At 44.0% G+C, this 55,230-nt stretch carries 62 protein-coding genes and 6 tRNA genes (2 of these 68 running past the window's edge); 48 read left to right on the top strand and 20 right to left on the bottom strand.

Annotated features, from left to right (window positions below):
- The 8 genes from I8J31_RS03215 to I8J31_RS03180 all read right to left on the bottom strand — a co-directional run.
- Positions 1-858 carry the 5' portion of a cupin domain-containing protein gene (locus I8J31_RS03215; RefSeq protein ID WP_199466858.1) on the bottom strand. It extends 336 nt beyond the left edge of the window, so 858 of the gene's 1,194 nt are visible here — the first part of the coding sequence; the start codon lies at positions 856-858; its stop codon lies off the left edge, out of view.
- Positions 859-948: 90 nt separating this feature from the next.
- The gene (gene purB / locus I8J31_RS03210; RefSeq protein ID WP_199466857.1) at positions 949-2,322 is read right to left on the bottom strand and encodes an adenylosuccinate lyase; all 1,374 of its coding nucleotides are present in this window, start codon (positions 2,320-2,322) and stop codon (positions 949-951) included.
- A gap of 156 nt (positions 2,323-2,478) precedes the next feature.
- Positions 2,479-4,698, bottom strand: a complete 2,220-nt coding sequence (locus I8J31_RS03205; protein ID WP_199466856.1) for an NADP-dependent isocitrate dehydrogenase — start codon at positions 4,696-4,698, stop codon at positions 2,479-2,481.
- Positions 4,699-4,953: 255 nt separating this feature from the next.
- A complete protein-coding gene (hflD, locus tag I8J31_RS03200; protein ID WP_199466855.1) occupies positions 4,954-5,583 on the bottom strand; it encodes a high frequency lysogenization protein HflD in 630 nt (209 codons plus the stop codon).
- Positions 5,584-5,601: 18 nt separating this feature from the next.
- Positions 5,602-6,723, bottom strand: a complete 1,122-nt coding sequence (mnmA, locus tag I8J31_RS03195; RefSeq protein WP_199466854.1) for a tRNA 2-thiouridine(34) synthase MnmA — start codon at positions 6,721-6,723, stop codon at positions 5,602-5,604.
- Positions 6,724-6,816: 93 nt separating this feature from the next.
- Positions 6,817-7,221 carry an NUDIX domain-containing protein gene (locus tag I8J31_RS03190; protein ID WP_199466853.1) on the bottom strand — a complete coding sequence of 135 codons (405 nt, stop codon included), beginning with the start codon at positions 7,219-7,221 and terminating at the stop codon, positions 6,817-6,819.
- On the bottom strand, positions 7,157-7,885 hold the full coding sequence (locus I8J31_RS03185; protein WP_199466852.1) for a pseudouridine synthase: 729 nt from the start codon (positions 7,883-7,885) through the stop codon (positions 7,157-7,159). The genes I8J31_RS03190 and I8J31_RS03185 overlap by 65 nt, the downstream gene beginning before the upstream one ends.
- 127 nt (positions 7,886-8,012) lie before the next feature.
- On the bottom strand, positions 8,013-8,273 hold the full coding sequence (locus tag I8J31_RS03180; protein ID WP_199466851.1) for a cold shock domain-containing protein: 261 nt from the start codon (positions 8,271-8,273) through the stop codon (positions 8,013-8,015).
- A gap of 312 nt (positions 8,274-8,585) precedes the next feature.
- On the opposite strand from I8J31_RS03180, the gene clpS reads away from it, so the two are divergent.
- Positions 8,586-8,933 carry an ATP-dependent Clp protease adapter ClpS gene (clpS, locus tag I8J31_RS03175; RefSeq protein ID WP_199466850.1) on the top strand — a complete coding sequence of 116 codons (348 nt, stop codon included), beginning with the start codon at positions 8,586-8,588 and terminating at the stop codon, positions 8,931-8,933.
- A 21-nt stretch (positions 8,934-8,954) separates the two neighbouring features.
- Positions 8,955-11,213 (top strand): ATP-dependent Clp protease ATP-binding subunit ClpA, encoded by a 2,259-nt coding sequence (gene clpA / locus I8J31_RS03170; RefSeq protein ID WP_199466849.1) that lies wholly within the window; start codon positions 8,955-8,957, stop codon positions 11,211-11,213.
- A gap of 103 nt (positions 11,214-11,316) precedes the next feature.
- Here the strand turns inward: clpA and infA are convergent, their stop codons facing one another.
- Together infA and aat are read right to left on the bottom strand one after the other, a co-directional pair.
- Positions 11,317-11,535 (bottom strand): translation initiation factor IF-1, encoded by a 219-nt coding sequence (infA, locus tag I8J31_RS03165; protein WP_012070936.1) that lies wholly within the window; start codon positions 11,533-11,535, stop codon positions 11,317-11,319.
- Positions 11,536-11,761: 226 nt separating this feature from the next.
- Positions 11,762-12,499 (bottom strand): leucyl/phenylalanyl-tRNA--protein transferase, encoded by a 738-nt coding sequence (aat, locus tag I8J31_RS03160; protein WP_199466848.1) that lies wholly within the window; start codon positions 12,497-12,499, stop codon positions 11,762-11,764.
- A gap of 560 nt (positions 12,500-13,059) precedes the next feature.
- Here aat and I8J31_RS03155 point away from each other — a divergent pair.
- From I8J31_RS03155 to cobA, 7 genes are all read left to right on the top strand, one after another.
- Positions 13,060-13,995 carry a hypothetical protein gene (locus I8J31_RS03155; protein WP_199466847.1) on the top strand — a complete coding sequence of 312 codons (936 nt, stop codon included), beginning with the start codon at positions 13,060-13,062 and terminating at the stop codon, positions 13,993-13,995.
- Positions 13,996-14,144: 149 nt separating this feature from the next.
- Positions 14,145-16,808: a DNA translocase FtsK gene (locus I8J31_RS03150; protein ID WP_199466846.1), complete on the top strand. Its 2,664-nt coding sequence runs from the start codon at positions 14,145-14,147 to the stop codon at positions 16,806-16,808.
- 30 nt (positions 16,809-16,838) lie between these two features.
- Positions 16,839-17,468 carry an outer membrane lipoprotein periplasmic chaperone LolA gene (gene lolA, locus I8J31_RS03145; RefSeq protein WP_199466845.1) on the top strand — a complete coding sequence of 210 codons (630 nt, stop codon included), beginning with the start codon at positions 16,839-16,841 and terminating at the stop codon, positions 17,466-17,468.
- The gene (locus I8J31_RS03140; RefSeq protein ID WP_199467100.1) at positions 17,468-18,841 is read left to right on the top strand and encodes a replication-associated recombination protein A; all 1,374 of its coding nucleotides are present in this window, start codon (positions 17,468-17,470) and stop codon (positions 18,839-18,841) included. The genes lolA and I8J31_RS03140 overlap by 1 nt, the downstream gene beginning before the upstream one ends.
- 11 nt (positions 18,842-18,852) lie before the next feature.
- Positions 18,853-19,224: a fluoride efflux transporter CrcB gene (gene crcB / locus I8J31_RS03135; protein ID WP_199466844.1), complete on the top strand. Its 372-nt coding sequence runs from the start codon at positions 18,853-18,855 to the stop codon at positions 19,222-19,224.
- A gap of 57 nt (positions 19,225-19,281) precedes the next feature.
- A complete protein-coding gene (gene serS / locus I8J31_RS03130; RefSeq protein WP_199466843.1) occupies positions 19,282-20,583 on the top strand; it encodes a serine--tRNA ligase in 1,302 nt (433 codons plus the stop codon).
- Positions 20,584-20,663: 80 nt separating this feature from the next.
- The gene (gene cobA, locus I8J31_RS03125; protein ID WP_199466842.1) at positions 20,664-21,407 is read left to right on the top strand and encodes a uroporphyrinogen-III C-methyltransferase; all 744 of its coding nucleotides are present in this window, start codon (positions 20,664-20,666) and stop codon (positions 21,405-21,407) included.
- Positions 21,408-21,476: 69 nt separating this feature from the next.
- Here the strand turns inward: cobA and I8J31_RS03120 are convergent, their stop codons facing one another.
- The 6 genes from I8J31_RS03120 to hpf all read right to left on the bottom strand — a co-directional run bounded on the left by I8J31_RS03120 (position 21,477) and on the right by hpf (position 24,048).
- Positions 21,477-21,800, bottom strand: a complete 324-nt coding sequence (locus tag I8J31_RS03120; protein ID WP_199466841.1) for a TusE/DsrC/DsvC family sulfur relay protein — start codon at positions 21,798-21,800, stop codon at positions 21,477-21,479.
- Positions 21,801-21,805: 5 nt separating this feature from the next.
- Positions 21,806-22,090: a DsrH/TusB family sulfur metabolism protein gene (locus tag I8J31_RS03115; protein ID WP_199466840.1), complete on the bottom strand. Its 285-nt coding sequence runs from the start codon at positions 22,088-22,090 to the stop codon at positions 21,806-21,808.
- Between the two features lie 2 nt (positions 22,091-22,092).
- Positions 22,093-22,437: a DsrE family protein gene (locus I8J31_RS03110; protein ID WP_199466839.1), complete on the bottom strand. Its 345-nt coding sequence runs from the start codon at positions 22,435-22,437 to the stop codon at positions 22,093-22,095.
- Positions 22,438-22,441: 4 nt separating this feature from the next.
- Positions 22,442-22,834 carry a sulfurtransferase complex subunit TusD gene (tusD, locus tag I8J31_RS03105; protein WP_199466838.1) on the bottom strand — a complete coding sequence of 131 codons (393 nt, stop codon included), beginning with the start codon at positions 22,832-22,834 and terminating at the stop codon, positions 22,442-22,444.
- 101 nt (positions 22,835-22,935) lie between these two features.
- Positions 22,936-23,592 carry a Bax inhibitor-1/YccA family protein gene (locus I8J31_RS03100; protein WP_199466837.1) on the bottom strand — a complete coding sequence of 219 codons (657 nt, stop codon included), beginning with the start codon at positions 23,590-23,592 and terminating at the stop codon, positions 22,936-22,938.
- Between the two features lie 141 nt (positions 23,593-23,733).
- On the bottom strand, positions 23,734-24,048 hold the full coding sequence (hpf, locus tag I8J31_RS03095; protein ID WP_199466836.1) for a ribosome hibernation-promoting factor, HPF/YfiA family: 315 nt from the start codon (positions 24,046-24,048) through the stop codon (positions 23,734-23,736).
- 245 nt (positions 24,049-24,293) lie between these two features.
- Between hpf and I8J31_RS03090 the strand changes: the two genes are divergently transcribed.
- From I8J31_RS03090 to I8J31_RS03045, 10 genes are all read left to right on the top strand, one after another.
- Positions 24,294-25,118 carry a DnaT-like ssDNA-binding domain-containing protein gene (locus I8J31_RS03090; RefSeq protein WP_199466835.1) on the top strand — a complete coding sequence of 275 codons (825 nt, stop codon included), beginning with the start codon at positions 24,294-24,296 and terminating at the stop codon, positions 25,116-25,118.
- 61 nt (positions 25,119-25,179) lie between these two features.
- Positions 25,180-25,842, top strand: coding sequence for a replication protein P (locus I8J31_RS03085; RefSeq protein WP_325101163.1), 663 nt, complete (start codon positions 25,180-25,182; stop codon positions 25,840-25,842).
- Positions 25,843-25,975: 133 nt separating this feature from the next.
- On the top strand, positions 25,976-26,620 hold the full coding sequence (locus I8J31_RS03080) for a response regulator (protein ID WP_199466834.1): 645 nt from the start codon (positions 25,976-25,978) through the stop codon (positions 26,618-26,620).
- A 13-nt stretch (positions 26,621-26,633) separates the two neighbouring features.
- A complete protein-coding gene (gene uvrC, locus I8J31_RS03075; protein WP_199466833.1) occupies positions 26,634-28,457 on the top strand; it encodes an excinuclease ABC subunit UvrC in 1,824 nt (607 codons plus the stop codon).
- A gap of 54 nt (positions 28,458-28,511) precedes the next feature.
- A complete protein-coding gene (gene pgsA, locus I8J31_RS03070; RefSeq protein ID WP_199466832.1) occupies positions 28,512-29,072 on the top strand; it encodes a CDP-diacylglycerol--glycerol-3-phosphate 3-phosphatidyltransferase in 561 nt (186 codons plus the stop codon).
- A 96-nt stretch (positions 29,073-29,168) separates the two neighbouring features.
- Positions 29,169-29,243: transfer RNA gene (locus I8J31_RS03065), tRNA-Gly, on the top strand.
- A 21-nt stretch (positions 29,244-29,264) separates the two neighbouring features.
- A tRNA-Cys gene (locus tag I8J31_RS03060) sits at positions 29,265-29,338 on the top strand.
- 10 nt (positions 29,339-29,348) lie between these two features.
- Positions 29,349-29,435, top strand: a tRNA-Leu gene (locus tag I8J31_RS03055).
- Between the two features lie 341 nt (positions 29,436-29,776).
- Positions 29,777-30,397 carry a phosphoadenosine phosphosulfate reductase domain-containing protein gene (locus I8J31_RS03050; protein ID WP_199466831.1) on the top strand — a complete coding sequence of 207 codons (621 nt, stop codon included), beginning with the start codon at positions 29,777-29,779 and terminating at the stop codon, positions 30,395-30,397.
- 4 nt (positions 30,398-30,401) lie between these two features.
- Positions 30,402-30,878 carry a DUF2753 family protein gene (locus I8J31_RS03045; protein WP_199466830.1) on the top strand — a complete coding sequence of 159 codons (477 nt, stop codon included), beginning with the start codon at positions 30,402-30,404 and terminating at the stop codon, positions 30,876-30,878.
- Here the strand turns inward: I8J31_RS03045 and I8J31_RS03040 are convergent.
- Positions 30,848-31,450 (bottom strand): GNAT family N-acetyltransferase, encoded by a 603-nt coding sequence (locus I8J31_RS03040; RefSeq protein WP_199466829.1) that lies wholly within the window; start codon positions 31,448-31,450, stop codon positions 30,848-30,850. The two genes, I8J31_RS03045 and I8J31_RS03040, sit on opposite strands and share 31 nt — an antisense overlap.
- A gap of 120 nt (positions 31,451-31,570) precedes the next feature.
- Here I8J31_RS03040 and sdhC point away from each other — a divergent pair, with 120 nt between their 5' ends.
- Together sdhC and sdhD are read left to right on the top strand one after the other, a co-directional pair.
- Positions 31,571-31,951, top strand: coding sequence for a succinate dehydrogenase, cytochrome b556 subunit (gene sdhC, locus I8J31_RS03035; protein WP_199466828.1), 381 nt, complete (start codon positions 31,571-31,573; stop codon positions 31,949-31,951).
- Positions 31,942-32,289 (top strand): succinate dehydrogenase, hydrophobic membrane anchor protein, encoded by a 348-nt coding sequence (sdhD, locus tag I8J31_RS03030; RefSeq protein ID WP_199466827.1) that lies wholly within the window; start codon positions 31,942-31,944, stop codon positions 32,287-32,289. Before sdhC ends, sdhD begins: the two co-directional genes overlap by 10 nt.
- Before the next feature lie 100 nt (positions 32,290-32,389).
- On the opposite strand, the gene I8J31_RS03025 is transcribed toward sdhD, so the two are convergent.
- The gene (locus I8J31_RS03025; RefSeq protein WP_199466826.1) at positions 32,390-33,034 is read right to left on the bottom strand and encodes a LexA family protein; all 645 of its coding nucleotides are present in this window, start codon (positions 33,032-33,034) and stop codon (positions 32,390-32,392) included.
- A 178-nt stretch (positions 33,035-33,212) separates the two neighbouring features.
- On the opposite strand from I8J31_RS03025, the gene I8J31_RS03020 reads away from it, so the two are divergent.
- The 23 genes from I8J31_RS03020 (at position 33,213) to I8J31_RS02910 (ending at position 49,143) form a co-directional block, all read left to right on the top strand.
- The gene (locus I8J31_RS03020) at positions 33,213-33,740 is read left to right on the top strand and encodes a hypothetical protein (RefSeq protein ID WP_199466825.1); all 528 of its coding nucleotides are present in this window, start codon (positions 33,213-33,215) and stop codon (positions 33,738-33,740) included.
- A complete protein-coding gene (locus I8J31_RS03015) occupies positions 33,737-34,798 on the top strand; it encodes a tyrosine-type recombinase/integrase (protein ID WP_199466824.1) in 1,062 nt (353 codons plus the stop codon). Before I8J31_RS03020 ends, I8J31_RS03015 begins: the two co-directional genes overlap by 4 nt.
- A gap of 378 nt (positions 34,799-35,176) precedes the next feature.
- Positions 35,177-35,692 (top strand): hypothetical protein, encoded by a 516-nt coding sequence (locus I8J31_RS03010; protein WP_199466823.1) that lies wholly within the window; start codon positions 35,177-35,179, stop codon positions 35,690-35,692.
- Positions 35,692-36,357: a phage baseplate assembly protein V gene (locus I8J31_RS03005; protein ID WP_199466822.1), complete on the top strand. Its 666-nt coding sequence runs from the start codon at positions 35,692-35,694 to the stop codon at positions 36,355-36,357. Before I8J31_RS03010 ends, I8J31_RS03005 begins: the two co-directional genes overlap by 1 nt.
- Positions 36,358-36,378: 21 nt before the next feature.
- Positions 36,379-36,576 carry a hypothetical protein gene (locus I8J31_RS03000; RefSeq protein WP_199466821.1) on the top strand — a complete coding sequence of 66 codons (198 nt, stop codon included), beginning with the start codon at positions 36,379-36,381 and terminating at the stop codon, positions 36,574-36,576.
- A 20-nt stretch (positions 36,577-36,596) separates the two neighbouring features.
- Positions 36,597-36,956 (top strand): hypothetical protein, encoded by a 360-nt coding sequence (locus tag I8J31_RS02995; RefSeq protein WP_199466820.1) that lies wholly within the window; start codon positions 36,597-36,599, stop codon positions 36,954-36,956.
- Positions 36,928-37,929: a baseplate J/gp47 family protein gene (locus I8J31_RS02990; RefSeq protein ID WP_199466819.1), complete on the top strand. Its 1,002-nt coding sequence runs from the start codon at positions 36,928-36,930 to the stop codon at positions 37,927-37,929. The genes I8J31_RS02995 and I8J31_RS02990 overlap by 29 nt, the downstream gene beginning before the upstream one ends.
- A complete protein-coding gene (locus I8J31_RS02985) occupies positions 37,889-38,551 on the top strand; it encodes a phage tail protein I (RefSeq protein WP_199466818.1) in 663 nt (220 codons plus the stop codon). The genes I8J31_RS02990 and I8J31_RS02985 overlap by 41 nt, the downstream gene beginning before the upstream one ends.
- Positions 38,538-39,161: a phage tail protein gene (locus tag I8J31_RS02980; protein ID WP_199466817.1), complete on the top strand. Its 624-nt coding sequence runs from the start codon at positions 38,538-38,540 to the stop codon at positions 39,159-39,161. The genes I8J31_RS02985 and I8J31_RS02980 overlap by 14 nt, the downstream gene beginning before the upstream one ends.
- Before the next feature lie 68 nt (positions 39,162-39,229).
- Positions 39,230-39,763 (top strand): hypothetical protein, encoded by a 534-nt coding sequence (locus I8J31_RS02975; protein ID WP_199466816.1) that lies wholly within the window; start codon positions 39,230-39,232, stop codon positions 39,761-39,763.
- Positions 39,756-40,157, top strand: a complete 402-nt coding sequence (locus tag I8J31_RS02970) for a hypothetical protein (RefSeq protein WP_199466815.1) — start codon at positions 39,756-39,758, stop codon at positions 40,155-40,157. The genes I8J31_RS02975 and I8J31_RS02970 overlap by 8 nt, the downstream gene beginning before the upstream one ends.
- A 126-nt stretch (positions 40,158-40,283) precedes the next feature.
- The gene (locus tag I8J31_RS02965; RefSeq protein ID WP_199466814.1) at positions 40,284-40,847 is read left to right on the top strand and encodes a phage tail protein; all 564 of its coding nucleotides are present in this window, start codon (positions 40,284-40,286) and stop codon (positions 40,845-40,847) included.
- Positions 40,848-40,956: 109 nt separating this feature from the next.
- Complete coding sequence (locus I8J31_RS02960; protein ID WP_199466813.1) at positions 40,957-41,673, top strand: hypothetical protein; 717 nt, start codon at positions 40,957-40,959, stop codon at positions 41,671-41,673.
- 14 nt (positions 41,674-41,687) lie between these two features.
- Positions 41,688-41,921, top strand: a complete 234-nt coding sequence (locus tag I8J31_RS02955; protein ID WP_199466812.1) for a hypothetical protein — start codon at positions 41,688-41,690, stop codon at positions 41,919-41,921.
- 89 nt (positions 41,922-42,010) lie between these two features.
- On the top strand, positions 42,011-42,205 hold the full coding sequence (locus I8J31_RS02950) for a hypothetical protein (RefSeq protein WP_199466811.1): 195 nt from the start codon (positions 42,011-42,013) through the stop codon (positions 42,203-42,205).
- Positions 42,205-43,374, top strand: coding sequence for a phage tail sheath protein (locus tag I8J31_RS02945; RefSeq protein ID WP_199466810.1), 1,170 nt, complete (start codon positions 42,205-42,207; stop codon positions 43,372-43,374). Before I8J31_RS02950 ends, I8J31_RS02945 begins: the two co-directional genes overlap by 1 nt.
- Positions 43,374-43,880 carry a phage major tail tube protein gene (locus I8J31_RS02940; protein ID WP_199466809.1) on the top strand — a complete coding sequence of 169 codons (507 nt, stop codon included), beginning with the start codon at positions 43,374-43,376 and terminating at the stop codon, positions 43,878-43,880. The genes I8J31_RS02945 and I8J31_RS02940 overlap by 1 nt, the downstream gene beginning before the upstream one ends.
- Positions 43,881-43,956: 76 nt before the next feature.
- Positions 43,957-44,514 carry a phage tail assembly protein gene (locus I8J31_RS02935; RefSeq protein WP_199466808.1) on the top strand — a complete coding sequence of 186 codons (558 nt, stop codon included), beginning with the start codon at positions 43,957-43,959 and terminating at the stop codon, positions 44,512-44,514.
- Between the two features lie 246 nt (positions 44,515-44,760).
- Positions 44,761-46,554: a hypothetical protein gene (locus I8J31_RS02930; RefSeq protein ID WP_199466807.1), complete on the top strand. Its 1,794-nt coding sequence runs from the start codon at positions 44,761-44,763 to the stop codon at positions 46,552-46,554.
- Between the two features lie 105 nt (positions 46,555-46,659).
- Positions 46,660-47,064, top strand: coding sequence for a phage tail protein (locus I8J31_RS02925; protein WP_199466806.1), 405 nt, complete (start codon positions 46,660-46,662; stop codon positions 47,062-47,064).
- The gene (locus I8J31_RS02920) at positions 47,048-47,257 is read left to right on the top strand and encodes a tail protein X (protein ID WP_199466805.1); all 210 of its coding nucleotides are present in this window, start codon (positions 47,048-47,050) and stop codon (positions 47,255-47,257) included. The genes I8J31_RS02925 and I8J31_RS02920 overlap by 17 nt, the downstream gene beginning before the upstream one ends.
- Entirely contained in the window at positions 47,248-48,255 is a 1,008-nt protein-coding gene (locus I8J31_RS02915; RefSeq protein WP_199466804.1) for a contractile injection system protein, VgrG/Pvc8 family, read from the top strand. The genes I8J31_RS02920 and I8J31_RS02915 overlap by 10 nt, the downstream gene beginning before the upstream one ends.
- Before the next feature lie 444 nt (positions 48,256-48,699).
- A complete protein-coding gene (locus I8J31_RS02910) occupies positions 48,700-49,143 on the top strand; it encodes an acyl-CoA thioesterase (protein ID WP_199466803.1) in 444 nt (147 codons plus the stop codon).
- Positions 49,144-49,193: 50 nt separating this feature from the next.
- Here I8J31_RS02910 and I8J31_RS02905 read toward each other — a convergent pair.
- Together I8J31_RS02905 and I8J31_RS02900 are read right to left on the bottom strand one after the other, a co-directional pair.
- Positions 49,194-49,278 (bottom strand) — tRNA-Leu (locus I8J31_RS02905).
- 74 nt (positions 49,279-49,352) lie between these two features.
- The gene (locus tag I8J31_RS02900; protein WP_199466802.1) at positions 49,353-50,579 is read right to left on the bottom strand and encodes an EAL and HDOD domain-containing protein; all 1,227 of its coding nucleotides are present in this window, start codon (positions 50,577-50,579) and stop codon (positions 49,353-49,355) included.
- Between the two features lie 158 nt (positions 50,580-50,737).
- Between I8J31_RS02900 and I8J31_RS02895 the strand changes: the two genes are divergently transcribed.
- From I8J31_RS02895 to recB, 4 genes are all read left to right on the top strand, one after another.
- Positions 50,738-50,813 (top strand) — tRNA-Ala (locus tag I8J31_RS02895).
- Positions 50,814-50,885: 72 nt separating this feature from the next.
- A tRNA-Ala gene (locus I8J31_RS02890) sits at positions 50,886-50,961 on the top strand.
- Between the two features lie 119 nt (positions 50,962-51,080).
- Entirely contained in the window at positions 51,081-54,461 is a 3,381-nt protein-coding gene (recC, locus tag I8J31_RS02885; RefSeq protein WP_199466801.1) for an exodeoxyribonuclease V subunit gamma, read from the top strand.
- Positions 54,458-55,230 carry the 5' portion of an exodeoxyribonuclease V subunit beta gene (gene recB, locus I8J31_RS02880; protein ID WP_199466800.1) on the top strand. The gene runs 2,878 nt beyond the window's last position, so 773 of the gene's 3,651 nt are visible here — the first part of the coding sequence; it begins with the start codon at positions 54,458-54,460; the stop codon falls past the right edge of the window. Before recC ends, recB begins: the two co-directional genes overlap by 4 nt.

The raw sequence follows: 55,230 nt of genomic DNA, 5'->3' as shown, positions 1-55,230 counted from the left end.
CATGGTTTCGCCTAACCAGTTTGCTAATAGGTTCGGCTGATTCATTAAGCGAGCGAGTTCTGTTTGTAAATAAGTAATATCGTCTGAATGAATTTGTGCGTTGTGTTCACGTTTGCCCGTTTCTGGAGCAGCAAATCGATCTTTGACATTAATGCTTTCACATAGTTTATCGCGAAGACCTGTCAATGCATCTTGTAGGCTAGGTGCTCGGAAGCCGATGGAATAAGTCATGCATTCATCGTCCATCGAGCGGCCATTGTGCGCGAAATTGGGTGGTAGGTATAAAATATCACCGGCCTCAAGTTCCCAGTCCATTTCAGGGTTTATATTGAAGTTATCTAAAATATGTAAGGCGACATTTGCTATGGCAGAATCTTGGTATTCGTGTGGAGCCAATGCTTGCCAACGGCGCTTACCGGCTACCTGTATTAAGAAAACATCGTATTGATCATAATGGGGGCCAACGCTTCCACCCTCAGTCGCATAACTGATCATCACGTCGTCTAAGCGCCAGCTGGGTAAAAACTGGAATTGTTCTTTTAAGGCTTGAACTTCAGGAACCCAATGATCGACCGCTTGAACCAATAATGTCCATTCTTTTTCAGGTAAGGAAGCAAAGGTATTTTCGTCGAATGGGCCTTGTTGCATTTGCCACGGTGTCTGGCCGTTTTCGATAACTATGCGTGACTCGACTTCTTCTTCCATTGCCATGCCAGCGAGCTCGTCTGCTTCTAACGGAACTTCAAAATCCGTTAGGCCAGCACGAATGACAAGAGGTTTTTTCTGCCAATATTCATCTAAAAAGGTTTGCGCTGTCATACCACCAAGAATGGCTAAAGGTATGTTTAGGTCGGTCATATATTGCTCGTAAAAATGAATGAAATTTAGTGAGGAGATAAAAAAGAGCCGATAAATCGGCCCTTTTTATTTGTTCACTTAAAACAAAGCTTAGTTGCGGATTGCTTTCGCTTGAGCAACAGCATTACCAATATAAGTACCTGGCGTTAATGCTTTTAGTTCTGCTTTGGCTTTTTCTGGAAGCTCTAATGTATCAACAAAGGTTTCGATTGTCGCTTGGTCGATAGTGCGTCCACGGGTTAGCTCCTTTAGTTTTTCGTAAGGAGACTCAATGCCGTAGCGACGCATCACCGTTTGAATGGGTTCTGCTAAGACTTCCCACGCGGCATCCAAATCTGCGTTTAGGCGCGGCGCATTAATTTCTAGTTTGCTGATGCCTTTAAGCGTAGCTTGATAAGCAATTAAACTGTGCGCTAAGCCAACACCTAGGTTACGAAGAACGGTAGAGTCTGTTAGATCACGTTGCCAGCGAGAAATCGGTAATTTGGCACTTAAGTGACCCATGATGGCATTTGCAATGCCCAAGTTACCTTCTGAATTTTCGAAGTCGATAGGGTTAACTTTGTGGGGCATGGTGGAAGAGCCGATCTCTCCCGCAATGGTTTTTTGCTTGAAGAAGCCCATAGAGATGTAACCCCAAACATCACGATCAAAATCGAGAAGAATGGTATTGAAGCGACTAATTGCATCGTACAATTCTGCGATGTAATCGTGTGGTTCAATTTGAGTGGTGTATGGGTTCCAGGTCAAACCTAGAGACGTGACGAAAGATTCTGCATGAGCTTGCCAGTTAACATCAGGGTAAGCGGAAAGATGGGCGTTGTAGTTACCTACGGCACCGTTAATTTTTCCTAAAAACTCAATGTTTTCGATTTGCCTAAGTTGGCGGCTAAGGCGAGCAGCCACGTTGGCCATTTCTTTACCTACAGTGGAAGGGGAGGCTGTTTGTCCATGCGTGCGAGACAACATAGGTTGCTCGGCATGTTCAATCGCAAGGCCTTGAATGGCAGAAAGGACATTTTTTAGCTCAGGCACAATGCCGTCTTTTAACGCTTCGCGTAGCATTAAAGCATGAGACAGATTGTTGATGTCCTCTGAAGTACAGGCAAAGTGTACGAATTCAGAGATGGCCGCTAATTCTGCGTGGTCAGCCATTTGGTTTTTAATAAAGTATTCAACCGCTTTGACATCGTGATTAGTGGTTCTTTCAATGTCTTTAATTGCTTGAGCATCTGTTTCGCTGAAGTTATCTGCAAGCTGATCTAGAAGTGCACTTGCTTCGTCGCTTAATGCAGGTACTTCGATGATTTGTGGGTGTTTAGCAAGAGATTGTAGCCAGCGAACCTCTACTATGACTCGCATACGTAGCAAACCGTATTCGCTGACAGAGCGACGTAATACGTTTGTTTTCGATCCGTAACGACCGTCTATAGGGGAAATTGCATTTAAGCTAGTTAATTCCATTGAGATAACGCCTCGAACATGGTTTTCAGGGAGCCGCTATTATAGGCAAAAGGGCTGAGGTAATACAGGGATTCGCCGAATGTATGGTATAAAAAAGCCCAGATACTTATCGAAAGGATAAGTATCTGGGCTTGGTATTATTTAGATCTTTTAGCCTTATAGGGAAGCCAACACCTGGTTGAAGGTATTGCTTGGGCGCATGATCTTAGTCACTTCTTCAAGGTTGATGTTGTAGTAACCAGATAGGCCAGCAGGTTTGCCTTGCACTTCAGTCAGTTCCGCGATAATGGCCGCTTCTTTTGCTGTTAGCTCTTTTGCTAATGATGCAAATTGAGTGGCAAGCTCTGCATTTTCTGTTTGCGCGGCAAGTTCTTGAGCCCAATACATAGCAAGGTAGAAATGGCTGCCACGGTTGTCGATTTCGCCTGTTTTACGTGAAGGCGACTTGTTGGTGTCTAAAAGCTTACCTGTTGCTTTATCTAGGCATTTAGCAAGTACGATGGCTTTCTCATTGTTATGCTTGATACCCAGCTCTTCAAAGGACACGGCTACGGCCAAGAATTCTCCTAGAGAGTCCCAACGAAGGTGGTTTTCTTCCATTAGTTGTTGAACATGCTTAGGAGCAGAGCCACCCGCGCCAGTTTCGTACATACCACCGCCTTGAAGCATTGGAACGATAGAAAGCATTTTCGCGGATGTCCCTAATTCCATGATAGGGAATAAATCGGTTAAGTAGTCGCGTAGTACGTTACCTGTTACCGAGATAGTGTCTTGGCCGCGAATGATGCGTTCCATAGAGAAACGTATTGCTTCGTTGTAAGACATGATGCGAATGTCTAGACCGTTGATGTCGTGCTCTTTTAGGTAGGTTTCCACTTTTTTGCGAAGTTCGTTGTCATGGGCACGTTCTTCGTCTAGCCAGAATACGGCTGGAGTATCAGATTGACGAGCACGAGTAACGCCTAGCTTAACCCAGTCGCGGATTGGAGCATCTTTAGTTTGGCAAGCACGCCAGATGTCACCTTTTTCAACATTGTGTTGCATAAGGACATTGCCTTTTGCGTCAACAATACGCATTACGCCGTCAGCTTGCATTTCAAATGTTTTGTCGTGAGAACCATATTCTTCTGCTTTTTGAGCCATCAAGCCAACGTTTGGTACTGTACCCATGGTAACCGGATCGAACGCGCCATTGGTTTTACAGAAGTTGATGGTTTCTTGGTAAATGCGAGCATAAGTACTTTCTGGCATAACGGCTTTTGCGTCATGTGCTTTACCATCACGGCCCCACATTTTACCAGAGTTACGTATCATCGCAGGCATAGAGGCATCAACAATGACATCACTTGGTACGTGTAGGTTAGTGATGCCCTTATCAGAATCAACCATGGCTAGTTCTGGACGAGTTTCGTAGCAAGCTTCGATGGCTTGTTTGATTTCTGCTTGTTGCGCTTCAGGTAGTGTTTTGATCTTGTCGTAAACGCTGCCTAGACCGTTGTTTGGATTAACGCCGATGTCGTTGAAGAGTTCGCCGTATTTTTCAAATACGTCTTTGTAGAAAACCGTTACCGCGTGGCCGAAAACGATTGGGTGAGAGACTTTCATCATGGTTGCTTTAACGTGTAAAGACCACATGATGTTATTTTCTTTGGCGTCTTGTAGTGACTCTTCAAAGAAGGCGCGTAGCTTCTTGCAACTGATATTCATGCTGTCTAGCACTTCACCAGCAATAAGAGGAAGTGATTTTTTCACTTCAACAGAGCCGTCTTTGCCAACAAACTCAATGCTAACGGTTTGATCTGAGTCCATTGTTACGGATTGCTCAGAAGAGAAGAAATCGCCGTCGCGCATATAATCGGCATGAGACGTGGATGTTTTGCTCCATTTACCCATAGAGTGTGGGTTTTTGCGAGCGAAGCCTTTGACCGCAGCTGGTGCGCGGCGGTCAGAGTTGCCTTGACGTAGAACTGGGTTTACAGCACTACCGAGGATTTTTGAATAACGCGCTTGGGCGTCTTTTTCGGCATCGCTTTGTGCGTTTTCTGGGTAGGCTGGAATGTCGAAGCCTTGGCTTTGTAATTCTTTAATAGCGGCGTTTAGCTGTGGTAAAGAAGCACTGATATTAGGTAGCTTAACGATGTTTGCTTTAGGGTCTGCGGTTAGTTCACCTAGAAACTTCAGCCCATCTTCAACTTTTTGATCGCTAGGAAGGAGGTCAGAAAAGGCAGAAAGAATACGGCCAGCAAGAGAGATATCGGTTAGCTTTAGTTCGATATCGGCTTCTTTCGCGAAAGCGCCAAAGATAGGAAGTAAAGATGCAGTCGCCAGTGCCGGTGCTTCATCGGTCAGCGTGTAATAAATGGTTTGCTTTGACATGTAATTCCCCTAACATTTCAGGCGATATCGCCTATTGGATCGAAGGTGACTTTTGGTCGCCATTCCTTTAATTAACAGATTAAAATTTTGGCCATCATACTACCTAAAAAAAAGCCATAGATACATTGGCTCAAGATATACTCAAGATTGATGTTAGTTATTCGTAGTAGAGAGATATTCTATCTACTTTCCTTTTGCTAGCATCTGCCTGTTTTTATTTAGTCAAAAAGGCCATCGGCCTTTTCTATATGCGTTTTAATTACGTGATTCTAAAGCGTGTAATAAGGCTTTTCGTTTAAAAATCAAATGCCAGCGTTTTCCGCCAAGCTGACGCCATAACATGGCTGCCCGTATGCCAGACATCAAAATGCTACGAACTTGGTTGGCAATATAAGGCTGTTGTAGGAAGCGGCTATCGCCATGAACCTGAATGCGAAAAGGCAATTTGCTTAAGGTGTCTTGGTACATACCTGAAATGGATGCAATCATGTTTTCGTGTAACACGCTGTCGTAATGGTCTTTCTTTTGTTCAACTTGAGTGATCTTTTGACCTATAGCCGACAGCATTTGTGGCGCTTTGGATAGCTTGTTTTCTAGGTGAATCATACTCAGTGCGTAGCGCAAGGTATCAGGGTTGACGCTGTTTCTGTCTTTTCCCAAGGCTTGGCGAGAAATGCGTCGTCCTAAAGCGAGTTTGGTTTGGCAGTCCCACTGGCCGCCATAGATGTCTTCTGTCGAAGGGGCGCTTAGTACTAAGATGCTTTCAATTAAGGGCTGTAGACTTTCATTGTCAACTTTGCCTGTTTTTGCTAGCACAGCGACGAGTTCAGCCGCTTGAAATACTGCGGATAAGGCAATGGTTTGCTCTTTTTCTCGACTACTCACGTGACTATTCTCAATAAATTATTTGTTAAAGGCCAGATTGATAATACCGCCGCCGAGGCAAATGTCATCCAGGTAAAAAACCACAGATTGTCCCGGTGTGATGGCTCGTTGTGGCTCGACAAAAGCGACTTCTATGCGACCGTCTTCTAACTCTGAAAGAGTGCAATCTTGATCTGCTTGCCGGTAGCGGCACTTGGCTTTACAAGTTAGCGGCAGTGTTGGTTTAGAGCGAGCCACCCAGTCAAAATTATCAGCAATTAAGTGTGTTTTGAATAGGGATTCGTGTTGTCCGCCTTGTGTCACCACAAGTACGTTGCGATCAAGGTCTTTTTCTACCACGTACCATGGATCATCAGAATACTTTGCTAAGCCTCCGATGCCCAAGCCCTGACGCTGGCCAATAGTGTGGTACATAAGCCCATGGTGGCGCGCAATTTTGTCACCTTCAAGGGTTTCGATGTCGCCGGGTTGGGCGGGTAAATACTGTTCTAGAAAGTCTTTAAAGCGACGTTCGCCAATAAAGCAGATGCCGGTGCTGTCTTTTTTGTTGTGTGTAATAAGCTTGAACTCTTCAGCAAGACGTCGTACTTCAGGCTTTTCTAACTCGCCGACTGGAAATAAGGTTTTGGCAATTTCGTCTTTGCCGACAGCGTATAAAAAGTAACTTTGATCCTTGTTGCTGTCTAAGCCTTTTAGCAGAAGTGGTTCGTCATCTCGTTCGCCGCGCCGTACATAATGACCGGTGGCAATATAATCTGCTCCTAGAGCTAAGGCATATTCCAAGAAGGCTTTAAATTTGATTTCTTTGTTGCAGAGAATGTCTGGATTTGGGGTTCTGCCTGCCTTGTATTCTTCTAGGAAATGCTCGAAAACATTATCCCAATATTCTGATGCGAAATTAGCTGTGTGTAGTTTAATCCCTAATGTATCTGATACGGCTTGGGCATCCGCAAGGTCGTCTTTTGCTGTGCAGTATTCTGTGCCGTCGTCTTCGTCCCAGTTTTTCATGAACAGGCCTTCGACTTGATAACCCTGTTGCATTAAAAGGAGTGCGGAAACGGAGGAGTCAACACCGCCAGACATGCCAACAATGACTTTTTTCGTGCTCTTTGCGTTATCGGCAATAGGGTGTTCGTTCATGACCTGTAATTACTCATGGTAGTAAGTACTCTTCGCAAGTACTTGTAAAACGAAGAGGCGGTGCCTCGGGTAAAATTTATGGCAGCTATAGTATCACTTTCTTGTCTCTGACACAGGTTGTAGAAACTGATCAGATAGAAACGCCAAAGGTATAATGGGGTTGTTGAGTGAATCTTCAATGCAGGCTTTAATCAATGGGCTGCGATGGGGTAAGGAAAGTATCTCTTCATAGCTTAACCAATGGCTGGATTCGATATCGGAATCAAGCTCTTGGCTTGCTTCTGTGATGGGGTCGCATAAGAAGCACAAACGATGATAGGTGTCGGCGCCCTCAAAAGGTGTGAAGGAATAGAAGCCAAGTAAACCAATAGGTTTTACTAACCAGCCGGACTCTTCTAGCGTTTCTCGAATAACAGCGTCAATGGCGCTTTCGTTATTTTCTATGTGCCCTGCTGGCTGGTTTAGTACCAGTTGCCCGTCTTGCCACTCCTTTACCATGAGGTATTGTGTTTCTTTGAGGTCCAGATTGTCTTTTTTCACTAGGGCGGCGACGGTTAGGTGAGGGAGCCTTACCCTTTCTTTGTTGTTCAAAATGCTTTACCTCTTTTTCTAATTCTTCGGTCGGGTCAATGTGCTTCCATTCGCCTAATTTAATGTCTTCTAGGGAATAAGGGCCAATGGCATAGCGTATGAGCCTGAGTGTAGGGAAGCCAACCGCGGCCGTCATTCTACGTACCTGACGGTTTTTGCCTTCTTTAATTTGTAATGAAAGCCAGCTGGTAGGAATGCTTTCTCGGAATCGTACTGGCGGTGTTCTCTGCCATATTTCTGGCTCTGGCATGCGTTCGGCTTGCGCGGGTTTAGTCAGTCCATCTTTTAATTCAACCCCCTGCCTTAATTGATCAAGCGCTTCTTCGGAGATGTTGCCTTCTACTTGCACCCAATAGGTTTTGGGCAATTTAAAATCCGGCGAAGCGATAATATGTTGCAGTGAACCTTGATTGGTCAGTAGCAGAAGGCCTTCTGAATCAAAATCTAACCTTCCAGCAGGGTAAAAATCAGGGGCCTGAATATAATTTGCAAGCGTGGTCTTATCATCTTGTTCAGAAAATTGGCTCAAGACTCGAAAAGGTTTGTTGAATATAAGTAGCGATGAGGGCATGAGAGCAACGTATCGGCATGGAGTAATAGACAAAAGTTAAAGAGACAACAGGGCTGCCTCTTTAATTTCGATAAGGGCCTTAAGATACCAAACTCAGTCTATGATAGCGATATGAGGTCGCTTTTTATTATGCTGGCTGAGCTTCTTTAGGTGCGTCGCCTGTGGTGTTTGACGATACACTTTCTGCATCTGGTGTGATCTCTGTTGCGTGAAGTCCTCGGTTGCCTGGCTCGACATTAAAGGTAACGGATTGACCTGCTTTTAGCGTTTTATAGCCTTCCACATTGATTGCTGAGTAGTGGATGAATAGATCTTCATCAAATTCCTCAGAAATTATAAAGCCATAGCCTTTCGCATTATTAAACCACTTCACGGATCCATTATGCATGAGTCACTCCTTATTCACTCAATTGTTAAAAATAGGTTGTTTATTGCCTTAAGTTTTTACTTCTCACTAAAGCGTTAGTACTCTTGTTTAAAATAGATAGCGCATTAGCTTGCTAAATAGGTTCAAATTGTTAGTGGTAATTCAATGCTAGAATTTGTTCAATAAACATTGGTTGCACATTTTAATCCTAATTATGAGCGTAGAAGCCCTTTAGGAATTTGTAAAATCCAAATGGTATGTGTAAGCGTATATAAGTGGTAATAAGCTAAATTTGGCTAATTATGTGAAAAAATGTAGCCTCAGAGGCATGGGATGATTGTAAATCAACAAATTAGACTAACATCAGAAGATGAGCAGCACGGGCACTCAAGCATCGCGATTGCTCCAGAAGAAACAGAATTAAAACCACCATCCATGTATCAGGTGGTATTGTTTAATGATGACTATACGCCAATGGATTTTGTCGTATTTATTCTCCAACGTTTTTTTTCTATGGATGGAGAGAAGGCTAATCAGGTAATGTTAGAAGTACATACAAAAGGGAAGGGCGTTTGTGGTGTTTACCCTTTTGATATTGCTGAAACCAAAGTGGCAATGGTACAACAGTTCGTAGAACAGAATGAGCACCCCTTAATGTGCGACCTACAAAAAGTCGACTGAATTCAGAGTGAGGGCATAGCAATGTTAGATAAAGAACTAGAACAAACCCTGAATACTGCTTTTAAAGCGGCGCGTGACAAGCGCCATGAATTCATGACAGTGGAGCATTTGTTATTAGCTCTTGTTGAAAATGCCGCTGCATCCGGTGTATTAACCGCTTGCGGCGTCAGCCTAGATATACTCAGTAAAGAGCTTGAAGAGTTTGTGGACAGTACCACGCCACTTATTCCTGATAACGATGAAGAGCGAGAAGTGCAGCCAACATTGGGCTTTCAGCGGGTGCTGCAGCGTGCTGTATTTCATGTGCAATCCTCAGGGAAACGTGAAGTAACGGGCGCTAATGTGCTTGTTGCTATCTTTAGCGAGCAAGAAAGCCAAGCGGTTTATTTATTGAAGCGTCATGGTGTGGCTCGTATCGATGTGGTGAATTATGTTGCCCATGGTATTTCCAAATTGGGTGATGCTTCTTCTAAAGAGTCAGATCAAGAAGAAGATGAAGCAGAAGACACTGCCGCAGCGCCACTGCAAAAATTTGCGACTAACCTAAATGAAGAGGCGAAAGCGGGCAAAATAGATAAATTAATTGGTCGTGAGTACGAAGTGGAGCGAGTGATTCAAACCCTTTCTCGCCGCCGTAAGAATAATCCTTTGCTGGTCGGTGAGTCTGGCGTTGGTAAAACTGCGATTGCTGAAGGTTTGGCGAAGCGCATTGTTGATGGCCATGTGCCAGATGTTATTGCGAACGGAGTGGTTTATTCGTTAGATTTAGGTGCTTTGCTCGCCGGAACAAAGTATCGAGGGGATTTTGAGAAACGCCTGAAGCAACTATTAGGGGATTTGAAAAAATTGCCTAATGCGATTCTGTTTATCGACGAAATTCATACCATTATTGGTGCCGGTGCGGCGTCTGGTGGGGTGATGGATGCCTCTAATTTGCTAAAACCTGTATTGAGCTCTGGTGGTATCCGTTGTATTGGTTCGACGACATTCCAAGAATTTCGTGGCGTATTTGAAAAAGACCATGCTTTAGCGCGTCGTTTTCAAAAAATCGATGTGAATGAGCCGAGTGTTGATGATACCTACCAAATACTAAAAGGCATTATTGGTGCTTTTGAGGATCATCACCAGATTAAGTATGAAGAGCCTGCGCTTTTGGCGGCAGCGGAGCTTGCTCAGCGCTATGTGACGGATCGTCATATGCCAGATAAAGCGATTGATGTGGTTGATGAAGCTGGGGCGTATCAGCGTTTGCAGCCAGCCGACAAGCGTAAGGATGTGATTACGGTTGCAGATATTGAAGATATTGTATCGAAAATTGCTCGTGTTCCTGTGAAAGCAGTGAACTCAGATGATCGCCAAGTGTTATCAAATTTAGAACGTAACCTTAAAATGGTGGTGTTTGGGCAAGATAAAGCCATTGACTCTTTGTCTTCTGCTATTAAATTGTCCCGTGCGGGCCTGAAAGCCGAGCAGAAGCCGATTGGTTCTTTCTTGATGGCAGGACCAACAGGGGTCGGTAAAACCGAAGTGACCCGTCAACTGGCTAAACAGCTGGGTGTCGAGTTGATTCGCTTTGATATGTCTGAATATATGGAGCGTCATGCGGTATCAAGATTGATTGGTGCGCCACCGGGGTATGTGGGCTTCGATCAAGGTGGATTATTGACAGAGGCGGTGACTAAGAACCCTCATAGTGTGGTGTTGCTCGATGAAATCGAAAAAGCACATCCGGAAGTCTTTAACTTGCTCTTGCAGGTTATGGATCACGGGACTTTAACCGATAACAATGGTCGTAAAGCGGACTTCCGTAATATTATCTTGGTAATGACCTCCAATGCTGGGGCGGAAGAGCTAGCGAAGCGCTCGATTGGTTTCTCTAGTCAAGATAACTCGACTGATGGCATGGAAATCATCAACCGAACTTTTACACCAGAATTTAGAAACCGTCTCGATGCTGTGATTCAATTCCAGCAACTTGATGAACGCATTATCTTTAATGTGGTGGATAAGTTCTTGGTTGAGCTGCAGGCGCAATTGGATCCTAAAGGCGTCTTGCTAGAGGTGTCTGATACGGCTCGTGGCTGGTTGGCTAACAAGGGGTATGATAGACAAATGGGCGCGCGCCCCATGGCTAGGGTTATTCAAGAGCATCTTAAGAAACCGTTAGCCGATCAGATTTTGTTTGGTGATCTCAACGAAGGTGGGCATGTTAAAGTGACGCTGGATGAAAAGAGTGACGAGCTGAAATTTGATGTGATTAAAGAAGCGGTCGTACATTAAATTTATGATTTAAGTGGTATTGCTAATATAAAAAAACCGGACATTGTCCGGTTTTTTTATATTTTTATTTCAAGTTTCTTACTCTAAAGAGCCTTAAAAGATACTAGCGAGCACGGTAAACAATGCGGCCTTTAGAAAGGTCGTATGGTGTTAACTCTACTTTTACTTTATCGCCAGTCAAAATACGGATGTAGTTTTTGCGCATTTTTCCAGAGATATGAGCAATTACAACGTGTCCGTTTTCTAATTCGACACGGAACATGGTATTAGGCAACGTATCAATGATAGTGCCCTCCATTTCTAAGCCTTCTTCTTTTGCCACAATGGTGTCCTATGGTGTTAACTTAATATTTAGTAGACGCCGACCACGCTATATATTCGGAGGTCTACAGACGAAGAGAAAGTGGTTCTCTTTAAGTCAATTGAGCGCTAGATTTCTAAGTTATGATGGAGAATCTAGCGACGTCTGAATTTTGATCGAACATATTCTGCCTAAAAACACAGCATAAGGCAAACTTAGTTGTTGTTTAATCGAGTTTATTGATTCGTTAAATACACTGTTTTTGGGTTGTGTCACTCATACGTATCAAATGTTCGTTCTTTTCTGTGCTAGGAATCAATGCCTCTAATGAACTGATGAAGTCATTTCTAGGCATAAGGCTGGCACCTAGAGTCATTAAATGCTCGGATTCTACTTGGCAATCTATCAACTCTATTTCGCAACTTCTCGCTATGCTACAGAAGGTTTTTAACGCAATTTTTGATGCGTTAGGTTGCAGTGAAAACATGGATTCGCCAAAGAACATTTTTCCCATGGCTATGCCATAAAAACCACCAACGAGTGCTTCATTCAGCCAAACTTCTATCGAATGGGCGTAACCTAATGTATTTAAATTTTTATAGGCGTTTTGAATGTCGCTTGATATCCAAGTGCCTTCTTTATCCGCTCGTAATTCAGAGCAATAGCCAATGACAAGATCGAATTCCTGATTGACGGTAAAAGTCCAAGGTTGTTTTTTTAGACTTTTTTTGAGCGATTTGGATGTATGAAATTGTTCCGGTTTTAAGGTGCATCTGAGCTCAGGATGCCACCATAAAATAGGGTCTGGATCGCTATACCAAGGGAAAAAACCCTTGCTGTAGAGGTGAATTAATCTAGCAGATGATAGATCGCCACCTATTGCAGACAATCCTTCAGGGTCTTTTAATGCTTTATTTGGGGTGGGGGTATCGTAGGGCGATTCTGATAATAGTATCAATTCGTTATCTGTAGTCTCGACCGACATAGGTAATCCATTTCGCTGCGTTTGATTTGGCTATTATAAAATTTTATAGCGATAAGCGCACTTAACCGATGATTTTTATAGATAAAGCTAAAGTATTTTTATGTGGGCCCGATAGTCAGATTAAGGAAAAATAAATATCAGTGATACTTTTTTCTGACATAATAGAGTGCTATGTTTAGGTGAATGTGCACTAATAGATTAAGAATTTAGGTTGAAAAAGAGTGATTAGGTCGTTTTTTATCCAGAAAACAACCTAAAATGAAAAAAAAGCGAAAAAAAAACCAAAAAAGTGCACTGAGTGCTTGACCCGTAAAGGAAAACTTGGTTTTAATCGATGCAGTCCTAAAGACTAATTCAAAACATAATTGAATAATCTGTTGGGAACTAAAGATGATTTGCTTTTTTGTTGGCTATCATGTTTTTTTGAGAGTTGTCACAAAAGTGAAACTGATCGGTTTTAATATGCATGACTCGTTGATTTAAAAACGTTTCTTGTATTGGTTAAAAGCGTATCAATAGGTCTACAAGGCCATTAAATATAATATAAAGGGGAATCTTGAATGAAAGCGATTAAACTTGCTTCTGTGTTTGCGGTAACTGCTGTTGCAGCTGCTGTGTCTTCAACTACTTTTGCTGCTGAAGGTGTATTTTCTGGTAACGCTGGCATCGAGTATGTAGCAGTAGATAATGGAAATAATGATTTAAGTGGTACTAATGAAGGTGAAGTTGAAATTAATGTAGATACTGGTGTTGTATTTGCTGAAATTGAAATTGCAACTTCTGGTGGCGATGAAGGTACTAAAATCGGCATGGAAAAACTCTATGTTAAACAAGGTGCTTTATCTTTTGGTCGATTTGATGGCACAGTAGCAACTGGTTCATTCATGGGTATGGATGAAATTTGGGGTGGTGTCGATCTTAGGACTGCAGGTGATACTGATAACACTGGTATTCGTTATAAAGTTACCCCAGAATTGACAGTAGCTATTGAAGCAACAGAAAGTATTAGTGCAAAAGCTGCTGGGTTTAAGTTCGATGAAGAAACAGGTTCTACTCCTACTGCTGCTGTCGAAGCTCAAGATTCTGATATCGGTGCTGCAATTTCTTATGTGCAAGACTTTGGTGGTTTTAAAGCGGGTATCTCTGGAGGTTCTGTTGGTGATGCAAATGCAGTCAACCTTGGTCTTCAAGCGGATGCAGGCCCAGCGACTCTATCTTTAAACTATGGTAGTGGTGCAACTGGTTTGACTGGTGCAACTGATGTTGAGAGAATGACTGTTTCTGTCGCACTTGCTGCAACTGATGCATTGACTCTTACTCTTGAGTATTCTCAAGATATGGAGACTGATGGTGAGCCATCAGCGACTTATTTTGTTGGTGAATATGTATCTGGTGATTTAACTTACTATGTGAAGAATTATGCGGGTGATACTTCTGCCCCTACAGTTGATGCAGGTAGTGAGCGTACAATCGTTGGTGTAAAAGCTAACTTCTAAGACCTTCTTTTATAAAAGAAGTCTTTCTTGGTTAATGCGAAAGCCAACCCTTTGGGTTGGCTTTTTTTATGGTAAGCTTATGGGCTTGTGGCCACTTTATAAAGTAGAGCATAAATTCATTTTGATTGGCATAAATAGGAAGGCGTGTTTTGGCGGAAGACGTGAGTGAGTCTGTACGATCACCAATTTGGAATATGTTTGCCAAGCAAGCGGTATTCATTACTGCATTATTGTTGTTATGTTTTTTTGGGTTGGCGACCTATACCTATAGCCCTGATGACGCTGGTTGGTTTTATTCTGGCAGTGGTGGCGCTATTCAGAATTCCATGGGGCCGATTGGGGCAACCATTGCTGATTTAACTTCGGGCTTTTTTGGTTCTTTATTCTATTCTTTGCCTCCTCTGTTCTTTTGGGTTGTCATTATTCTATGGCGCAATCCTCATTCTTTGTTACCCATTAATAATACCTTTCTCTGTATTGTCGGTAGTTTGCTTTATTTGTCGTTTGGTTCCGTGCTGTGCTTTTTACATACCGTGGGCGAACCTTCATTACCGTACGGGACTGGCGGTATTTTGGGTCATTCGCTTGGCACATTGTTGTATAAATTTATTGGTTATGATGGCGCTACTCTAGTCAGTTTAGCCTTCGTGATTTTAGCCTTTACTTTATTGTCTCAACTGCATTGGCTGAACTTAACGGATCGCCTAGGTGAAGCGGTATTTAAGTTCCTTGAACTTGTTCGCAGTAAATGGTTAAAGAGCCGAGAGACAAAAGCCCGTGGTCATAAGGTCATTGAGAATGAGCTTTTTGTAGAGCCTGAAGTGCCTGCGATAGTTCGTAACAAAAGAAAAGCGAAAGAAGAGGCGGCTGTAACAGAAGAAAAGCGTGATGATGCTGCAATTCAAAATGATGGACAACTAGAAAAAGAAAATAAAGAAGAGAAAAAATCGAGGTTTGCATTGCCTTCATTCTTTTCGAAGCCCAAAGAGGTGCGATCAGAGGAACCTAGGTTTGGATTTGTTGAAGGGCCAGATCTTGATGCTTTAGACGACTTTTCAATAGATGAAGAGGTGGACTTTGACGATACACTCTATATAGAAGAGCCGTGGGATGATAAAGGCACTGATCAGCCTAATATGATAGATCCTGAGTCGGCTACGGCTTTGCTTAATGGTGAAGCATTTGGAGAGGGTATAGAAAATAGAGATGCAGCAGCTGCGCCTGAAGCGGATAAAGGCCATAAGCCAGCCTTTCGTACCTTATCTGAAGCCAAGCAACTAGATACCCTTGCTGGCGTTTCTCCTGATGAAGAAGTAAGCGCAGCAGAGAAAAAATACTCCCTTCCAGACCGTTCTGTACTCACAAAGCCTAAACCTAAGCAAGGTGGTTATTCTGAAGATGAATTACTGGCTTTGTCTGATTTGTTGGAAATACGATTACAGGACTTTGGCGTAAAAGCGGAAGTGGTCGAGGTTAATCCTGGCCCTGTTATTACTCGTTTTGAAATACAGCCAGCTCCCGGGGTTAAAGTCTCTCGAATTACTAATTTGGCAAAAGATTTAGCGCGCTCTTTGAGTGTGATGAGTGTGCGTGTGGTAGAGGTGATTGCGGGTAAATCGACAATAGGCATAGAAATACCGAATCAGATTCGAGATACCGTCTATTTCTCCGAAGTCATAAACTGCGATATGTATGATAAAGCGTCTTCACCGCTGACCTTATCTCTTGGGCATGATATTTCTGGTGAACCAGTGGTCGTGGATCTCGCCAAAATGCCCCATGTGTTAGTCGCAGGTACCACAGGGTCAGGTAAGTCGGTGGGTGTGAATGCGATGATTTTAAGTATGCTGCTGAAATCCACGCCGGACGAAGTGCGTATGATCATGGTTGATCCTAAGATGCTTGAGTTATCTATCTACGAAGGCATTCCTCATCTTTTAACGCCTGTTATTACCGACATGAAAGACGCCGCGAATGGTTTGCGCTGGTCAGTGGATGAAATGGAACGCCGCTATAAACTGATGTCTAAGTTAGGTGTTCGTAATATCGCTGGCTATAACAACAAAGTGCGTGATGCGATTGAAGCAGGTAAGCCAATTGAAGATCCATTATGGCAACCTGAAATGGCAATGTTCTCGGAAGATGGTGTGGCGAGAACCGTTCCACATTTAGAGCCTTTGCCTTATATCGTTATTGTTGTGGATGAGTTTGCTGACATGATGATGATAGTCGGTAAAAAGGTGGAAGAGTTAATCGCCCGTATCGCACAAAAGGCGCGTGCGGCGGGTATACACTTGATTTTGGCGACTCAACGTCCTTCGGTTGATGTTATCACTGGCTTGATTAAAGCGAATATTCCAACGCGTATGGCGTTCCAAGTCTCATCGAAAATCGATTCTCGTACGATTTTGGATCAAGGTGGCGCGGACCAATTACTAGGAATGGGCGATATGCTGTATTTGCCTGCAGGTTTACCGACGCCTATTCGAGTGCATGGTGCTTTTGTTTCTGATGAAGAAGTGCATGCCGTGGTAGAGGAATGGAAGCAAAGGGGTGAGCCGGCCTATATTAATGATGTTGTCGTGAACCCTGAAGACTTAATGACAGGCGATGACAGTGAAGACAAAGATGCACTCTATGATGAAGCCGTAAAGATTGTCCTAGAAACACGTAAAGCTTCTATATCGTCTGTTCAGCGTCGCCTTAAAATAGGCTACAACAGGGCTGCAAATCTTGTTGAGGCAATGGAAGCGGCAGGTTTAGTTGGTCCCATGGGGACGAACGGTCAGCGAGAAATTTTAATCCCAGAATAAATCGTAAGAGTAGTGGTTTTTTGGAGCGGTATGTTGATAAATAAATGTTTAGGTTTTTTTCTGATTGCATTGGCTGGGTTGCAGTTGAACATTGCTCAGGCAGCTGATGAGACGGCTGCAAGCTTAGAAAATCTACTGGAAATGAACCGTAATATCGAAGGCGAGTTTCGTCAGGTGACTTATGACGAGCAGGGTAAGCAAATTCAGGTGAGTGAGGGCGTGTTTTTATTGGCTAAGCCTAATCAATTTGTATGGGATAGTATTTCCCCTTATCCACAACGCATTATTTCCGATGGTACAACGATTACCGTTTGGGACATAGATTTAGAGCAGGCAACGAAGAAACCTCTGTCTGGTGCGGTAGGTCATTCCCCTGCTGCGTTATTGGGGCAACCTGCTGCAGAAGTGTTACCCCATTATGATGTGACGAGTCTGGGTACGGAGAAGTTTCGTTTACAGCCTAAGGAAGACGAAGACCTATTTCAAACCCTGACCCTTTCTTTTACAGATGAAGCTATTAGTGCCATGAGTATTCTTGATTCGTTGGGTCAGACAACGGTGATTGAGTTTAGAAAAGTTGAACCTCACGATGGCGTGTCTAAGTCAAACTTCACGCTAGATTTACCCGCGGATGTGGATGTGATTGTAGAAGGGCAATGATGAAGGACCTGTTTTCAGATGAAGCAAATGGTGCCTATCAGCCCCTAGCTGCTCGGATGCGACCGACTAAGCTTGATGATTACATTGGTCAGTCTCACTTAGTTGGACCGGGTAAACCGTTACGCAGAATGGTGGAAACAGGTCACTGTCACTCATTTATTCTTTGGGGACCTCCCGGAGTTGGAAAAACCACCTTTGCCCAGTTACTTTCCCATGCATTAGATGCGCAATTTATTGAGATCTCGGCGGTCATGTCTGGGGTAAAAGAAATTCGCGCGGCGGTGGATCAAGCAAAGCAACTGCGCATGATGAATGGTACCCAAACCGTTTTGTTTGTCGATGAAGTGCATCGTTTTAATAAATCCCAGCAAGATGCTTTTTTACCTTTTATTGAAGACGGTACTTTTTTGTTTATTGGTGCTACCACGGAAAACCCTGCTTTTGAATTGAATTCTGCTTTATTGTCTAGGGCGCGTGTTTATCGATTAAAAACGCCAACGGTAGAAGAGGTTCAACTTGTTTTAGTTCGCGCCCTTGAGAATAAAGAAAAGGGTATGGCAGGTCATGGCTTGCAAATTTCTGAGTATCATTTGTCTGTCTTAGCTCAAGCTTCGGATGGGGATATTCGCCGCGGTTTGAATTTTTTAGAAATCTTGTCTGATTTGGTTGAACCTAATAGTCAAGTTACCCAAGAGCAGCTAGAAGATGTATTGGGCGGCAGTGTACGTCGCTTTGATAGAAAAGGGGATGTCTTCTACGATCAAATTTCGGCTTTTCATAAGTCGGTACGCGGCTCCTCTCCAGATGGCGCCTTATACTGGATGGCTCGTATGCTCGACGGTGGTTGTGACCCCTTATATATTGCACGACGCTTATTGGCGATTGCTTCTGAAGATATTGGTAATGCCGACCCTAGGGCCTTACAAGTAGGGTTAAATGCATGGGACGTGTTTGAACGGGTGGGGCCCGGTGAAGGTAATCGAGCCATTGCGCAAGCTACACTTTATATGGCCTGTGCGCCAAAGAGCAATGCGGTTTATCAAGCCTTTAATCAGGCAATGTCGGATGTTGCAGCGCAACCTAGCTATGAAGTGCCCAATCATTTACGTAACGCACCAACGTCTTTGGCAAAGAGCATGGGGCACGGGGATGAATACCGTTATGCTCACAATGAAGAAAATGCTTACGCCGCAGGTGAAAATTATTTGCCCGAAGAGCTGGCTGAAATGCGTTATTATCAACCAACGGATCGTGGATTAGAGAAAAAAATTGGTGATAAATTAGCTTGGTTGGAAGAGTTGGACGAACAAAGCACGAGACAGCGCTATTCATATTTATTCAATAATCATCCGTTGTCAGAAGATGAGCAGTAAAGGGGGCGTTGATGTTTTATTTTATGGTTGCCTTTGGTGGGGCGGTTGGTGCGCTAAGTCGTTATGGTATGACGCGCTGGATTAACTCCTATTGGCATTACCATTTTCCATTTGCCACTATGGTTATCAATGTCTTAGGCTGTTTCTTAATGGGTATTGCCTTTGTCATTATTGGCGAGAAAATGCAGTCTCTTGAACCTTATCGGCCTTTGGTTATGGTCGGCTTTTTAGGTGCTTTTACGACTTTTTCTACCTTTTCTTTAGAAATTATCTCGCTTATTAATATGCAGGCTTGGCTAAGTGCCATAAGCTATTTATTATTGAGCTGTGTGCTTGGTGTTGTCGGTGTTGCGTTGGGGATTTTTTTGGCGCGTTATTTTTAGGCCTCAGGCTTTATTTTTTAGATTTATTATTTTTTGTTAGAGGGCTTTGTTGCACCCATGTTAGATATTAAAGCGCTACGCGCTGACCCAGAAGCCATTGCGGCCTTGCTTAAGAAAAAAGGCTATGAGCTGGATGTGGCGACGTTTTCGTCTTTAGAAGAACGTCGTAAATTGATTCAGGTAGAAACAGAGCAGCTACAGCAGTCCCGTAATTCTGTCTCCAAAGAAATTGGTCAGGCGATGAAGTCTGGCGATAAAGACAAAGCGGCTGAGTTGAAAGCGCAAACGGCAACCTTGGGCGATGATCTTGATGCGGCTAAAGTGCAGCTGGCAGAGGTTCAAGAAGAGTTAGAAGGTTTACTAGAAGGTATTCCTAATATTCCCCATGAGTCTGTTCCTGTTGGTGTTTCTGAAGAGGATAATGTTGAAATTCGTCGTTGGGGTGAAGCTAAGCCGTTTTCTTTTAAAGCAAAAGATCATGTGGACTTGGGTGAAGACCTAGCGTTGCTTGATTTTGAAGCGGCGGTAAAAATTACTGGTTCTCGCTTTGCCGTATTGCGTGCGGATTTAGCTCGTCTACATCGTGCCTTGACTCAATTTATGATCAATACCCATGCTGATGAACACGGTTACTCAGAAGTGTACGTGCCTTATTTGGTCAATGCCCATTCTTTAAAAGGAACGGGGCAGTTACCTAAGTTTGAAGCGGATCTTTTTAAAGTGCCTGTGGATAAAGAAAGCGGTAATAATGACCTTTATTTGATTCCCACCGCAGAAGTGCCTGTTACCAACTTGGTGCGCGATGAAATTCTAAATGATGCGGATTTACATCAAAAGTTTGTTGCTCATACGCCTTGTTTCCGAAGTGAAGCGGGCAGTTATGGTCGTGACACCCGTGGTATGATACGTCAGCATCAATTTGAGAAAGTGGAATTGGTGCATGTGTGTCGTCCGGATCGCTCTGAAGCCGTACTAGAAGAACTGGTTGGTCATGCCGAAGCGATTTTACAAAAGCTTGAACTTCCATACCGTACTGTCATCTTGTGTGGTGGCGACCTCGGCTTCTCTGCCCATAAGACCTATGACATTGAAGTCTGGTTGCCGGGTCAGGGTAAATACCGTGAGATCTCTTCTTGTTCAAATATGTGTGACTTCCAAGCGCGTCGTATGCAAGCTCGCTGGCGTAACCCTGAAACAGGTCGTCCAGAATTGGCTCATACTTTGAACGGTTCAGGTTTAGCGGTTGGTCGAACCCTCGTTGCTGTTTTGGAAAACTATCAAAATGAAGACGGTAGCGTGACGATCCCAGATGTTTTACAGCCTTATATGGACGGTAAAAAAGTATTGAGAAAAGCATAGATTAATATGTATTGATAATAAAAAAAGCCTCTTGGTCGAGGCTTTTTTTATGTAATTAGAGTGGTGTGGGTAGAGGAAGTATGACGGGCAAGGTCTATTTGGTTGGCGGGGGTCCAGGTGACCCAGAACTATTAACGTTGAAAGCCCATCGACTTTTAACGTCGGCAGATGTGGTTTTATACGATCGTTTGGTAGGCAAAGATATTATTGCTTTGATACCGGAAACAGCTGAAAAAATGTATGTGGGCAAGGCTAAGTCGTTGCATAGTTTGCCGCAAGGTGAGATCAACAGCTTGCTGGCCGAGAAGGCTAAAGAAGGCAAGATGGTGGTTCGCTTAAAAGGCGGAGATCCTTTTATTTTTGGACGTGGTGGCGAAGAGCTGGAAGAGCTTGTCGAAGAAGGTGTGCCATTTGAAGTGGTGCCCGGTGTAACGGCGGCGGCGGGGTGTGCTGCTTATGCTGGTATTCCTTTAACTCATCGAGATTATGCTCAATCTGTGCGTTTTTTAACGGGCCATTTAAAAGATGGTACGACTGAGCTGCCTTGGGATGAGTTGGTGCACCCAGCACAAACCTTAGTGATTTATATGGGGCTGACTGGGCTAAAAGAAATCAGCCAGTCCTTGATTCGCTTTGGTATGAAACCTTCCATGCCTGTGGCAGTGGTGGAAAAAGGGACTACGGATGAGCAGAGAGTGTTTACTTCTACTATTCGAGACATCTTTTCTGTGGCAGAGAATAATGAGGTTAAGTCGCCTGCGTTGTTGATTATTGGTGAAGTGGTTACTTTGCAGGATAAGCTTGAGTGGCATGGAAAACATTAGTTTCTCAGACTTATTATGAAATAAAAAAGGAGCCAAACAGGGCTCCTTTTTTATTGAGGTTTATTGGTTTTATAGGCAGTTAGCTGGTTTGGGTAGGCCAGCAATTTTCGCTGCAAGTTTTGGCGGACTTCCCGGAAATAATGTCATTAGATAAATACTTCGGCCTTTTTCTGGACCAAGCTTTTTACTCACTGCTTTTACTAATGGTCGCATGGCAGGAGAGACTTCGTATTCTTGATAGAAATCTCTGAGCAACAATATAATTTCCCAGTGTGCTTCTGTGAGCACGATATTTTCTTTCTCTGCTAAGTCTTCAGCGAGCTTGTTATTCCAATTATCTAGATCTAGTAAGTAACCTTCTTCATCTAGAATATCTTGTGAAATAGTTGTCATAGCTATTACCAACTGATGTTTGATTGAGCCGATAAGGTGATGTCTACCCATTCGCTGTCAGATAGGGCAGTTCCTATGGTCGGAGATAAACCATAGGCATCAGCATCACTTTGTAGATAGTAGAGAGAGACCTTTTTACTTTCAATCAAAGTGCGTAAATCATTTATATTATTGGTTCTTAAAATGCCGTCTTCAATGAGCAGAAGACTATCACCAGCTTGCAGACTATCTTGCCAGAGGCTCTCTAAATCGGATGAATAAGCGAGTTGATTGATCTGATGGAGTTGCATAATTAAAACCGAAAAACCTGTTGGTATTGTGAAAATAAAGCGTGCCACTCGGCTTCGTTAAGAGGCTTGGTTCCTTGCCAGTGTTGACTCTCGCCTACAGAAGAGGGGCTTTTAATATAGATGTTTTCAATGTCGTAAAACTCTAAGCCGTCTAAAAGTTTGTGGAGGTTTTTTCCGTGCTCGGCTGTTGGCAGCTGATTGTTGTTTAAGAGAGCTAAGGCGCTACCAGATAGGCAGAGGTCGACAGGTTGTTCAAAGGTCGCTAGCACTAGAGCAAGGTCAAGGCCTTCTTTGCAGCTTAGATTGGCATAGGGGCTGCTGTTAAGGTGAATTAGGGTGTGTTTCATTATTCTACCTAAACTGAATGACTTTTTGAGTAGTGTGTATTAGCTCAACCAAGGTGCCAAGGCCTTCTAATTGAAAGTTTTCCGCGAGTGAATGTTGCTTTAATTCGTAGCGACGACTTTCTTCTTCGCTAATGATGCCTCGTCTGACGGCCGCGGCAATGCACAAATACAAGGGGATGTTATGTTCTTGTGCAATGTCTTGCCAAGCTTGCAGCAGGTTGATTTCATCCCTTGGCGGCTGGGGGATTTGACTGCCAACTAATACAGCATCGCCATAAAAAAAGACGCCTTTTATGGCGTTTGGGTGTTTTTCTATGCAGGCCCTAATAAAGCGAAGCGCTGTATGACAGGCTTTGCTTTGGTAGGGAGATCCAGTGATTAGCAGTGTGTATTGCATTCCAAAGAAACCTTGTATTGCTATCAATGTCAGGTGGATTTTGACAAAGTTTACAGATAAAAAAGGCCGCAGTCTGCGGCCTTTTTTGTTGGCGCTAGGAATTAATCGTCGCTAGACATTCCCAATAGAGACAAAATACTTAGAAACATGTTGTACAGAGAAACATATAGGTTCACTGTTGCCATGATGTAGTTTGTTTCACCGCCACGCACGATTTGACTCGTTTGTAGCAAAATAATCGCCGCAGAGAAGAGTGCGAAGCCTGCTGAAATAAAGATTTGAAGAGCTGGCATTTGCACAAAAAAGCCAGCAATCACGGCAAATATGAGTACAAAGAAACCAACAGTAACGAATCCATTAAGGAAGCTAAAGTCTTTCTTTGAAATTAGAGCGTAGGCAGATAATCCCAGAAACGATAGGCCTGTGATGCCCAATGCGCTCATGATTAAGCTTCCGCCATTAGCCATGTTTAGGTACAGGCTTAAGATTGGGCCAAGGGTTAATCCCATAAAACCAGTCAGTGCGAAAACACAAAGAATGCCAGCAGAATTGTTTTTGCATTTGTGTGTTAAAAATAATAAACCATAGAAACCAACCAAGGTAATGAATAAACCTGGGTGTGGTAAGTTCATGGCCATGCTCACGCCTGCAGTGAAGGCGCTGAACAAGAGGGTTAGCGACAACAATCCGTAAGTATTGCGGAGTGTTTTATTAGCCGCTTGTGACGTGTGTGTCGACAGGGCTTCAGTATAACTCATGAGTATTACTCCTTAAGGGTTATGAACTTTTACTAAGAGTTAATATGCGGGTGAAAGTTCAAAAACTCAAGGTAGAATTTTATCTTAATTAGAAAAGAAACTTTAAAGCACCGAGTTTTGCTCGATGCTTTATTCGGTGGGCTAGGAAACAACGACGGGTTTGTGTGTTCCTGAGGTTTGTTTGGTTTTGTGTTTATCTATTTGCCGAGCGAGTTTATCAACCATGGAGTCTATGGCATGAAATAGTCTATCTTCAGAGGAGGCGGCAAATATTTCTTTGCCCGGAAGATGCAGTGTCGCTTCGGCTTTTTGGTTTTTACTGTCTTTTAACAAGGTTACATTTACAGAAGTTATCTGGTCTGTCAGTTTGGATACTTTAGTCAGTTTTTCGTTGATATGGTTTTTAATGGCAGGGGTGATATCGATATGGTGTCCAGTAATATTTGTAGTATGCATACAACTTTTCTCCTCAGTCAAGTTGGCTAGGTGTACCCAATTTGCTGTTGCAAATTAGGCCTCACCATTTCAGCATAGAAGTGAGTTTTTACTCTGTCAATTGAGAAAATGGTAACTGTCATTCAGATGTCATCTGCTTATGATTCGAGTGGCTTTTGTTATTGTTATCAAACTGGTGGAGAGGTACCGTGCTAATAGTTAAGGCTTTTGGTAGACTGTTAAGATAAACGTGCGAAGCGAGATTTATGTTAGATAACGATTATTCATTACCAATATCCTTTTCAATGGCAGCTCAAATCGGTCTAGAAGAAGCCGTGTTGCTGACTTTTTTAAAGCAGCAAGCCTACTTGCTTAATACCAGTGTTTTACAAGTCGAAATTAGTAAACTGAGCTCTCAATTGCCCTTTTGGACTGTTCCTATGGTAATGCGATTGATGGCGAACTTGCAGATTAGTCAATTGTTAGATTTTCAGCGTCAGGGTGATGTGTTAGAAATTCACTTATCTTCTAGCCAAATGGCGTCGGCTGAAAAGCCGGTGAAAGTCACTAAAGCTGTTCAGCAGGCTAGCATAATAGATGATCCTTTAATGAGCAAAATGGACCGTTTGCATCGTGAATCTAGGGCTAAATCGACAGAATTCACACCTCAGCCTAAAGCTTCGTCGTCAGCCCCTGTTGCTAGGCAATATAATGCACCGGCTGCGCCTCCAGTAGCGAATGATCGTCGTGGTGTAACCGATTTTGATTTATATCTTGAGCAAAAAGAGCGCTCTAGGCAACCTGACCAATGGCAACCAGAAGAGGCGACGTTAGAGCAAATAGTGCAGGCAGGAATTGCTCGTGATTTTGCGGTTGGTCTGCAGCCAGAATTTTTGCTGAGGATCAAAGAGCAGCGTAAAAATGTTCGCACTTGGAATAGTGAGTTTTTCAAATACGTAAAACGTCAGTGGCAATATAAACAATCGGATCGGTCTTCATATGAAGGAACCTCAGTCAGTTCAAAATTTAATAAAACCTCTAGAGAGGAAGTTAGCGACGCCCTCAGCAACATCCACGACACAGACTGGTGATCATCGGACGGGTTATGGCTCCAATGACTCAGGGCCTACGGAGGAACAGCAGCAGACGCGTGTGTTAGTCAACATGCTGTTTGCTCGCTTTAAAGCGATTTACACCCATAAGTTTGCTTCGGCTTATAGTAACCCTGATGAAGTGAAGCTGGCTAAGCGTGAGTGGGCAATTGCATTAAAGGGGTTTCAAGAGCCCTTGTTGGCCTATGCGGTTGAGAGAACCAAAGAGGTTTATGACTGGCCACCGACCATTTCAGAATTTTTGCGGCTTATTCATACGGCTTACAAGGCCTATGGGTTATTGGATCCTCGTACTGCTTATTTTGAGGCTTGCTCCTGCCGATCTGATCCTCTAGTTTATAAGTGGAGTCATCCCGCTGTTTTTTTTGCCGCTTCACAAGTTGGCTGGTATAAGCTTAAGTCTGAAGAAGAGCGGGTGACTTGGCCTTTATACGAAGAAAATTATTTGAAAATAGTCGACAGAGTCATTGCAGGCGAGCGTTTGGTGATACCTAAAGTGATCATGATCGAAGACCAGCAGACGTTAAGTGTTAATGATCTGACCCGTCAGATTGCAGAGGAATTAGCGATTTCTGAAGATGAAATCGTGCCATTATTTTACTATACGCAAAAAACTCAAGGGTCAGGCATTCGACAGCGTTATAGAGAGTTGAGTCAAAACAAGCTTGTAGAAATGGGTTATAAAGGTGAATTGCCAAAATGAAATTTATACAATCTTATATCGTGGTTTTATGTAAAAATTAGTAACTTTATATTAGCAGGATGCTATGAGCGCAGTTTCATTCTAGTTATCATAGGGGGATTGGCGCGAGGCGTAAGATAGTGGCGAGGTCGTTATGTTGAAAATATTGATAGTTGATGACCACGATGTGGTTAGCCAAGGCATTAGTCGCGTACTACAGGATGTTAAAGGGGTTGAGGTCGTTGGAGTTGTTCACAGTGGTGAAGAGTCCATAATACAAGCAAAAGCATTGCTGCCAGATATCGTCCTGATGGATGTACATATGCCTGGTATTGGTGGTTTAGGCGCGACGAAAGAAATTAAACGCATCTTACCCAAGATTAAAGTTATTGCTTTGTCTGCTCTGGACGACAATCTTTACCCTGTGAAATTGTTAGAAGCTGGCGCATCCAGCTATCTTACTAAGGGAACCAATACCTCCGAGTTATTAGAGGCTATTGAGATTGTATCTAAAGGTGGCCATTACATATCTAAAAGCATTGCTCAAAAAATGGCGCTTTCTAAATTTTCTATCGATGGACAAGGTTCTCCGTTGGAGCAGTTGTCTGATAGAGAATTACAAGTCGCTCAAATGATAGTGGATTGTAAAAAATCGACTGAAATTGCAGAGCACCTTAATGTTAGCCCTAAAACGGTGAGTACCTATCGAACACGCATATTTTCAAAGTTAAATATTGAAAGTGATGTGGAGCTTATTCATTTAGCGGTACGTTATAGTGTGTTAGGTATGGGGCAGTGATAACGAGGTTTTTTTGAGCCACCGAGCGTTCGACCCAAAACACTTTGTAAGCAACTTAACTACCAGACCTGGTGTCTATCGAATGTACGGTAGTAAAGGTGAGTTGTTGTATGTTGGTAAAGCTAAAAATCTAAAAAATCGCGTTGCAAGCTACTTTAGAGCAACAGGTTTAACGACCAAAACCATGGCGTTGGTTAGTCGAATCGACGCCATTGAAATTGCTGTTACAAAGAGTGAAACAGAAGCTTTATTGCTTGAACAAACCCTCATTAAGCAACATCGTCCTCCTTATAATATTTTATTAAGGGATGATAAATCCTATCCTTATATTTTATTGTCAGATCATCAACACCCTTCTTTACTCTTTCGCCGAGGTCATAAAACAGAAAAAGGTACTTTATTTGGCCCTTTTCCGAGTGGCAGTGCGGTAAAAGAAAGCCTTAATACCATGCAGAAGGTGTTTAAGGTTCGTCAGTGTGAAGATGGAACCTATGCGAACCGTTCAAGACCTTGCTTGCAATATCAAATTAAGCGTTGTTCGGGCCCTTGTGTTGGTTTAATTGAAGATCAAGAATACGATATCGATGTGCGTCATGCGCGTATGTTTTTAGAGGGTAAAAACCAAGAGTTGACCGCTGAAATAACGCATCAAATGAGTGCCGCGGCGGCGGATATGGAATTTGAGCGTGCGGCAGAATTACGCGACCAGATTATCCAACTGAATCATATACAAGAGCAGCAGCATGTTCATGGTCAAACGGGTGAAGCTGATGTTATTGCAGCGATAATTCAGCCGGGCGGTTTGTGTGTTCATGTGATGACAGTACGCAAAGGTAAGGTTGTTGGTAGTAAAAGTTATTATCCGAAAATGCCCATTGAAGTAACCGAGAGTGAGCTACTGTCTTCTTTTATTGCTCAGTTTTATCTGGGTGGTATTCAAGAATTGCCAAAAACACTCATAGTGAGTCATGAGGTTGATGACAATGAAGTATTGGTTGCAGGGATTTTTGAAACCACGCAAAAGAAAGTGGAAGTTGTACATAATGTTAGAGGGCAGCGTGCCCGTTGGATGGATCTTGCAAAGTTAAATGCAGAGCAAGGTTTGCAAGCGCGTTTATCCGATAAGCGTAATTATTTTAGCCGTATAACAGCACTGCAAAAACTCCTTGGATTTAAAGAGCCGCCAACTCATATGGAGTGTTTTGACATCAGTCACTCTAGTGGTGAAGCTACCGTAGCATCTTGTGTTGTGTTTGGGCCTGATGGTCCAGATAAAAGGCGTTATCGCTCCTTTAATATTGAAGGGGTTGAGGGAGGCGATGACTACGGCGCGATGAAACAAGCTCTTACTCGACGTTATAAGCGTGTGAAGAGCGGAGAGCTGGAAGCGCCAGATGTGCTATTAATCGATGGTGGCAAGGGGCAGCTCACCCAAGCCGAGGCGGTATTAAAAGAACTCGGTTTGGTGGATATCTTTTTGTTAGGAGTGGCGAAAGGCGATACCCGTAAACCAGGCCTTGAAACTCTTTATATAGGTTCGAGAGAAGATGAAGTGGTATTGCCACCGGATTCAGCGGCATTGCATCTGATTCAGCATATCCGAGATGAATCCCATCGGTTTGCCATAAAAAACCATCGTCGCAGACGTGATAAGAAGCGTCGTCATTCTGTATTAGAGGAAATACCTGGTATTGGCCCGAATCGTCGTAAGGACTTGCTGACGGCCTTTGGGGGCTATCAAGAGATGCTCTCTGCAAGTCAGGAAGACATTTCTAAGGTGAAAGGAATTAGTGCAAAAAAGGCAGAAGAAATTTATCTCTACCTTCATAAGCGTTAAGCTATTGCCTAATAGCAGGCCTAAAGCTTTTACATCATATACATTAGGAACAAAATGAACATACCCAATATATTGACCTCTGTACGGATTTTCATGATTCCGATTTTGGTCGCGGTTTATTATCTACCATGGGAAGGTCGTTACTATACCTGTGCATTTATTTTTGCGGTTGCAGCCATAACGGACTGGCTGGATGGTTTTTTAGCGAGAAAGCTAAATCAAATGACGCCATTTGGTGCTTTCTTTGACCCTGTTGCTGATAAGCTGATGGTGTCTGTGGCGCTTGTTATGCTGGTGGCGAGTTATTCCAATCCATTACTGACTTTAGCCAGTGCGGTTATCGTAGGACGTGAAATTGTTATTTCTGCGTTACGAGAGTGGATGGCGGAAATGGGCAAGCGAGCCAGCGTAGCTGTGTCTTATATTGGTAAGTTAAAAACCACCATGCAAATGTTAGCCATTTTTATTCTATTAGGAACTCAGCCTGGAACTCTGTGGGCACATGTTGGTGAAACGGTTCTGGTTGTCGCGGCTCTGCTTACGCTTTGGTCTATGTATATTTATTTAAAAGCGGCTTGGCCAGAGCTTATGTCCAAACAGTCGGGTGAAAACTGAACAGATTTCAAAAAAGAGCCTAAGTTAGCTATTTATTTGGTTTTTTTTCTTGACCTGAAAGCTCAAATACATAGAATAGGCACCGTCTTTTGAGAGGCGGGAATAGCTCAGTGGTAGAGCACAACCTTGCCAAGGTTGGGGTCGCGAGTTCGAGCCTCGTTTCCCGCTCCATCTTAAAAGATTCTGATAGAGGGCCGGATGGCAGAGTGGTCATGCAGCGGACTGCAACTCCGTTAACGCCGGTTCGATTCCGACTCCGGCCTCCAAATCAGAAATGCCCGGGTGGTGAAATTGGTAGACACACAAGACTTAAAATCTTGCGATAGAAATATCGTACCGGTTCGATTCCGGTCCCGGGCACCATTTATGGTGCCTTTTTTTATGCCCGCGTTTTACTGGCTAACTCAAATACCCGTTTATTTAAATCTAGCCAATTCATATTTCCTCAAGATCAATTCTCTTTACCGCAAACTGTCGCCACAATAAAACGTTTTAGCTCAACTGTGATGCTCTCACAATTATGCCAAAAGAAACGCTTATGATGATCTCTCGCCGTTTAGAAAAAGCAGCGTTTCGCGCCTACCTCATCAAAACGCCGCTTTGCTCTCTGATACTTTATTGGTACAAATGAATCTCATTTGCATTTGTGTGGGTCGAGTCTTACTATCTTTCTCTATTTTACGAATACAGTGCAGGGAAATGACATGATAGACATTCAGCAAGCCAATCAAAAGTTACAAAATTCTGGTCCACTAGAGATTATTGAGTGGGCGAGTTCACAGTCTAGCAAGCCCCTAACAACGACGAATTTTGGTCCTTACGAAGCGGTTATTTTGCATATGGTCACGCAAGTTAAACCTGACATGCCCATTGTATGGATTGACTCTGGCTACAATACGCCTGATACCTACAAGATCGCCGAGCAATTAATTGACTCGCTCAAGCTTAATATAGAGGTGTACACACCCAAGGTGAGTGCGGCTCGACGTGATGCTGCGTTAGGCGGTATTCCGCATTTTGAAGACGAAGGTCACGCGGAGTTTACCGAGCAATTCAAATTAGAGCCTTTTTCTCGAGCAATGAAAGAGCAAAGTCCAGATATCTGGTTTACGGCGGTACGCAGTGAGCAAACTGAGTTTCGTCAATCCATGGAGGTGTTTGGTTCAGGTCCTAATGGCGCGATCAAGGTGGCCCCGTTGTTACATTGGAAAGAGGCTGATATGCAGGGTTATTTAGCTCAGTTTGATTTACCTAATGTCGTGCGCTACTTTGACCCGACAAAAGCATTAGAAAATCGCGAGTGTGGCTTGCACACTAAGCTATAAGACAATGGGCTTACTTACTGAGTCGACACTTTCTGATATCGGTGCTTTAGTCGAGGCTTATGATCTTGCGAATTTGAAGGCACACAGCGCTTTCATGCAGGGTCAAGCAGACCTCGCGAGTGACTTTTACCAGCAGGCCTTTGCGCTTAGTGTCCAACTGCTGACCTCTCAGGCGATTACGGAAGAAGCGCTTAAGATGAGTGTCTATGCCTGCCTTAATTGCTTTGATTTCTGTCCAGTACCAAGCGATAGTGATGCCCGACATTACCTTGTTGTGACGGCCAATGAATTACAGGCCATAGTCGCCAGCAAGCAGTCGTTGGCTATTCGTCACGGAGCCTTAATAGCCTATGCCGAGGTCGCTCGATTATGTGATTGCCTAGTACAGCATGATGCTTCTAATACGCGGTCAAAAATGGTTGTCGAGCAATTCAGGCAATGTTGGCAATGCTATTGTTCGGAGCTCATTTCCGACCAATGAACAGCTGAGTTAAGATGGCGCCGATACACCCAATGACCATTGGCCTTTTGGTGGTCCGCTTGGTAGCCCATTTTTTGATAAAGTGCGATGGCTGGGAGGTTATGCTCTGTTACATCCAATCGCATTTGAGTAAAGTTTGCTTGCTCGGCATGGATTCTCAGTGCATTAAGTAATCGCATCGCTACGCCTTGGCGACGATAATCAACGGACACGATCAAGCCATCATGCAATAGTTCTTTTGGTTGCGCTTTGCGAGAGGCAGCAAGATGGGATCGATTGAGTCGAAAAAAAGTCCGAATGCCTAAGCACCTTAAAAGTTGAACTGGGCTGGCGCCGCCGGTAAAGGAACCGGCTTTACACTGATAGCCTGCCAAGCCAACCACATGATTGTCTTTCACTGCTGCCAAAGCAAATCGCCAATCTAAGGACAGGACGAGCAGTTTTATTAATTGTTCATCGCTAATCGCAAGTGTACTGGTATGGCGCTTAAGCTCATTCAAATACAGCTGAAAAGCACTGTCTTGCAAGTTATCAGGAATACCGTGCATCACTTGCAAGTTAAGGCAATACATTGTGTTTCCTTTTTGATGGATCAAAGTATCTGGAACGATAGTTGAGACTCAATAATTTTAGTGTTAATGAATCTTATTTACATTAAAATAACGTCTTTATTAGCGCTTGTGGAGAAAAGAATGAATAAAGAGCGGCCCATTAATCTTGATATTAAGACCATCAAGCTGCCGATAACGGCTATTGCTTCTATCTTACATCGTATATCTGCGGTCATTTTGTGGGTAAGCATGGCAGTTTTTTTGCCTGTTTTGTATTTCTCACTTAGCTCCACAGAGGGGTTCGACAGTTTGTTGGCGTTTTTCGATCAAAACCCGATTGGTCAATTTATGGTATGGGGGCTATTCAGCGCTTTTGGTTATTACATGTGCGCGACAATTAAGCACATCATTCAAGATTTTGGCCATTTTGAAGAGCTTGAATCCGGCCAGCATATTGCTAAGGCGGTGTTTATTCTTGCCGGTTGTTTCTGTGTACTATCGGGGGTGTGGGTATGGGCATAATGTCATTAGGAAAAGCGCGCAGCGGAAGCAGAGAGTGGGTGTTCCAGCGTGTATCCAACCTTGCTATTTGTATTTGGGGGGTCATCTTTATTGGGTTAGTTCTTACGATAGACACTGCCACTTTCACAGACTGGAAAGCTCTATTTTCACCTATTTGGTTTAAAGTGTATTCCAGTATTACCTTGATCATGGTTTGCTTGAATTCTGTTTTAGCGGGTTGGCAAATTGGCACAGATTACATTAAACCAAACGTGATTAATCGCCTTTTTATGACGCTTGTCATTCTAGGAAGTATGGCTTACACCATTCTGGGCCTGTCTATTCTTTGGGGAATATAGCTTTAGCATGGTGCTACATACTTTTTAGGAAAACTTAACTGATACTTCAAAAAAACCGCACTATTTTGTGCGGTTTTTTTTGTGCCTGTAATTCATTGGCTTATAGCTTGAGCTTGGCTTCTTTTACCACTCCTACAATGTGGCAGTTACCCTGAATTTCTATTGATGAGTATTGTGGGTTGAGTGGTTTTAAATATTGCTGGCCAGCATCGATTACTAATTTCTTGAAAGTGACTTCGTTACTATCCTTCAGTTTAGCAAGGACCAAATTGCCGTTTTCTGCTTGGATATTTGGCTCGACTAGGATTAGGTGACCTTCACAGATACTGAGTCCTACTGGGGAGGTCATGCTGTCCCCAATCACTTTTAACCAAAAGGCGCTCTCGCTAGCAGACTGTGGCGATTCCTCCCATTCAATATTATCCCCTAATGTCCTGTCATCTTTGGATTTCATCCAAGTGCCAGCCTGTAAATGGCTAATCAATGGCCGTTTTTTTATTGTAGGTTGAGCAGTAGGAAAAGCACTACTTTCTTCCTGAGCAGAGTCAATTCCAGAGATGAGCCAGTTAGCCTGTGTTTTCAGAATTTGCGTCAGCTTATAAAGGTTTTGTCCCTTTGGTGAAGTCGTGTCACTTTCCCATTGAGAAATTGTAACGTGTGAAACCCCAACTAGTTTAGACAGTTGTAATTGGGTTATGCCGAGTTCTTTACGCTTTTCGCGTATTCGTGATCCTAATGTTTTCATGTAAGTAATCTTAAGTTATCTTGACTTAGGTTTTCCTAATACATTATATTTAGGAAAACTTAAGTTTAACTGTAGATACTAATTAGGAACATTTTAGCTAGCACTCTAGAGCACGAAAAATTAAAGCTACTGGAAAACAGCAGGAAGTGACCTAAACGAAACAATATGGAGATTAATTATGCGTTGGTTAAATCGAGATAAACCGAATTCAATAGGGGCTTTAGGCTGGAAGATAGTTAACGAGCATATTAACTATCTTATCTCCAGTAGCGCCGATGCTGGCTGGTCAGGTGTTGGAAATACTGGCCGTATTTGTGAATCTATCGAATCAGGCATCACGCCAACGTTTGATACTGGTATTGATAACGACTCCGCCATGATTCGGCAAATCCGATCATTGACAGTAAAAGACAAGGGCTTGTCATGGTTGTTTGCTGATTTAACTCGAATGCAAACACTTTGTCTGCTCGCAGCCGTATTGGCAGAAGGTCGCAGAACCATACAAGGCGAGCCTTTATCAAACGGACATATTGCGGCAACTTTGCCTGTGTTTGCTGCCGAATTACGGCTGGGGCCAGTTCATAAGGCTCCCAGTGAAAAAACCTTTGCCAACAATGTTGCTGAAGGGCGCAGACGCTTTATGCTTAAGCTTCAAGCTGAACTGGTTGCCCGCTTATCAGCAGAGCAATTAAGGGCCATTGCATGATCATGGCAGCCAAAGAAATCAGTGATGAGTATATTGAAGCAGCGCTCAGGACTGACAAAGATTATCTTTACGATCCGCGTCGTGTTGAGTTTCATATTAACGCAGCTCGAACTGGTGGTACCTTTTATGATGTTGTTTATAAAGGAAAAAAGCGCCAGCGTACTAAATTGGCTAAATGGCCGGCAATCACAGCAAAAGCACTTTTTAGCGAACTCGCAGCGATTCGAGCGAATGCCTTGGCTGATAGGGAAGCTCAACTGACACTCCCTGTTTACGAAACAGGAGATGAGGTTTTGTTTTGGTTTATGCAACACATTGATCAAAGTAACGCTTTCTCCGAAGTCTATGTATCTACTGCGTCCAGCTATATCGCGAATCACTTGCTTGGCATCTTAGACAATATACGTTTAAACGACATAGACATGGTTTTTTTGTACAAGCAACTTTATATTCCCATGCAAAGCCGTTATGCGTTATCGACCATTAAAGGGGTATTTGGGGTATTGAAAAGTGCTTTTACCCATGCGTATGAACTTGGGTTGATTGCCCGCAACCCAATGAAAAAAATCATGTTTGGTTGCTTTGTCGATAAAGCAGCAGAGCAAATAGACACAAAACGAGATAGGCAACAGGGGCGACTTACACCGGAAGATTTACCTAAGTTGTTTGCGCTGATTAACAAGCAAGGTTTGCAAAAACGCCTTTTTTTCTTATTACAAATTCACCATGGGACAGGAATAACAGCAACCCGCCTTGCCGAATGGCAACAGGTTTCTCGCGAAAAAGGCGAATGGTATTTACCTGAAAGTCATTGTAAAAATGGTCAAGAACGCCGCTTAGTTCTCTCACAACAAATGATTGATTTGTTAGACTGTTTTTCAAAATCTACTCGGTATAAGCAAAGTGACTATCTATTTAGCGCAAGAGGAAATAAGCCTGTCACCAAACGCACAGTAGAACGTTGGTATCAAAATCTGAGTGATGAAGTCGGTATTAAATTTACTGGCTGTGATCTAGGTAAATTAGATTTTGGAGTTGATTTATATGATGCAAAATAGTTGTTGGCTTTTGCTTCGAATACTAATATCAATTGATCAAAGCCACCTTCGGGTGGTTTTTTTGTTTGGACAAGATGTTTTTATAAAAAGAGACGATTTGTTTACCGCCACCATGCCGCCATTAGGCATTTTTGTTGAATCCTTGTTCGCCTTTAAATGTCTGCTTTCGAGTTTCTTTTGTCGCTTTAATTTTAGCAGAATGACATGCGTAAATGGCGTTTGGAACGCTTGTGAGACAGGGAATTAGGCGTTACATTATGTCCATGCTGTTGGTTTTGTATCTGACAGCAACGCAACTTATAGGGCCTCACGAATGTGGGGCTTTGTCATTTCTAGGCCTCGCTGAATGCGGGGCTTTTTCGTTTCTGGATGGGATAAATGAATATCACTTTAACCGATGTGCATGAAGCCATCATAGATGCGCTTAAAACGCGTTTTCCTAGTGTGACCATTGAAGGCTATGACGCAAGTAAAGACCTTGCTGCATTGGCTCCTGCCGCTTTATTGGAAGTGGAAGCACTTTCTAAAACGGCAGATTCAGGTGATGGGCGCTACCCAGTGCAGGCTCGTTTTTCTGTGCATTGTGCGGTTGGTGCTGACGTTGAAAATCGACAATTGGCACTGATGGAATTCGCCGTTGCCTTGTCTCAGTTTGTGTCTGAGAGTGGTATTTGGGTGGTGGGCTCTTTGTTGGAAAAGCCATTTTATATTGATGCCTATCCGACCAATTTTCGCAACGAAGCCTTGCTTGATCAGAATGCATGGACGGTAAGTTGGGAACAAAAACTTTACCTTGGCGAGTCCACTTGGCAAGCCGAGGCAGAACGCGGCGGTATTCGTGTCGCATTGAATCCAAATGATGAAGACGATGCCACTGAATATAGGAGCCTTTAATGCGTCAACTGATTGAATCCCTTGTTCGGGATATGTTGAACCCCTACTTGGAGCGAATGGAGGAGCTGAGCGACGAAACCGAAGATCTTCGCCGTCGTCAGCAAAACATGATTCGCCTTGGCTATGTGAGTGAAGTGCATGAATCAGGCTTTTTAGTTCGGGTCAAACACGGTGAACTGGTGACGCCTTTTATTCGCTGGTTCGCGAATGCGGCGGGTGAAACAAGCGATTACCGCTGTCCATCGGTGGGTGAGCAAGCCGTTATATTAAATTACGGCGCAGGCCATAACGGCACACAAACTGTCGCACTGATTGGTTTGTTCAGTGACAATTTTCCTGCTCCAAGCACAGACCCTAATGAGATAGTGCGCTGTTATCCAGACGGCTCCATCGTTTCTTATCACGCTGTTAACCATGTTCTTAAATTGGACATTAAAGGTGATGCCATCATTGATATAGAAAAGTCTGCCACAGTCAATGTGGGAACGTCAGCCTCGATTGATGTTGGCGAGTCTGCATCGATAAAAGCCGGTGGGGAAGTCACCGTAGATGGCAGCAAGATTAAGTTAAATGGCGGTGTTGGCGTGGTAACAGGGGCGCATAAATGCATGATCACAGGCACACCCCATGCTGACTGTTCATCAACGGTCACCGCAGCACAGTGAGTGATTCACAACGAGGTAAATATGGCATTAGATTCTGAGTTATTAGCAAAAGACATTGAAGCGGCCATGGCGGCTAATGGTTTTGAACCATTGGCTAATAAAGCCGCAGGCCATGATTGGTGGTTAGCGTTTGCCGAAGGCATCGTCAATCATATTACGACAAATGCGCAAGTTGCGGTGACCAGTGGTTCTTCTGCTGGTACCTATAAAGTGACTTAGTGATAGGAGCCGATGATCTCATGATAGGAATAGACCGCAAAACAGGACGTAGAATAGAAGACTTTGATCAGTTGGTAAGTCGAATTACCCAAGTGATGACAACGCCAACATCAGGGCGTGTAAAGCGGCCAACCTTTGGCAGCCGAACCCGTGAATACATGGGAGCGAATATGACTGATAGCATGCTGGTCCGACTTCAAGCCGCGGCCATTTCAGCTTTCTACGATCCCATCAATGGCTTAACCGATTTTGAGCCATCTCGATGTGTTGCTAAGCGACTCACCGCTGGGTTGGCCTTATATTTTGAAGGCAATTGGAATGGACAAGACATTAAATTTGAGGTGCCATTAGATGTTTCCACATCAAAATCCACTACCTAAACCAGATATTATTACCACCCCCAAGTTCGAAGATCTGCTGCAAACGGTTAAATCCAAAGTTTTAGAATATTTAGCAGAAAATGCGCCAGATGATGTGGCGAATGTTGAGGAAACCTTCGCAAACGAAGCGGAACTGTTAACCAAGTTTACCGAAGCTTTTACGGTCATTTTGCAGAGCTATTTCAGGCAAATGAACGAGCAAGCGTTACAGATGTTCGGCATGTATGCGACTGACGATGGCATGGTGGATTTAATCGCCAGCCAGTTGGGCGTTGAACGACAAATACTGGAAGAAGGCGATCCAGATGCTTTTCCTGTTGTGCCAGCGGTCATGGAAAGTAATGAGGACTTATTAACCCGCTATTATTTGGCCGCCTATGCGTTAGCAACCACGGGAACGCGTTCTGGTTATCGCTTTAACGCCATGACCTTGGGTGGTCGGCCAAAAGTAACCGTCGAAAGCCCGACCAATAAAAAAGTAGTCGTTACCTACGAATTTGAATCCCATGAGCTGGCAGGGCAAACCAAAGACGCCCAAGCACGTCAGATATCACCGGGTGTGGTGGACTGTTTTATCTTGTCTCATGGCAATAATGGCATGCCGACGGAAGAGCTGATTGCCGCCACCAAGTCTTATATGACACGGGATGACATCGCTCAGGAAACAGACCTGTTGGATGTGAAAGCGCCCACTCTCAAAGCTTGGTCTTGTCATGCTGAACTTTATGTTCAATCTGGTTCTGATGTTGTTACCGCGAAGTCGGCTGCAGAAGAGGCGGTACAAAACTACGCCGAGCAGCAGCACAGATTAGGCGGCCGTATTGAACCATCCATGTTGTACAGCGTGTTGCTGAAAAATACCGGTGCGAATCGATGCGATTTGATAGCACCTTCAGAAGCTCTACGTTGTGAATTTAACGAGGCACCCTACATTGACTCAATCCAAATTACCGTCAGGAATGCAAACCTATAGTGTATTGCCTGATAACCGAAGCCCGCTAGAACGTGCTCTGGAACTTGCTCTGAGTGAAGCCCTTTATGCTATTGATCACCCTTACCCTGAATTGTTAGATGCGCAACATACGCTTGAAAATGCGATCTCGACATTGGGTATCGAGCGTCAGGTATTGGTTTGGGACTCAGAAGATTCAGAGCAAGTACAGCGTAAACGCGCTGAAAACGCGTGGCGAAATAGGCTGCTCAGTGGTACTCGATCCGGCTTTATAAAAGCGCTAGAGCAAATGGGTTTTGGCTCAGAAGTAACGCCATGGTTTGCGCTTTCTCCCACTCGTGACCCTTACCACTTTCAGGTGTGGGTGTATTGCTCTGATCGGCTATTAACCGCAGAAATTAATATCCGTATAGACGCTCTGTTTGAAGAAATGAAGTCCGAGCGAGATGTGTACGAGATAAACCTGTTGCGCGAATCGATTGGCACACCACGTATGGCCGCGGCGGCTGAGATTGGCGTCATCATGACGTCAAATCCCGTTGTCCAACAAGCCTCTGTCTCAAGCTCCTTGAGTTATCTGGGCATGGCACAACATTCACGAATTATTTCCACATCGGAGCCTGCTTACAATGAGCGATTATAGAACCTACATCACGCAAACCGGCTTTGCCTTAGAAAGTGATGCGAAATTGAACAACAGCTTTGTTGATCATTCTGTCTTAGTCGTGGGTGATGGTATCTTGCCTGAGTCTGCATCGGCGGCCGAGCAAACGGATTTGCTGAATCAAATCCGTGAATACCCGATCACCATCGAAAAAGATTCTGCTAACCCTGAAGTTTGGATAGCCCGAGGGGAGATCCCCATTGATGATGGCGGCTTTATGATCAATGAAGCGGGCATTAAAACGCCAGCTGGGGATTTGTATGCTTATTCCCGCCAGCCGGGTGACTACAAACCCTTGCTGGAAGAAGGGCAGGGCACAAGTTACACCTTACGTTTGAAGTTTGTACCGGGTAATGCGGATGCCATTCAAATCAAGATCGACCCTGCTGTGCAGTTTGCCACACCGACGGATTTGGAAAATGCCATCAAGGCCCATGAAGACAAAGCGGATCCACACCCTCAATATGCCACGGATGAAGACTTCACCAAGATGGCGATGGTCCAAGTGGACACCATGCACCGGCAGGTACAACAAGAGTTCCGGTTACTAGAGCTAGAGAAAAAAGGTGTCGCAAGTGTCTTATTTTAAAGACTCAATTTCATACCTAATGGCCGTTTTGATAACGGGCAATCAATAATCTATTAAAGGAGACCTTTATGAGTGCACAAGAAACGGCTGATTTAATTAAATCGGTGAATGATATGACGGCTACGGTCGCGGGGAAAATAGGTGAGATAGATGAGCATTTAATTTCTTCTAACTACCTTGTTCAGTACAAAATTTATAAAGATGAATCAACAGGAGTGCAGCAAGTGGCGGAGGCAGTCACTCCGTTCTTTGTTAGTTTAAAAATCGATTTCATACCGAAGTATCCCGATAGCTTAATTGTAGTAAGGGCTAGTGGCAACTTCCGAGTGATTCGAACGGATGGGACGCAGAATGTGTGTGGAATGGATATTCAATTGTATGATGGAGAGCAATTATTAAACCCTAACATTGCTTTTTTATATGATGGGCAAAGCAATAATATTCATGCTAACCCTAATATGTTGCACATAGACAATAGGGGCGGAGTAGCGGAGCGTCACTATAAAATAGCTTTACTTCAGCATACTACAGGAACCTCACTTAGCTATTATGCTGCTTTAGGTCAGGGCACAGTTTCTGTAGAGGAGTATCAAAATGTTTGAAGATGATTTGAGTTTGGCCATGCAGGCGGCGCATACGCTTTATTCTGTGGGCGCGGCGGTAAAAGACGGTAAGGTGTTGATTGAGAGTGATAGCGGCTGGCGAGAGTTAACAGACGCTGAAACGGCTGACGTAGCAACGGCCGTTGCTGACATGCGTTATCAAATACAGGTTGCCAAGACCAAACAAGAATGTTCAGAGCGCATCAGTACACAATGGGATCAAATAGGTCAAATTAACGCCATCGCTGGTATTTATGGAGAAGTTGATGGGGCAGCTTGTGTCGCTTGGATTGATGCAAATCGTGTGGCACTTTATGAACTATTAGCCCGTGATGACTTGTTAGACATTGATGTGGCAGACGACCAATATTGGCCAGTGTATGAAGGGTCTTAACCTGATTTAAACTGACAATAAAAAGGCATAAAAGAGGTGGCCGCGAAAGCGGTTTTTTTGTGTCTGGCGATTCTTTCTGTGGCCTATCGGCAGGGCACATCATCTTTACCTTGGAGTGCGCTTATCATGAGCGATTATCGAACTTACATTACGCAAACGGGTTTTGTCTTAGAGCGTGATGCGACATTAAACAATACCTTTATTGATTACGCCGTTTTGGTGGTGGGCGACGGCATTTTGCCAGACTCCTCATCCCCTGCATCACAAACGGATCTCATTAACCCCATTCGCGAGTATGGGATAGTGATCGAAAACGATCCTAACGATGCCAGTGTTTGGATTGCCCGTGCGCAAATTCCCGCTAGCGATGGGGGTTTTACCATCAATGAAGTGGGCATTAAAACCGCAAGCGGTGATTTGTATGCTTACGCTCGACAAGCGGGTGACTATAAACCCCTGTTAGAAGAAGGGCAGGGCAAAAGCTACACCATTCGTTTGAAGTTCATACCGGGTAATGCGGAAGTGATGCAGGTAAAAATTGACCCTTCTGTGCTGTTTGCGACACCGATGGATTTGGAAAATTTAACCACCTTGATTAATGCAAACTTTGTGCGCATGGCAAGGGCTCATGTGAGCACCATGCATCGACAAATACAGCAAGAGTTTCGATTGCTAGAAATAGAAAAATAAACGGAAAGAGGGCTTTTGAAAAAAGCGCTGTTTTAGAGACTTTACCTCTTAACTTACACTGTTTTCATAATGCTATAGGCACAATGAATTTCGTATAAAGGAGACCTTTATGGATATGAACGAAACGACGGATTTAATTAAATCGGTTACAGACATGACGGCCACGGTCGCCGGGAAAATTGGGGAGATAGACCAGCGGGTAGATACAGCGGAAGAGGAGTTTGATCAATTTATTACTCAGTCGCGTTTAGAAAGTCCTATTTTTCGTCAAAGCAAGAATCAAAACTGTTCTTTAACAGGCAGCAGTATGGATTTTTTTACAAAAAATAGTCAGTACACCCTGAATGTTTCACTTTATCGTACGATTGTTACTGGCACCTTATGGGTGGATCGTGATCCAGAAGAGAAGGAAATAATGACGGCCATGGGAATGTCTGGACAACGGTATTTTAGTCCTTCTATTCGCGTGATGAAAATGGTTTGGAGTGGCTATCAAGTAGAGAATCATAGCTCTTACTCTATGTTTCCTACCCCCATTGCGAATGGTAGTGGTTATGTCACTGTTGCTAGTTATGCAAAATTAGTGAGTGGTTCCATTGATGGGTGGTGGCTGACCGATGTGGATAGTTCTTGGGGGCTATGTGGGGTGCACCTACCTGGTACCACAGGACGTTATATTCATGCCCATCCCTATGTCGATTCGGCCTCGGGTGAGGTGCTGTTTATTTGGCCTGGCGTTGTTTCTGGACATGTTCCACTAGATCGAAACTCTCCCAAATGGAGTTATTGGCCTTCGATATATTCAGAATCCCCTTATGCTAATTAAACTTGGAGTAAAAAATGAAAGAGAATGTTTTTGATTATTCAAATGATGTTTTAAGTCAAAAAGAAGTTAATGAGTGTTGCCAAGCGCATATTTCAAGCTATTTCACTGTCGGTAAGCAGCTAACGGTTGAGCGTGTTGGTTCTGATTCTGAAAAAGCATTAATGCATGGGTTTATTGATGCCTGCAGGGCTTGGGCTAATTCTGAGCATCCGAAGCCTAAAGATTTATATACGATTAAACCAGAATAACCAACCGCCCAATCGGCGGTTTTTTTATGTCCATTATTTCACTCAACAAACCAGCCTCAAGCTGGTTTTTTTACACCAGGAGAAACTAGATGGTATCTCAGAAACCCAAAAATCCACGAAAAAAGTACAGCGTGCTTGAAGCTTATCAGTGTCCAAATCGCAAGGTTTGGTACGCCAAAGGTGACGTGGTTGAGCTGCTTTCTTGTGAAGCAGATTTTTTAATACTCGGTGGCAAGGTCGCATTGGCGACCAAAAAAGCTATTAAACAAAAAGGAGAGGCGTAATGCCAGAAATAGCATCTTTTGTACATAACGGTATGAGTGTGGAAACCCATTCAGCACCACCACCAATGGGGCCACTAGGCAGTGTTGTGGTGGGCGTGGTCGGTACGGCGCCTGACGCCGATCCACTATTGCCAAAAAATAGCCCGATTCGCATTGCCAACATGGGCACAGCGGCCAAGCTGGATACCACAGGTGATGAGCGCGGCACCTTATACCGTACTTGTTATGAGTTACTGCGTATCGTGTCTGTGCCCATTTATGTGGTGATTGTGGACGAAGGCGCAGACACGGCAAGCACGGTTAATAATGTGATTGGTAAAGTGGATGCCGCAACCGGTCAGCGTTTGGGTATTCAAGCCTTAGCGGATTGCATGGAAGTACCAACGCATATTTCGGCGCCGGGCTTTAATACTAAGCCAGTAGCGGATGCTTTGGCGGCATTGGGTAAACGTTTGTTTGCCATCCCTGTTGGCGATGGTCCAAATACTAACGATACCGACGCAGTGGAGTATTCCAAAAGCTTGGGGGGCGACGGCACTGGGTACGAATCTTTCTATCTGGTTGATCCATTTGTCTCTGTCTATAGCCAAGCGGCGAAAGGTAATGTGTATTTTTCTGGTGCCGCGACGGCCTTGTCTTGCTTTGCTCGGGTTAATCCTTGGGAAAGTCCAGCCAAGGGCGGTATGGGGGCCTTGATTGAAGGTACGGCCCGAACCATTGACTACAACATCATGGATAAAGCCACCAATGGCGATTTGATGAACCGTCATGGGGTGTCGTATTTTGCTCGTACTTCCATGGGTGGTTTTTCTTTGATCGGTAACCGCTGTGTGATGGGACGTTTTGTGTCTCAGGTCGGTTTGGAATACGCCATTATTCGCAAGCTAGCGAAAACCGCCCAACGTGCCATGGCACGTAATCTTAGCCGATCTTTTATGGATCAAGAAATTGAAAAACTGAACTTTTGGCTGAAGTCCCTACAAGCGGACGAAACCATTATGGGCGCGCAGGTTTATCTTCACCCAACACTTAACAATGTCGAAAACTACACCAATGGCGAATGGCATATCGCGATCAAATACCATGGTTATGCGCCAAATGAACACATGGTTTATCACTTAATCGAAGATATCGGCATCGTCGAATCTTTCCTTGAAGGAGTTTTATAATGGCGGGACAACGCTCACGAATCAGCAGAATGGCCATCATTAATGGTGAGCCTCTAATCAAAGAACTCGACGAGTTCACCCCACCAGAAGTGAAAAAAACCATGCAAGAAACCCGCGGTGGTTCTTTTATTCCGGGTGAGGTTATGGTCGGTCTGGAAAAATTAACGGCGAAATTCAAAGTCAAGGGCGCTAATCAAGCATTGCTATCTGCATTTGGTTTGTCTGACGGTGAAATGTGTCAAGTTAACGTGAAGGAATCCCATCAGGACGAAGATGGCAACAAGTTTGCCATTGAATACAGTGTCACAGGTGAGATCACAGGGGTGACGGAATCCGCCAGTAAAATGGGGGAATTACCGGATCATGATTTGGAAATGTCGGTTAGTGCTTACAAGAAAACGGAAGCGGGTAAAACCATTTACGAGATTAACCGTAATGCGCAAATTTTGAACCTTGGTAAAGGCGATTTAATGGAAGAGCACCGCCGTAATATCGGTCTAGCCTAATCTTCCCTATTGAAAACCCAACCTAATAGTGAGTTGGCCCGTTCGCTTTGAGCGGGCTTTTTTATCTGGAGATATCATGTTTCAAGCAAAAATACATAACCTCGTTTGGCCAATTAAAGATGAAAAAAATCAGCCTATTGAAACAGTCACCATCAAAACACTGACGATGGGGCAGCATAGGGCGTTAAATAAAGAGAGCAATAATGATGACCTCACCTTGTTGCGTAGCTGTATCAGCAGTGCCACAGGTTTGACCGTAGAAGAATTGAAAAACCTAGTGACGCCAGATTACAACAGTATTCAAAATCAAGTGCTGGAATTAATGAGTGCTACAACCAGTACGTTATTAGAGGGTGTGTTTAATAAAAATCCAGTGGCGTTATTGATCCCGATTCAAGGGGATAATGGTCAAGAAAAGGCAACCTACAAACTGCGTCCACCTACGGTAGCAACAACCGATTTAATGGATACTCACGACGATGAATGGCAACGCACGCTGTTTATTAGCTCAAGTTGTACTGGTTTTAGCCAAGCAGAATTAGAGCGCCTATGCCTACCCGATTGGAATCAATTACAGGAGCGCCTTATCGATTTTTTGGAAAAATCGGCGGACTTCTTTCGCCAAGAGATGTAGAAGTTCTGACCGACGTTATTCCACTGGTTTACCAGGTTCCACCATCCGAGATTATGCATTGGCGTATTGATGAAGCCATGCGCCGCTACCACTTGGCCACTGCAAAATTGGGCATCATATAGAGGTAGAGGCTAACCGGTGGCTACCTAAGGCTGACTGGCGCAGATAACACCTTATTGCCTTAGTGTTGTCTGCTGATTATTGGCGACGCCATGCGCCGTTTACATCATTACATAGAGGTACATTATGGTCGATAGCATATACCCTATTGCCTTGGCGTCGTCTGCTGAAAAGTGCGCCAAGGCGATGGAAAACCTAACCCAGAAAATTCATCAAACAACAGAGGCTTTTCAGCAGCAAGCCACGAAACTGAAAAAAATTCCATTAAGCAAGGAAACGGCAGGTGAGCGCCATTTGGCGAATGCTCCTGCAAATAGCGTTATCAATCCAACGATAGCGTCCACTGCAACCAGTGGCGAGCGTTTGCCGGTTTTGCAATCTATTTTCCCATCCTTATCGTCGGCGATGGCCGAGGTGACCCGTTTCACCGACGCGAGCACCAAGCTTGCTGAGGGCTTGAATGAAGTGGTCGATGTGGTTGAAGAGGTTAAGCAGGGTGCAGGTGCCTTTAAAGAGGTCAAAAAAGGTATTGGAAACCTGTTGGATAGTTTTACATTCGATAAAGAAAAGTCATCTGGCTCAATGAAGAATTCGGATAGACAAAAATCTAAGGAAACGAAGCAAAACTCTGGCCCTAAGAGACAGAATAAAGCGGAATCAAGTAAGCAACAGCAATCTACTAGACCACAGACAGCGGGCAGCCCAAGTCTAGGAAAGGTTGGGGAATTGCTAGAAGCTATCCAATCGGGAATGGATCTTATTGATTTCGGCGCGGATGTATATGCCAGATTTAGTGGCAAAGAAACCAGCGAAAGCAAGGGGGAAACTAAGCTTGCCCTACCTCAAACAAGCGCAGCTCAATCGTCCTTTATTAAAAGTACAGGTGGGTCGTCAGTGACATCAGAGGTGAAAACAGCGCCTGTTTCTGGCGCTGTGTCCACAATTGCAACAGGCTTAACAGAAGCGGCTGGTGTTTTTCAAGAGATCGAAAAAGGCGTAGGGGCTGTCAAACAGATAAAAGAAAGCGTTGGCAGTGTGCTTGGCGTTTTTAAACCGAATGAAGAAAGTTCGCCAAACAGCTCAAAAACACCTAATGCCAAGAAGAGTATGGATCGAACGATAAAAAGGGCAGTTCGCTCCATTGATCGACTGAATCGAACCATTCGTTCTTCTAACATGGGTTCTGCCGCTGGTAGAGGAAGGAGAGGTGGCAAAAAACGAGGTGAAAAAGGCAGATCCTATAATCGTAATACCACTAATCGCCTGCCTAATGCGGGTTACCAAACTTCCGATAAATACAGTGCTAAAACAGTCAAAACAAGCCTTCCTGCTGCCGGCAAAGCAACAGGCTTTAATCGAATCAAAGGTTTGATGAAAACCTTGGGTTCTGGTGCCGGTAAGCTGTTTAGGCCGCTTAATGCGGTGATGCAAGTTCCAGAGTTAGCTTCGGCGATTGCAACGGGAGACAGCAAAGAAATAGGCGCGACAGCGGGCAACGTAGCGGGTGGAATGGGGGGCGCTGCTGCAGGTGCCTTAGCAGGCGCGGCGATTGGTTCAGTTGTACCTATTATTGGTACCGCGGTTGGTGGACTGATTGGTTCTGTGGTTGGTGGTATGGGCGGCAGCTCAATAGGGGAATGGGCTGGCAGTAAAGTGGGTGGCTGGTTCAGTGAGGATAAAACCGACCAGCCGGTTCCAGACGCCGTGAGTCATCAAACTAAGCAGCTTCAAGAAGGCAACAAGGCGATTCACTTTGCGCCTATTATTAATCTAACGCCAACGGGTAATCCTGCTTATGACCAAGACGTGAGCAATCAGGTGATTGAACGCTTAAAAGCAGAGTTTGCTCAGGGAATCATGCCCAACATGGATGTTGCGACACGAGCCGATGCCAGCTTGTCGGATAATCGAAGTTCATAGGCATAAAAAATTACCGTGTTAGCTGATTGTCAAGTGGCAGCCATAAAAGCTCATCAATCGATGAGCTTTTTCATTTCTAACATTTAATACTGAAAAGGAGTGCGCATGCCTAAAATGATGTGTCTAAATTATGGAGACGGTGAGTTCGTCTTTTCCCTTAGTGAAGGTACCCCATACGAGGGGTTACAGCGTACCAGTGATGGCGGTTGGTCGACGGTGGCTCGTTATGGTCAAAAGCCGATGAGTAAAAATACCGGTCAACAGTTGGAAAACATAACCATCACAGGAACCTGGTTTCAGGCCAAGGGCATGACGAATCTCAGCATGTTAAGGTTTTTGCAGAATCAGCGTGAACCTGTGGGCTTGACGGATGGTTATGGCAATACCTTGGGGCGCTGGGTGATCAAGCGCTTGCAGGAAAAGCAGGACAAAATCATCGACGATGGCACGGCTTTAGTGCTCAGCTTCACCCTAGAGCTAGAGGAGTATGTTAATGAAAACGCTGCGTAGTCGAGAGGGCGATACTATCTCTATTATTTTATGGATGGGTTTAAATCGAACGGATGATGAAGCAGAAGAAGTCTTGTTTGCACTTAATCCCGGTTTGGAAAAGTATGGCCCTGTGCTGCCAGCTGGTATCACGATCACCTTGCCTGAGATGCCAGCCAAAGCGCCTGAAAGAGTGGTGAATATATGGGATTAGGATACAAGCCTCAGGTCCGAGTGGGCGGTGCAGGAGAGGACATTATCAATGCTCGCTTAACCGCTTGGGAGCGAATAGATTCTTCTGGTGTTCAGAGTGATCAATTAACACTTCATGTGGATACGTCAGGCCAAAGTGGATTGCCAAAAGAAGGTGCTGTGCTGACGTGGGCAGAGGGCTATGACGATATTTTAGTCGATAAAGGTCAGTTTACTATTACACGGATTATTCCTGTTTTATTCCCACCTAGCGTGACTATTGTGGCGACCGCAGCACCTTTTCAAACAGAAGATACGACAGGTTTCAAGGAGCGTAGAACCCGTAGTTTTGAGCAAATCAGTCTTGCGGATGTGTTTCGTCAAATTGTCAGTGCTCACGGTTTTAGCCCTAGAGTGGCGGATGAATTTGAAGGTGTTTTTATTGAGCACATAGACCAAATAGACGAAACAGACAGCGCTTTTTTGACTCGTATAACGAAAGAGCGCGATGCTATTGCTAAACCCGTTAACGATGTTTATGTGCTTGCTAAGCGAGGCAAAACGAATACGGTAACAGGTAAGATGATTCCTACTGTGATTGTTGGGGTGCCAAGTAAAAATACACCGAGCGGCGTTAGCCAGTTTACTAACTGTCAATTGGATAAGCCGAGTCGCCGTGTGTCTAGTGGTATAAAAGCCAATTGGTTGGACAGCAATAAGGGCGAAGAGAATATCGTTGAAGTCGGTACCGAACCCTTTAAAAAATTGCGCCAAACCTATGAGAGCCAAGCGAGCGCCACACAAGCTTGTAAAGATGAATTGATGCGGTTACAGCGAGAGGCCAGCCGCGTTAGTCTAGACTTGCCGGGAAGCCCTAAATTAGTAGCGGAAGGCGTTCTCACTTTAAATGATACGTTTCCGCCTGAAATGGCGGGCGATTGGTCTATAGACAAAGTCACGGCAAGGGGCGATAGGGGTGGCGGATATCGCTGCACCGTTATTGCAACGGGTCTCGTTTGATTATGTCTCACTTCTGTTAGAGTACCGAACCTACTGTATTAAGTGAGTTCGGTACTGATTTTTCTCCTTTGATGCCTTTAAAACTCCTTCCTATCGTTTTCTGTTTTCTTCCTAAATACGGCTAAATTTTTCATGAAATGTCAGTAGACAACTCTTCCCAATGTCTCTTTAGCTTGCTGCTTTTGAGCTTAATATGGGCACTAATAAAATAGTTTTTATGGTTACGTTATATTTATTGGTGATTCTACATGGTAGTTTTTTTCTGTTTTTTTTCTATGAGTTTTCGCTTTTTCCATCGCTGATGCTTTGTGATCAGGTGACTTGATTTCATAGTGCTTAAAATGTGTTTTTTGCAGTTTTCCATGGCTTCTAAATATTCTGAATAGGTCTTTTCTGGCTCTGTGCTATTCTTGTTTAAAGAAACACACAGCTTGAGAGGGTGTTATGTCAAAGCAACAAGATAAAGCAAAAGGTCGTTTGACGACAAGAACCGTGGCTATGCCTGGAGATACCAACCCTGCAGGAGACATTTTTGGTGGTTGGGTGGTTTCTCAAATGGATATTGCAGCGGGCATTTGTGCTGGGCAAAGGGCACAGTCCAGAGTGGTGACGGTAGCGCTAAATGGTATGAGCTTTATTAAAGCCGTGAAAGTGGGTGATATTTTGGGGGTTTATACCCATGTTGATTCCGTTGGCCGTACTTCTATGAACATTCATGTGGAAGCTTGGGTAAGGCGTGACCGTATTGGTCAGCGTGAAAAGGTAACGGAAGGGTTGTTTAAATTTGTTGCTATTGATGAAAATGGCGCATCAAAGCCAGTTCCTAATGAAGCAGATTTACCAGACTATGTGTTAGAAAACTTGTTTGAAGTAAATCACGACCTATAGATAAAAAAACATAAAAAAAGCGATTGCCAAGACAATCGCTTTTTTTATGTTGGTACCAGTAGGCGGACTCGAACCGCCACACCCGAAGGCAACGGATTTTGAATCCGTCGTGTCTACCAATTCCACCACACTGGCCTTGAAAAAGGTGTGGGTATTTTATGGTTTTTTATAATACTGTCAATCGTTTAGCGCTAAATAAATGATAAAGTTTAGGATAATGTCTGTAAAATATCCTCTCCCCAAAGCATGGCTTCAAGAAAGGCACGATTAAGGCTGGTTCTATCTTCTGGGCTTATTGTTTGAAGCGTTTCCCAATCTTGTTCCTCACAGCTTAAAGTTTGTGCTAGGTAAGAGCCTAGTTCTCCTGACTGGTTCAATATCGCATCCAGTACTTCTTCTGTTAACGATATCTGCTTTAAAATGACGGACTGCTCGACATTAAATACAGTGTTGATACCTGACATTAGGCCTGTCATAAAGGCTGAGTCAGCGAGCTCTGGGTTTCTGCTTTTAGCAATTAATTGGCAGCAGCGAGAGCGTGTTAATACTATTTTTAAAAGTGCCTCAGGCTGGTTTGATGACGAGGTGAGTGTAATGAGTAACGCCCATTTTTTTAATTGTTCTAACCCGAGAAAAACAATGGCATCTTTAATTGAGGCGGCTTTTTTGGATATGCCACAAATAGGGCTTTTTAATACCCGTAGAAGTTGGAAGGTAAGCTTGGGGTTTTGAGCAACCAGTTCACTGATTATTTCAATGGTAATGTTTTCATCTTGTAAGGCATTGACTAGGGCAATGGCGCCCATGGTATTAGAGTCTATTTTTTTGCCTTTTATGATTTCAGGACGTTGCAAAAAATAGCCTTGAAAAAGATCAAAACCTAGCTTGTTACATAATTCAAACATGGCCAAATCTTCGACTTTTTCGGCAACAAGAGTTAGCCCTAACATTTTGAGTTCAGCAATTTCTTTGAAATAGTCATTAGGTGGAGTAGCCAGTACATCTATTTTAACGATAGATATCCAAGGAAGTAGTGGCCTGTAAGCAGCACTGAATTGATAATCGTCTAGGACAAATCGATAGCCTAGATCCCGCCATTTTTGTATGGCAGAGATGAATTCTGCAGTTATATGCTGGCCTTCCAATATTTCAATATACATGGTGTCAGGAGCAATAGGAAAGAAGGCCTCAGATAACAGAAGCTCCGTTGTCATATTAATAAAAAAGGGTTTTTTTACTTGCGATTCAAGTTTGGTAATACCAATGCATAGATTGACCAGTACTTGGCTAGTCGCCTCGTCACCATTAATAATGTCAGCATTTAGAGGGTTTTTTCCACGGAATAGAAGTTCATAGCCAAACAGTTCTTTGGTTTTGTTGAAGATGGGCTGTTGTGCCATCATCAGGTCATCTAGGGTTGTTGGGAATTCATCCATGTTTTTCTCTTAAAATTAAAAGCGCAAGAACGACATTGTAGTATAACTTTCATCCAATAGGGAATGAGAGCATAACTTGATTCAGTATAGTCGCTAAGGTAAGGAATGAAAGGGTTGACAGAATGTCGAAGCAACAATAGAATCCTTCGCTGTTTTACGGGGCTATAGCTCAGCTGGGAGAGCGCTTGCATGGCATGCAAGAGGTCTGCGGTTCGATCCCGCATAGCTCCACCAAGTCTAAACAGCACAGTAATAAAGAATCATCCCAGGACAAATCTTGTCCACTGACGTTTTTCAGCGTTTTGTGGGGCTATAGCTCAGCTGGGAGAGCGCTTGCATGGCATGCAAGAGGTCTGCGGTTCGATCCCGCATAGCTCCACCAGGTCGCTTTCAAGAGACAAAAAACAATCCTTTCTTCTTTTTTTTAGCATCCAAGGTTAGTCTTACCCTTTCGTTATTTCTTTCTGGCTCTTTCTACGCTTTTAACAACAGGGTGCGTGCATGTTTCAGCTTTACACAGGGAACCGACTGGAAGATTTAGCTGTGTTGCTTGCTAAAATTCTTGCTGTTTCGCCACCTAAAAATCCGTTTGATGATGAACATATCTTGGTACAGAACCCAGGTATGGCACAGTGGTTGAAGATGTTCTTGGCGCAGTCTCATTCGATTGCCGCAGGTTTGGCTTTTCCCTTGCCTTCTACCTTTGTTTGGAACACTTTTACTCAAGCCCTCGATGACATTCCAGCCCAGAGTGAATTCAATAAACCTTTTCTAGTATGGCGTTTGATGCGTCTTTTGGATTTCCGTTTACAAGACGAGGAATTTCAAGCCCTAAGTTGGTACTTAGAAGACGACGATACACAAGTTAGGCGTTTTCAGTTATGCAGTAGTATTGCCGATATTTATGACCAATATTTGGTATATCGCCCAGACTGGATCAAACAATGGGAGTCAGGAGCAACCGACGACAAAGCACTTGATCTCTTGTTTGAGCAACAGCCTTGGCAGGCGATTCTATGGCGAGACTTGGTTGCTGATGTCAGTGAGCGTGGGGTCTCTTTATACCATCGTGGTAACTTGATTGAAGCACTCAAAGAGGCCTCGACCTCTTCTGTAAAACCAGCAGGCATTCCAGACCGCATTTTTATTTTTGGTGTTTCTTCCTTACCGCCGAATACCCTTGAATCCTTACGGGTTTTGGCTGCTGCTGGCTGGATTGATATTCATTTGTTTTTGCAAAACCCGTGTCGCTTCTATTGGGGTGACGTGGTGGACAAGCATTACCTTGGTCGAGAGATAAAACGAAATAATCTTAAACCGGGATTAGGCACCGACACCTTGCACCTTGATGCAAACCCATTGTTAGCCAGTTGGGGGCGATTGGGCCGAGACTACATTGCCCAGCTTCAAGAAATGGCCGATGGTGAAGTGGAAGTTTTTGAAGACTACTTAGCTTTTGATGAGGTGTCTGTTGAAAGCAAGGGACTATTGAAGTGGGTACAGCAAGATGTGTTCACGCTAGAGAATCATGGTTCAACTGAAGAGCGTGATTTGACAGTAAATAACGCAGAGTATCGACACCGTATATCTACGCGTGATAACACTGTTAGGGTGCATTTGTGCCACAGCCCACTGCGTGAAGTAGAAGTTTTGCATGATCAACTATTAGACATGTTCGAGGCCAATCCAGAACTTACCCCGAAAGATGTGATCATCATGTTGCCGGACGTGAATGCTTACAGTCCTTTTGTGAAGGCCGTCTTTGGCCATGCTCATGCACAAGGTAAGAAGCACATACCTTTTGCCTTAATTGACCAATCGGGCGGTATGGAGAATCCAATCGTTGATGCCTATTTGTATCTGCTTGGCTTAGGGGAAAGTCGTTTTACCTTGTCGGAGCTGATTAGTGTACTGGAAGTGCCAGCGGTATTGGCACGTTTCGAATTAACGCCACAGGAACTAGAGCGTATTCGCCAGTGGTCGGCGGAAGCCGGAATCCGTTGGGGGTTAGATGGACAAACCGCCGAACAACATGATTTACCGGTACAAGAATCGCATACTTGGCTGAATGGTGTGCGCCGTATGTTGCTTGGTTATGCCATGGGGCATGATCATATTTGGCAAGACACTCTAAGTTATGGAGACGTGGAAGGCTTAGAAGCGGCGGTGGCGGGAAAGCTTGCTGAGTTTCTAGCGGCGATTAACGAAGCCCAGTCAAAACTTAGGCAGCCATTAACACCAAAAGAATGGGTGACGACACTTTACTATTTGTCCGAGCAATTTTTCTCGGTGGAAGAGGATGATGCTTTTCCGACGCTGTTGAGTAGCCAGTTAGATGCTTTGACCTTGCAGTGGCAGCAGGCGCATTTTGATGACTTGTTAGATCAACAGGTGATTCGTCAATTACTCTCGCCTATGTTGCAAGAGTCTCAAGGTGGGCAGCGTTTTCTTGCGGGTCGAGTCAACTTCTGTACCCTTATGCCAATGCGCTCTGTGCCCTTTAAAGTCATTTGTGTACTGGGCCTAAATGAAGGTGATTACCCCCGAAGTGTTGCACCTATGGGGTTCGATTTGATGGTCGGGCAATATCGTAGTGGTGACCGTAGTCGCCGAGAAGACGATAAGTACCTTTTCCTCGAAGCTTTAATGTCAGCACGGGATTGTTTTTACATCAGCTACGTTGGTCGCAGTATTCAGGATAACAGTGACAAAAATCCATCCATTTTGGTGAGTGAATTGCTTGAATACATAGGTCAAAGTTGTGTGTACGAAGGGGATCAGACATTACCGCCGGATGACGCGCAAAAATCGCTGTTGAAAAAGTTGGTGGTCGAACATCCGCTGCAACCTTTTAACGCCAGTTATTATGATTTAAATAGTAAGGGGGCGAGTCAGTTATTTTATAGTTTTAATGAACACTGGTTGCCAGCATTAATGAGTGTTCAGGTGGATAAAGAGATTGAGTTCGCGAGGCTGACGGACCTAGGCCAAAGCCAAGTCGATTTGGCCTTGGGAGAGCTTTCTCGATTTATCGGTCATCCGACGCGGTATTTTACCCAGCGTCGTTTAAAGGCCTATCTCACTTTACAAGAAGAAGAGGAATTAGAAGACGAGCCATTTGCTTTGGATGGCTTGGCGGGTTACCAACTTCGGGAAGAACTGCTGCAAGCCATGCTGAACGATAGGGAGCCTGAGTTCATTGAACGATTGTCTTTAATGGGGGCTTTGCCTTATGGGGCGTTTGGACGTTTGTCTTTGGAGCAAAGCCGCGGCCAGTGCAGACAATTGCTTAATGTGTTGCAGGGTTATGCTTTAGAGAGTTTTGATCCGTTAGAAGTGAATGTCTTTCTTGGGCAAGTCGTGCTACAGGCTTGGTTGGATTTGCCGACCGCCACCACGCGTTTGTCTTATCGCATTGGGGATTTGTCGGCCCATCAAAAAATGCAGGCTTGGATCGAGCATTTGGCTTTGTGCGCACAAGGTACGCCAAAACAGCATCACTTTATTAATCTCACTAAAACAGGAAAGTTACTCCAGCACGGCTTTATTATCCTATCTCCAGAAGAGGCTAAAGAACATTTATTAATCATGCTTCACCTGTTGCAATCTGGTTTGTGTGAACCGATTGCCTTGCCAGCGAAAAGTGCCGATGCATGGTGTAAAAGTTATTGTTCCAGCAAAACCTCAGAAGATGGTGATCTTGCTTGGGCTCAGGCGCTGAAAACTTATCAAGACAACAGCAGTGCTTTTACCAAAAGTGAAGTAGATGACGCCTATTGGCAGCGTTACTTCCCTGATTTGGCTGACCATAAAGACACTTTTGTTCGCTTATGCGAACAAGTTTGGCTGCCGATGCACCGTCATTTAGAGGTCTTAGAATGAGCGAAGCAAGCCTACTTTCACAAGAGCCGACCTTATTAGACGCGCTGACTTTTCCATTGTTCGGTAAACGTTTGATTGAGGCCAGTGCCGGTACTGGTAAAACCTACACTATTGCTAATTTGTATTTGCGCTTACTGGTTCCCACTGATAGAGAAGGTGACCTAGAGAAAGCGTTAACGGTCGATCAGATTCTTGTGGTGACCTTTACCGAAGCGGCTACGGCGGAATTGAAAGCCCGTATTCGTGGGCGTATTCGTGCCGCAAGAAAAGCCTTAATGCTAGGGAAAAGCGACGATGCTTTCTTGGCCGATTGGCTGGCTCAAATGTCAGACATTCAGTGTGCCGACGGCGTGGAAAAGTTGCTCTATGCAGAGAAGCAAATGGACGAAGCGGCGGTGTTTACCATTCATGGTTTTTGCCAGCGGATGTTGAGTCAGAATGCCTTTGAAAGTCGTATGCTGTTTCAGCAAACCATCGAAACCGACGAGCAAGTGCCTTTGTCTATGGCGGTGAAAGATGTATGGCGCAGTGTGTTTTATCCGCTGGATGATATTAAGGCCGCGTTAATTAAACCTCTCTGGTCAAATCCCAATGCCTTATTGAAAGACCTGTATTTACTAAATAATCAACCAGACGCAAAAATGGCGGTGTCGGACTACGACTGGGAAAACGCCTTAGTTCAGGCGCAAAGCGCCATCACAGAAGTAAAGGCCATCTGGCTGGCGCAATCTCAAGATATTATTGATGCCCTAGAAAACAGCGGCATTAA

Source organism: Marinomonas transparens, from assembly GCF_016463975.1.
GTDB lineage: Bacteria > Pseudomonadota > Gammaproteobacteria > Pseudomonadales > Marinomonadaceae > Marinomonas > Marinomonas transparens.
This window is presented reverse-complemented; position numbering and strand designations above follow the sequence as displayed.

Excerpts from the sequence above, each read along its gene's own strand:
- purB (WP_199466857.1), bottom strand. The coding sequence starts at position 2,322 with ATGGAATTAACTAGCTTAAATGCAATTTCCCCTATAGACGGTCGTTAC.
- I8J31_RS03205 (WP_199466856.1), bottom strand. The coding sequence starts at position 4,698 with ATGTCAAAGCAAACCATTTATTACACGCTGACCGATGAAGCACCGGCA.
- mnmA (WP_199466854.1), bottom strand. The coding sequence starts at position 6,723 with ATGAACGAACACCCTATTGCCGATAACGCAAAGAGCACGAAAAAAGTC.
- I8J31_RS03190 (WP_199466853.1), bottom strand. The coding sequence starts at position 7,221 with ATGGTAAAGGAGTGGCAAGACGGGCAACTGGTACTAAACCAGCCAGCA.
- I8J31_RS03185 (WP_199466852.1), bottom strand. The coding sequence starts at position 7,885 with ATGCCCTCATCGCTACTTATATTCAACAAACCTTTTCGAGTCTTGAGC.
- I8J31_RS03180 (WP_199466851.1), bottom strand. The coding sequence starts at position 8,273 with ATGCATAATGGATCCGTGAAGTGGTTTAATAATGCGAAAGGCTATGGC.
- clpS (WP_199466850.1), top strand. The coding sequence starts at position 8,586 with ATGATTGTAAATCAACAAATTAGACTAACATCAGAAGATGAGCAGCAC.
- clpA (WP_199466849.1), top strand. The coding sequence starts at position 8,955 with ATGTTAGATAAAGAACTAGAACAAACCCTGAATACTGCTTTTAAAGCG.
- aat (WP_199466848.1), bottom strand. The coding sequence starts at position 12,499 with ATGTCGGTCGAGACTACAGATAACGAATTGATACTATTATCAGAATCG.
- I8J31_RS03155 (WP_199466847.1), top strand. The coding sequence starts at position 13,060 with ATGAAAGCGATTAAACTTGCTTCTGTGTTTGCGGTAACTGCTGTTGCA.
- lolA (WP_199466845.1), top strand. The coding sequence starts at position 16,839 with ATGTTGATAAATAAATGTTTAGGTTTTTTTCTGATTGCATTGGCTGGG.
- I8J31_RS03140 (WP_199467100.1), top strand. The coding sequence starts at position 17,468 with ATGAAGGACCTGTTTTCAGATGAAGCAAATGGTGCCTATCAGCCCCTA.
- crcB (WP_199466844.1), top strand. The coding sequence starts at position 18,853 with ATGTTTTATTTTATGGTTGCCTTTGGTGGGGCGGTTGGTGCGCTAAGT.
- serS (WP_199466843.1), top strand. The coding sequence starts at position 19,282 with ATGTTAGATATTAAAGCGCTACGCGCTGACCCAGAAGCCATTGCGGCC.
- cobA (WP_199466842.1), top strand. The coding sequence starts at position 20,664 with ATGACGGGCAAGGTCTATTTGGTTGGCGGGGGTCCAGGTGACCCAGAA.
- I8J31_RS03120 (WP_199466841.1), bottom strand. The coding sequence starts at position 21,800 with ATGACAACTATTTCACAAGATATTCTAGATGAAGAAGGTTACTTACTA.
- I8J31_RS03115 (WP_199466840.1), bottom strand. The coding sequence starts at position 22,090 with ATGCAACTCCATCAGATCAATCAACTCGCTTATTCATCCGATTTAGAG.
- I8J31_RS03110 (WP_199466839.1), bottom strand. The coding sequence starts at position 22,437 with ATGAAACACACCCTAATTCACCTTAACAGCAGCCCCTATGCCAATCTA.
- tusD (WP_199466838.1), bottom strand. The coding sequence starts at position 22,834 with ATGCAATACACACTGCTAATCACTGGATCTCCCTACCAAAGCAAAGCC.
- I8J31_RS03100 (WP_199466837.1), bottom strand. The coding sequence starts at position 23,592 with ATGAGTTATACTGAAGCCCTGTCGACACACACGTCACAAGCGGCTAAT.
- hpf (WP_199466836.1), bottom strand. The coding sequence starts at position 24,048 with ATGCATACTACAAATATTACTGGACACCATATCGATATCACCCCTGCC.
- I8J31_RS03090 (WP_199466835.1), top strand. The coding sequence starts at position 24,294 with ATGTTAGATAACGATTATTCATTACCAATATCCTTTTCAATGGCAGCT.
- I8J31_RS03080 (WP_199466834.1), top strand. The coding sequence starts at position 25,976 with ATGTTGAAAATATTGATAGTTGATGACCACGATGTGGTTAGCCAAGGC.
- pgsA (WP_199466832.1), top strand. The coding sequence starts at position 28,512 with ATGAACATACCCAATATATTGACCTCTGTACGGATTTTCATGATTCCG.
- I8J31_RS03050 (WP_199466831.1), top strand. The coding sequence starts at position 29,777 with ATGATAGACATTCAGCAAGCCAATCAAAAGTTACAAAATTCTGGTCCA.
- I8J31_RS03045 (WP_199466830.1), top strand. The coding sequence starts at position 30,402 with ATGGGCTTACTTACTGAGTCGACACTTTCTGATATCGGTGCTTTAGTC.
- I8J31_RS03040 (WP_199466829.1), bottom strand. The coding sequence starts at position 31,450 with ATGTATTGCCTTAACTTGCAAGTGATGCACGGTATTCCTGATAACTTG.
- sdhC (WP_199466828.1), top strand. The coding sequence starts at position 31,571 with ATGAATAAAGAGCGGCCCATTAATCTTGATATTAAGACCATCAAGCTG.
- sdhD (WP_199466827.1), top strand. The coding sequence starts at position 31,942 with ATGGGCATAATGTCATTAGGAAAAGCGCGCAGCGGAAGCAGAGAGTGG.
- I8J31_RS03025 (WP_199466826.1), bottom strand. The coding sequence starts at position 33,034 with ATGAAAACATTAGGATCACGAATACGCGAAAAGCGTAAAGAACTCGGC.
- I8J31_RS03020 (WP_199466825.1), top strand. The coding sequence starts at position 33,213 with ATGCGTTGGTTAAATCGAGATAAACCGAATTCAATAGGGGCTTTAGGC.
- I8J31_RS03015 (WP_199466824.1), top strand. The coding sequence starts at position 33,737 with ATGATCATGGCAGCCAAAGAAATCAGTGATGAGTATATTGAAGCAGCG.
- I8J31_RS03010 (WP_199466823.1), top strand. The coding sequence starts at position 35,177 with ATGAATATCACTTTAACCGATGTGCATGAAGCCATCATAGATGCGCTT.
- I8J31_RS03005 (WP_199466822.1), top strand. The coding sequence starts at position 35,692 with ATGCGTCAACTGATTGAATCCCTTGTTCGGGATATGTTGAACCCCTAC.
- I8J31_RS03000 (WP_199466821.1), top strand. The coding sequence starts at position 36,379 with ATGGCATTAGATTCTGAGTTATTAGCAAAAGACATTGAAGCGGCCATG.
- I8J31_RS02995 (WP_199466820.1), top strand. The coding sequence starts at position 36,597 with ATGATAGGAATAGACCGCAAAACAGGACGTAGAATAGAAGACTTTGAT.
- I8J31_RS02990 (WP_199466819.1), top strand. The coding sequence starts at position 36,928 with ATGTTTCCACATCAAAATCCACTACCTAAACCAGATATTATTACCACC.
- I8J31_RS02980 (WP_199466817.1), top strand. The coding sequence starts at position 38,538 with ATGAGCGATTATAGAACCTACATCACGCAAACCGGCTTTGCCTTAGAA.
- I8J31_RS02975 (WP_199466816.1), top strand. The coding sequence starts at position 39,230 with ATGAGTGCACAAGAAACGGCTGATTTAATTAAATCGGTGAATGATATG.
- I8J31_RS02970 (WP_199466815.1), top strand. The coding sequence starts at position 39,756 with ATGTTTGAAGATGATTTGAGTTTGGCCATGCAGGCGGCGCATACGCTT.
- I8J31_RS02965 (WP_199466814.1), top strand. The coding sequence starts at position 40,284 with ATGAGCGATTATCGAACTTACATTACGCAAACGGGTTTTGTCTTAGAG.
- I8J31_RS02960 (WP_199466813.1), top strand. The coding sequence starts at position 40,957 with ATGGATATGAACGAAACGACGGATTTAATTAAATCGGTTACAGACATG.
- I8J31_RS02955 (WP_199466812.1), top strand. The coding sequence starts at position 41,688 with ATGAAAGAGAATGTTTTTGATTATTCAAATGATGTTTTAAGTCAAAAA.
- I8J31_RS02950 (WP_199466811.1), top strand. The coding sequence starts at position 42,011 with ATGGTATCTCAGAAACCCAAAAATCCACGAAAAAAGTACAGCGTGCTT.
- I8J31_RS02945 (WP_199466810.1), top strand. The coding sequence starts at position 42,205 with ATGCCAGAAATAGCATCTTTTGTACATAACGGTATGAGTGTGGAAACC.
- I8J31_RS02940 (WP_199466809.1), top strand. The coding sequence starts at position 43,374 with ATGGCGGGACAACGCTCACGAATCAGCAGAATGGCCATCATTAATGGT.
- I8J31_RS02935 (WP_199466808.1), top strand. The coding sequence starts at position 43,957 with ATGTTTCAAGCAAAAATACATAACCTCGTTTGGCCAATTAAAGATGAA.
- I8J31_RS02930 (WP_199466807.1), top strand. The coding sequence starts at position 44,761 with ATGGTCGATAGCATATACCCTATTGCCTTGGCGTCGTCTGCTGAAAAG.
- I8J31_RS02925 (WP_199466806.1), top strand. The coding sequence starts at position 46,660 with ATGCCTAAAATGATGTGTCTAAATTATGGAGACGGTGAGTTCGTCTTT.
- I8J31_RS02920 (WP_199466805.1), top strand. The coding sequence starts at position 47,048 with ATGAAAACGCTGCGTAGTCGAGAGGGCGATACTATCTCTATTATTTTA.
- I8J31_RS02915 (WP_199466804.1), top strand. The coding sequence starts at position 47,248 with ATGGGATTAGGATACAAGCCTCAGGTCCGAGTGGGCGGTGCAGGAGAG.
- I8J31_RS02910 (WP_199466803.1), top strand. The coding sequence starts at position 48,700 with ATGTCAAAGCAACAAGATAAAGCAAAAGGTCGTTTGACGACAAGAACC.
- I8J31_RS02900 (WP_199466802.1), bottom strand. The coding sequence starts at position 50,579 with ATGGATGAATTCCCAACAACCCTAGATGACCTGATGATGGCACAACAG.
- recC (WP_199466801.1), top strand. The coding sequence starts at position 51,081 with ATGTTTCAGCTTTACACAGGGAACCGACTGGAAGATTTAGCTGTGTTG.